The 56,425-nt window shown below is 65.4% G+C and carries 54 protein-coding genes, 1 tRNA gene and 1 riboswitch (2 of these 56 cut by a window edge); of the genes, 26 read left to right on the top strand and 29 right to left on the bottom strand.

The annotated features are described in order from the left end of the window. On the top strand, positions 1–439 hold the 3' portion of the coding sequence (locus J2X62_RS07905; RefSeq protein WP_310179558.1) for a DUF72 domain-containing protein. Its footprint begins 395 nt before the window's first position; 439 of the gene's 834 nt are visible here — the last part of the coding sequence; the start codon falls outside the window, past its left edge; its stop codon occupies positions 437–439. 48 nt (positions 440–487) lie between these two features. Here J2X62_RS07905 and J2X62_RS07900 read toward each other — a convergent pair whose 3' ends face one another. Beyond that, a complete protein-coding gene (locus tag J2X62_RS07900) occupies positions 488–1,288 on the bottom strand; it encodes an IclR family transcriptional regulator (protein ID WP_032382426.1) in 801 nt (266 codons plus the stop codon). Positions 1,289–1,437: 149 nt separating this feature from the next. On the opposite strand from J2X62_RS07900, the gene J2X62_RS07895 reads away from it, so the two are divergent. Genes J2X62_RS07895 through J2X62_RS07880 form a run of 4 tightly spaced genes read left to right on the top strand, consistent with a single transcriptional unit; the run spans position 1,438 to position 5,424 of the window. Further along, complete coding sequence (locus J2X62_RS07895) at positions 1,438–2,298, top strand: oxaloacetate decarboxylase (RefSeq protein ID WP_027495170.1); 861 nt, start codon at positions 1,438–1,440, stop codon at positions 2,296–2,298. Continuing rightward, positions 2,295–3,560 carry an aconitase family protein gene (locus J2X62_RS07890; RefSeq protein ID WP_371828224.1) on the top strand — a complete coding sequence of 422 codons (1,266 nt, stop codon included), beginning with the start codon at positions 2,295–2,297 and terminating at the stop codon, positions 3,558–3,560. The genes J2X62_RS07895 and J2X62_RS07890 overlap by 4 nt, the downstream gene beginning before the upstream one ends. Then, complete coding sequence (locus J2X62_RS07885; RefSeq protein ID WP_027495172.1) at positions 3,557–4,108, top strand: 3-isopropylmalate dehydratase; 552 nt, start codon at positions 3,557–3,559, stop codon at positions 4,106–4,108. Before J2X62_RS07890 ends, J2X62_RS07885 begins: the two co-directional genes overlap by 4 nt. After that, positions 4,105–5,424: an MFS transporter gene (locus tag J2X62_RS07880; protein ID WP_094662258.1), complete on the top strand. Its 1,320-nt coding sequence runs from the start codon at positions 4,105–4,107 to the stop codon at positions 5,422–5,424. Before J2X62_RS07885 ends, J2X62_RS07880 begins: the two co-directional genes overlap by 4 nt. Positions 5,425–5,687: 263 nt before the next feature. Here J2X62_RS07880 and J2X62_RS07875 read toward each other — a convergent pair whose 3' ends face one another. Continuing rightward, on the bottom strand, positions 5,688–6,254 hold the full coding sequence (locus tag J2X62_RS07875) for a TetR family transcriptional regulator (protein WP_310179554.1): 567 nt from the start codon (positions 6,252–6,254) through the stop codon (positions 5,688–5,690). 117 nt (positions 6,255–6,371) lie between these two features. On the opposite strand from J2X62_RS07875, the gene J2X62_RS07870 reads away from it, so the two are divergent. Beyond that, entirely contained in the window at positions 6,372–7,955 is a 1,584-nt protein-coding gene (locus J2X62_RS07870) for an MFS transporter (RefSeq protein WP_032382430.1), read from the top strand. A gap of 70 nt (positions 7,956–8,025) precedes the next feature. On the opposite strand, the gene J2X62_RS07865 is transcribed toward J2X62_RS07870, so the two are convergent. From J2X62_RS07865 to J2X62_RS07855, 3 genes are all read right to left on the bottom strand, one after another. After that, a complete protein-coding gene (locus J2X62_RS07865; RefSeq protein WP_027495176.1) occupies positions 8,026–8,772 on the bottom strand; it encodes a GTP pyrophosphokinase family protein in 747 nt (248 codons plus the stop codon). 422 nt (positions 8,773–9,194) lie between these two features. Further along, positions 9,195–9,350: a DUF6131 family protein gene (locus tag J2X62_RS07860; RefSeq protein WP_094611554.1), complete on the bottom strand. Its 156-nt coding sequence runs from the start codon at positions 9,348–9,350 to the stop codon at positions 9,195–9,197. A gap of 93 nt (positions 9,351–9,443) precedes the next feature. Continuing rightward, positions 9,444–11,393, bottom strand: a complete 1,950-nt coding sequence (locus tag J2X62_RS07855; RefSeq protein ID WP_310179539.1) for a DEAD/DEAH box helicase — start codon at positions 11,391–11,393, stop codon at positions 9,444–9,446. Positions 11,394–11,441: 48 nt separating this feature from the next. Between J2X62_RS07855 and J2X62_RS07850 the strand changes: the two genes are divergently transcribed. From J2X62_RS07850 to J2X62_RS07830, 5 genes are all read left to right on the top strand, one after another. Beyond that, positions 11,442–12,155: a type 1 glutamine amidotransferase gene (locus tag J2X62_RS07850; RefSeq protein ID WP_201010249.1), complete on the top strand. Its 714-nt coding sequence runs from the start codon at positions 11,442–11,444 to the stop codon at positions 12,153–12,155. Between the two features lie 9 nt (positions 12,156–12,164). Next, entirely contained in the window at positions 12,165–13,343 is a 1,179-nt protein-coding gene (locus J2X62_RS07845; RefSeq protein ID WP_222075536.1) for an alpha-hydroxy-acid oxidizing protein, read from the top strand. After that, positions 13,343–14,638, top strand: coding sequence for an alpha-amylase family glycosyl hydrolase (locus J2X62_RS07840; RefSeq protein WP_222075535.1), 1,296 nt, complete (start codon positions 13,343–13,345; stop codon positions 14,636–14,638). Before J2X62_RS07845 ends, J2X62_RS07840 begins: the two co-directional genes overlap by 1 nt. A gap of 73 nt (positions 14,639–14,711) precedes the next feature. After that, positions 14,712–14,804: riboswitch (TPP riboswitch) on the top strand. A gap of 49 nt (positions 14,805–14,853) precedes the next feature. Continuing rightward, positions 14,854–15,615 carry a 3-oxoacyl-ACP reductase gene (locus J2X62_RS07835; protein WP_310179535.1) on the top strand — a complete coding sequence of 254 codons (762 nt, stop codon included), beginning with the start codon at positions 14,854–14,856 and terminating at the stop codon, positions 15,613–15,615. A gap of 1 nt (position 15,616) precedes the next feature. Next, positions 15,617–16,885 carry an LLM class flavin-dependent oxidoreductase gene (locus J2X62_RS07830; protein ID WP_310179533.1) on the top strand — a complete coding sequence of 423 codons (1,269 nt, stop codon included), beginning with the start codon at positions 15,617–15,619 and terminating at the stop codon, positions 16,883–16,885. 9 nt (positions 16,886–16,894) lie between these two features. On the opposite strand, the gene J2X62_RS07825 is transcribed toward J2X62_RS07830, so the two are convergent. The 3 genes from J2X62_RS07825 to J2X62_RS07815 all read right to left on the bottom strand — a co-directional run bounded on the left by J2X62_RS07825 (position 16,895) and on the right by J2X62_RS07815 (position 19,800). Beyond that, positions 16,895–17,785 carry an alpha/beta fold hydrolase gene (locus J2X62_RS07825; protein ID WP_310179531.1) on the bottom strand — a complete coding sequence of 297 codons (891 nt, stop codon included), beginning with the start codon at positions 17,783–17,785 and terminating at the stop codon, positions 16,895–16,897. A gap of 12 nt (positions 17,786–17,797) precedes the next feature. Next, positions 17,798–18,817 (bottom strand): PDR/VanB family oxidoreductase, encoded by a 1,020-nt coding sequence (locus tag J2X62_RS07820; protein WP_310180356.1) that lies wholly within the window; start codon positions 18,815–18,817, stop codon positions 17,798–17,800. Positions 18,818–18,900: 83 nt separating this feature from the next. Next, positions 18,901–19,800, bottom strand: a complete 900-nt coding sequence (locus J2X62_RS07815; protein ID WP_310179529.1) for a metal-dependent hydrolase — start codon at positions 19,798–19,800, stop codon at positions 18,901–18,903. Between the two features lie 114 nt (positions 19,801–19,914). Here J2X62_RS07815 and J2X62_RS07810 point away from each other — a divergent pair, with 114 nt between their 5' ends. Next, positions 19,915–20,430, top strand: a complete 516-nt coding sequence (locus J2X62_RS07810; protein ID WP_310179527.1) for a hypothetical protein — start codon at positions 19,915–19,917, stop codon at positions 20,428–20,430. Between the two features lie 135 nt (positions 20,431–20,565). Here the strand turns inward: J2X62_RS07810 and J2X62_RS07805 are convergent, their stop codons facing one another. After that, positions 20,566–21,033: a 2-isopropylmalate synthase gene (locus J2X62_RS07805; protein WP_032392531.1), complete on the bottom strand. Its 468-nt coding sequence runs from the start codon at positions 21,031–21,033 to the stop codon at positions 20,566–20,568. Between the two features lie 229 nt (positions 21,034–21,262). Here J2X62_RS07805 and J2X62_RS07800 point away from each other — a divergent pair, with 229 nt between their 5' ends. Then, a complete protein-coding gene (locus J2X62_RS07800) occupies positions 21,263–22,465 on the top strand; it encodes an ATP-binding protein (RefSeq protein ID WP_032392530.1) in 1,203 nt (400 codons plus the stop codon). Positions 22,466–22,475: 10 nt separating this feature from the next. On the opposite strand, the gene J2X62_RS07795 is transcribed toward J2X62_RS07800, so the two are convergent. Beyond that, entirely contained in the window at positions 22,476–23,657 is a 1,182-nt protein-coding gene (locus tag J2X62_RS07795; protein ID WP_051364966.1) for an alkane 1-monooxygenase, read from the bottom strand. A gap of 167 nt (positions 23,658–23,824) precedes the next feature. On the opposite strand from J2X62_RS07795, the gene J2X62_RS07790 reads away from it, so the two are divergent. Beyond that, complete coding sequence (locus tag J2X62_RS07790; RefSeq protein ID WP_027495190.1) at positions 23,825–24,691, top strand: alpha/beta hydrolase; 867 nt, start codon at positions 23,825–23,827, stop codon at positions 24,689–24,691. A gap of 30 nt (positions 24,692–24,721) precedes the next feature. After that, positions 24,722–25,570 (top strand): patatin-like phospholipase family protein, encoded by an 849-nt coding sequence (locus tag J2X62_RS07785; RefSeq protein WP_027495191.1) that lies wholly within the window; start codon positions 24,722–24,724, stop codon positions 25,568–25,570. A 16-nt stretch (positions 25,571–25,586) separates the two neighbouring features. Here the strand turns inward: J2X62_RS07785 and J2X62_RS07780 are convergent, their stop codons facing one another. Next, entirely contained in the window at positions 25,587–26,495 is a 909-nt protein-coding gene (locus J2X62_RS07780; RefSeq protein WP_202595050.1) for an amidohydrolase family protein, read from the bottom strand. Then, a complete protein-coding gene (locus J2X62_RS07775) occupies positions 26,482–27,168 on the bottom strand; it encodes a dienelactone hydrolase family protein (RefSeq protein ID WP_310179523.1) in 687 nt (228 codons plus the stop codon). Before J2X62_RS07775 ends, J2X62_RS07780 begins: the two co-directional genes overlap by 14 nt. 106 nt (positions 27,169–27,274) lie before the next feature. On the opposite strand from J2X62_RS07775, the gene J2X62_RS07770 reads away from it, so the two are divergent. Next, positions 27,275–28,252, top strand: coding sequence for an NADPH:quinone oxidoreductase family protein (locus J2X62_RS07770; RefSeq protein ID WP_027495194.1), 978 nt, complete (start codon positions 27,275–27,277; stop codon positions 28,250–28,252). Positions 28,253–28,273: 21 nt separating this feature from the next. Here the strand turns inward: J2X62_RS07770 and J2X62_RS07765 are convergent, their stop codons facing one another. Beyond that, positions 28,274–29,629 (bottom strand): AarF/ABC1/UbiB kinase family protein, encoded by a 1,356-nt coding sequence (locus J2X62_RS07765; RefSeq protein WP_032392527.1) that lies wholly within the window; start codon positions 29,627–29,629, stop codon positions 28,274–28,276. Continuing rightward, positions 29,626–30,189 carry a TetR/AcrR family transcriptional regulator gene (locus J2X62_RS07760; RefSeq protein ID WP_176457823.1) on the bottom strand — a complete coding sequence of 188 codons (564 nt, stop codon included), beginning with the start codon at positions 30,187–30,189 and terminating at the stop codon, positions 29,626–29,628. The genes J2X62_RS07765 and J2X62_RS07760 overlap by 4 nt, the downstream gene beginning before the upstream one ends. 103 nt (positions 30,190–30,292) lie before the next feature. On the opposite strand from J2X62_RS07760, the gene J2X62_RS07755 reads away from it, so the two are divergent. Beyond that, positions 30,293–30,910, top strand: a complete 618-nt coding sequence (locus J2X62_RS07755; protein ID WP_310179517.1) for a DUF998 domain-containing protein — start codon at positions 30,293–30,295, stop codon at positions 30,908–30,910. Here the strand turns inward: J2X62_RS07755 and J2X62_RS07750 are convergent. Beyond that, the gene (locus tag J2X62_RS07750) at positions 30,893–31,672 is read right to left on the bottom strand and encodes an enoyl-CoA hydratase/isomerase family protein (protein ID WP_310179514.1); all 780 of its coding nucleotides are present in this window, start codon (positions 31,670–31,672) and stop codon (positions 30,893–30,895) included. The two genes, J2X62_RS07755 and J2X62_RS07750, sit on opposite strands and share 18 nt — an antisense overlap. A gap of 72 nt (positions 31,673–31,744) precedes the next feature. Between J2X62_RS07750 and J2X62_RS07745 the strand changes: the two genes are divergently transcribed. Then, a tRNA-Met gene (locus J2X62_RS07745) sits at positions 31,745–31,818 on the top strand. Between the two features lie 72 nt (positions 31,819–31,890). Here J2X62_RS07745 and J2X62_RS07740 read toward each other — a convergent pair. The 5 genes from J2X62_RS07740 to J2X62_RS07720 all read right to left on the bottom strand — a co-directional run bounded on the left by J2X62_RS07740 (position 31,891) and on the right by J2X62_RS07720 (position 39,705). Beyond that, positions 31,891–32,529 carry an LON peptidase substrate-binding domain-containing protein gene (locus J2X62_RS07740; protein ID WP_027495199.1) on the bottom strand — a complete coding sequence of 213 codons (639 nt, stop codon included), beginning with the start codon at positions 32,527–32,529 and terminating at the stop codon, positions 31,891–31,893. Next, complete coding sequence (locus J2X62_RS07735; protein ID WP_310179512.1) at positions 32,526–33,455, bottom strand: alpha/beta fold hydrolase; 930 nt, start codon at positions 33,453–33,455, stop codon at positions 32,526–32,528. Before J2X62_RS07735 ends, J2X62_RS07740 begins: the two co-directional genes overlap by 4 nt. Before the next feature lie 111 nt (positions 33,456–33,566). Beyond that, complete coding sequence (locus tag J2X62_RS07730; RefSeq protein ID WP_310179510.1) at positions 33,567–36,197, bottom strand: alpha/beta fold hydrolase; 2,631 nt, start codon at positions 36,195–36,197, stop codon at positions 33,567–33,569. Between the two features lie 182 nt (positions 36,198–36,379). Then, positions 36,380–38,902 (bottom strand): ABC transporter permease, encoded by a 2,523-nt coding sequence (locus J2X62_RS07725; RefSeq protein ID WP_063216856.1) that lies wholly within the window; start codon positions 38,900–38,902, stop codon positions 36,380–36,382. Between the two features lie 68 nt (positions 38,903–38,970). Then, complete coding sequence (locus tag J2X62_RS07720; protein WP_032367760.1) at positions 38,971–39,705, bottom strand: ABC transporter ATP-binding protein; 735 nt, start codon at positions 39,703–39,705, stop codon at positions 38,971–38,973. Between the two features lie 75 nt (positions 39,706–39,780). On the opposite strand from J2X62_RS07720, the gene J2X62_RS07715 reads away from it, so the two are divergent. After that, positions 39,781–40,545, top strand: a complete 765-nt coding sequence (locus J2X62_RS07715; RefSeq protein WP_027495204.1) for a deoxyribonuclease IV — start codon at positions 39,781–39,783, stop codon at positions 40,543–40,545. Positions 40,546–40,557: 12 nt separating this feature from the next. Here the strand turns inward: J2X62_RS07715 and J2X62_RS07710 are convergent, their stop codons facing one another. The 5 genes from J2X62_RS07710 to J2X62_RS07690 form a co-directional block, all read right to left on the bottom strand. Beyond that, positions 40,558–41,244 carry a hypothetical protein gene (locus J2X62_RS07710; RefSeq protein WP_155290238.1) on the bottom strand — a complete coding sequence of 229 codons (687 nt, stop codon included), beginning with the start codon at positions 41,242–41,244 and terminating at the stop codon, positions 40,558–40,560. A 56-nt stretch (positions 41,245–41,300) separates the two neighbouring features. Beyond that, positions 41,301–41,825 (bottom strand): DUF309 domain-containing protein, encoded by a 525-nt coding sequence (locus J2X62_RS07705; protein WP_045841731.1) that lies wholly within the window; start codon positions 41,823–41,825, stop codon positions 41,301–41,303. A 54-nt stretch (positions 41,826–41,879) separates the two neighbouring features. Next, positions 41,880–43,112, bottom strand: a complete 1,233-nt coding sequence (locus tag J2X62_RS07700; RefSeq protein WP_371832522.1) for a multidrug effflux MFS transporter — start codon at positions 43,110–43,112, stop codon at positions 41,880–41,882. Between the two features lie 99 nt (positions 43,113–43,211). Next, positions 43,212–44,156, bottom strand: a complete 945-nt coding sequence (locus tag J2X62_RS07695) for an aldo/keto reductase (protein WP_094651276.1) — start codon at positions 44,154–44,156, stop codon at positions 43,212–43,214. Between the two features lie 50 nt (positions 44,157–44,206). Then, entirely contained in the window at positions 44,207–45,151 is a 945-nt protein-coding gene (locus J2X62_RS07690) for a DNA-3-methyladenine glycosylase (RefSeq protein WP_032407857.1), read from the bottom strand. A 106-nt stretch (positions 45,152–45,257) separates the two neighbouring features. Here J2X62_RS07690 and J2X62_RS07685 point away from each other — a divergent pair, with 106 nt between their 5' ends. The 3 genes from J2X62_RS07685 (at position 45,258) to J2X62_RS07675 (ending at position 49,974) form a co-directional block, all read left to right on the top strand. Beyond that, positions 45,258–47,696: a LuxR C-terminal-related transcriptional regulator gene (locus J2X62_RS07685; protein WP_310179496.1), complete on the top strand. Its 2,439-nt coding sequence runs from the start codon at positions 45,258–45,260 to the stop codon at positions 47,694–47,696. A gap of 76 nt (positions 47,697–47,772) precedes the next feature. After that, positions 47,773–49,017: an MFS transporter gene (locus J2X62_RS07680; protein ID WP_371832720.1), complete on the top strand. Its 1,245-nt coding sequence runs from the start codon at positions 47,773–47,775 to the stop codon at positions 49,015–49,017. A gap of 81 nt (positions 49,018–49,098) precedes the next feature. Beyond that, a complete protein-coding gene (locus tag J2X62_RS07675; protein ID WP_045841619.1) occupies positions 49,099–49,974 on the top strand; it encodes a helix-turn-helix transcriptional regulator in 876 nt (291 codons plus the stop codon). Here the strand turns inward: J2X62_RS07675 and J2X62_RS07670 are convergent. From J2X62_RS07670 to J2X62_RS07660, 3 genes are all read right to left on the bottom strand, one after another. Continuing rightward, entirely contained in the window at positions 49,920–50,465 is a 546-nt protein-coding gene (locus tag J2X62_RS07670) for a hypothetical protein (protein WP_310179494.1), read from the bottom strand. The two genes, J2X62_RS07675 and J2X62_RS07670, sit on opposite strands and share 55 nt — an antisense overlap. A 109-nt stretch (positions 50,466–50,574) precedes the next feature. Further along, positions 50,575–51,588, bottom strand: coding sequence for a DJ-1/PfpI family protein (locus J2X62_RS07665; protein WP_310179492.1), 1,014 nt, complete (start codon positions 51,586–51,588; stop codon positions 50,575–50,577). Then, the gene (locus J2X62_RS07660) at positions 51,585–52,877 is read right to left on the bottom strand and encodes a LuxR C-terminal-related transcriptional regulator (RefSeq protein ID WP_310179491.1); all 1,293 of its coding nucleotides are present in this window, start codon (positions 52,875–52,877) and stop codon (positions 51,585–51,587) included. Before J2X62_RS07660 ends, J2X62_RS07665 begins: the two co-directional genes overlap by 4 nt. Before the next feature lie 133 nt (positions 52,878–53,010). On the opposite strand from J2X62_RS07660, the gene J2X62_RS07655 reads away from it, so the two are divergent. From J2X62_RS07655 to J2X62_RS07640, 4 genes are all read left to right on the top strand, one after another. After that, complete coding sequence (locus J2X62_RS07655; RefSeq protein ID WP_230074136.1) at positions 53,011–53,271, top strand: DUF3263 domain-containing protein; 261 nt, start codon at positions 53,011–53,013, stop codon at positions 53,269–53,271. A gap of 37 nt (positions 53,272–53,308) precedes the next feature. After that, the gene (locus J2X62_RS07650) at positions 53,309–54,394 is read left to right on the top strand and encodes an S-(hydroxymethyl)mycothiol dehydrogenase (RefSeq protein ID WP_310179488.1); all 1,086 of its coding nucleotides are present in this window, start codon (positions 53,309–53,311) and stop codon (positions 54,392–54,394) included. Beyond that, a complete protein-coding gene (locus tag J2X62_RS07645) occupies positions 54,391–55,023 on the top strand; it encodes an MBL fold metallo-hydrolase (RefSeq protein WP_027495216.1) in 633 nt (210 codons plus the stop codon). The genes J2X62_RS07650 and J2X62_RS07645 overlap by 4 nt, the downstream gene beginning before the upstream one ends. 137 nt (positions 55,024–55,160) lie before the next feature. Then, a complete protein-coding gene (locus tag J2X62_RS07640) occupies positions 55,161–55,706 on the top strand; it encodes a ribonuclease H (RefSeq protein ID WP_310179486.1) in 546 nt (181 codons plus the stop codon). A gap of 28 nt (positions 55,707–55,734) precedes the next feature. Here J2X62_RS07640 and J2X62_RS07635 read toward each other — a convergent pair whose 3' ends face one another. Continuing rightward, positions 55,735–56,425 carry the 3' portion of a pirin family protein gene (locus J2X62_RS07635; RefSeq protein ID WP_310179484.1) on the bottom strand. Its footprint extends 194 nt past the window's final position, so the window shows 691 of its 885 coding nt (coding positions 195–885); its start codon lies beyond the right edge, outside the window; its stop codon occupies positions 55,735–55,737.

The following is a 56,425-nucleotide window of genomic DNA, read 5'->3' as shown; positions in this document are numbered from 1 at the left end:
CGCCCTGTTGCCCAGAACTGTCTCTGCCGCAGTAACTCTGGCGGAGTCGCGGGACGACAAACTGGCCGAGGATCGAGTGCTGTTGCCGGCTACGTCGTCTCGGCCACTGCGGCACTGTGTCGAGGCCAGACATGCAAGCTTCGCCTCCGACGAGGCAGTGGAACTGTTGCGCGAGAACGATATTGCGATCGTGGTTGCCGACACCGCCGGAAAGTACCCGTACATCGACACCCCCACAGCGGATTTCATGTATGCCCGACTGCACGGAGACGAAGAGTTGTACGCCAGCGGCTACACCGACGACGCTCTCGATCGATGGGCCACCAAGATCTCCGAGTGGACGTCGGCGGGCCGGGACGTCTTCGTGTACTTCGACAACGACATCAAGGGCTACGCACCCTTCGACGCCATGAAACTCATCGAGCGCGTCGGTAGCTGAGTATTCGTCTCTCTAGGATCGAAGCTAGAGGAGCGAATACTCGTGTAGCTACTGACTCGATGCAGGTAGAGCCTCTGCGACACGTGAAAGGCTGCGCGCCGCCGCGAGAATCGTCTCCACCTTGTCCGTCAAGGCGTCGCCCTCGAATGTCTCCACGCGGCCGCCGACGCTGATCGACGCGACGACCACCCCGTCGCGTCCGAGAATCGGTGCGCCCACCGCCGCGACGCCGGCCAGGTAGTCGGAGTTGCTCAGCGCGTATCCCTGCGTTCGGATCCGGTCGAGATGATCCATCAACTGGTCTGGTGACGTCAGTGTTCGGCTCGTGTATGCAGCAAGCTCTCCGCCGAGCCAGCGGTCGCGAATGCGAGCGGAGAACGCGAGCATCGCCATCGGCCCGGCCGTGGCGTGATACGGAAGAACGGATCCAATCGAAATGCCAGCTACCACAAGGGGATTGCTGCCCTCGTGGCGGTCGATGCACACCGCGCCCTCGTCAGCGGGAACCATCAGATAGGCGGTGTCGCCGAACTTTTGGGCGATGTCCGACAGATACGGCTGGGCGGCACCGCGGATGTCGAGCTGTGTCAACGCGGACGATCCGATCTCGAACACCGGCATGGCGATCCGGTACGAACCCTCCGCTGTTCTGTCCACCCAGCCGGCATGGATCAACGTCGTCATCAGGCGATGCACGGTCGTCTTGTTCATTCGACTCGCCGTCGTCAGGTCGTTGAGCGTCCACACAGGATGCGTCGTGTCGAAATGGTCGAGCAGAGCGCATGCCTTCACGACGGCACCGACGATGTCGCGGCCGGCCTGGGCGTCGGACTCGGTGGGAACTGCCACGAGTTGTTCCTTCCGGTCGGGTGGAGCGTCGTCGCCATCCTACGAACCGACGCGCGATGCGCTATCGATCCACGGGTATTGACTTGTGATCCGAGCCACTCTAAATTCGGAAGGCGTTCCGCAATACGAAACGGAGAGTGCTCGTGACGATGACTTTGAGAGGCCTGACCGAACAAGGCCTGGTGTATGCGCCCGGCGTCTGGGACGGGTTGACGGCCAAGCTGGCCGAGCAGGCGGGCTTCTCGGCGCTGTGCGCGTCCGGCTTCGCCGTATCGGCTGCGCTCGGACTGCCCGACGCCGAGCTGTACACCATGACCGAGAACCTGCAGGCCGTCCGGACCATTCGCGAGGCATCGTCTCTGCCCCTCGTCGCGGACATCGACACGGGCTACGGAAACGCCGTCAACGCCGCGCGCACCGCGACGCGGTTCGCCGAGGCCGGCGTCCAGGGTGTGTTCATGGAGGACCAGCTGTCGCCGAAGAAATGCCCGATCTGCGTCGGCGAGCCGGTGGACTTGATCTCCGTCGAGGAGGCGTCGGGCAAGGTTCGGGCGGTGCGTGATTCCATGCCGGACGACGTTCTGCTCATCGCACGCACCGACGCACGTGGCGACGAGGCGATCATGCGCGCCCAGGCCTACGTCGACGCCGGAGCCGACATGATCATGCCGGTGACGAAGACGTTCGAGACCGTCGAGCAGTGGGAGAACTGTCACCGAGCGGTCGGGGTTCCGCTGATGGCCACGCTCACCGCGTCGACCTGGACCGAGCGGGAGTTCACTCCGGAGGTTCTGGCACAGATCGGAGTGCGGCTGGCTCTGCTGCCCACTCAGGTGCTGATGGCCGCAACCGGTGCCGCACGCGAGACTCTGCGTCGCCTGGCCGCAGGCGAAGCTCCCGCCGACGTCAGTGCCGACGCGCTGCAGCACCACGAGTTCGTGGACCTCATCGGTTTTCCCGAAGTCGAAGCGCAGCAGCGTAAGTACCTTCCTGCAGAGGCGAACCGATGACATCGGCCGCGTTCACGATGGTCGAGAAGATCCTCGGTAGGACCTGTGGCGGTGATCCAGTGCGTGCCGGTGAGAACCACGCGGTACGACCGGCTCGGATGATCGCGTACGACTTTCCCGGGTACACCGATGTGATGTTCCGGCAGATGCGCGACGACTTCGGTATCACCTCACTCGAGGACCCGTCTCGGTACGTCGTCTTCATCGATCACATGTTGACCAAGCGCAACGACCGGGAACAAGAAGTACACCAGGTCACCCGAGAGTGGTGCGAGTACTACGGAATCGAGTTGCACGAGGGCCGCGGCATCGGGCACCAACTCACCGCCGAACTCGGTTTGGCCATCCCCGGTGACTTCCTCGTCCACTTCGACGGCCACATCAGCGGAATCGGGGCGTTCGGTGCGTTGGGCTGGGGTATCCGCCGAGATCTGATCGAGGCATGGGTGACCGGCCAACTCTACGTGGATATCCCAGCGACGACGCGGTTCGACCTGTACGGAGAATTCGCGCCGGGGGTGGACAGCCGCGATCTGGTGCACACCATCATCGACCTCGTCGGGGCCGACGGGTGCGCACACCAGGTGATGGAATTCGGTGGCCCCGGTGCCCGGTCGATGAAAATCGATCACCGGCAGGGATTGTGCGGCATGGCGATGTTCACCGGAGCCGTGTCCGCGATATTCGAACCGGACGAAACCTCACTCGCCTACGCCAACGATGTTGCGCGACAGTCGTTCACGCCGGTCCACCCAGACTCCGATGCGACCTACGCAGCTCGGCACACCATCGACCTCGCCCAGATCGTGCCGCAGGTCGTGCAGCCCGGCTCGGCGCGTGCAGCCAACACCCACACTGCAGCCGAACTCGCCGGCACTCCGATCACCAAGGCGTTCATCGGATCATGTGCCAGTGGACGAATCGAGGATCTGCGGGCCGCGGCACTCGTGCTCGACGGACGCACCGTGGCTCCCGGTGTGGAGCTCAATGTCGTGCCCACGTCGCAGAAGGTGCACGATCAGGCAGAGCGAGAGGGGCTGCTCGACGTACTGCGCGCGGCTGGTGCGCACATTGCAGTGTCGAGCTGCGACTTCTGCTTCGGCTATCAGAAGCCGTTGGCGGCGGGCGAGAATTGCATATCGACCGGCGTGCTCAACATCTCCGGCCGGATGGGTAGCTCGGACGCCAACATCTACATGGGTTCTCCGTACACCGTCGCCGCCAGCGCGCTGGCCGGCACGATCCAGCAGGTGGGCTCGTGAGCGCCTACCCACCCCCGCCCGACGTCATCTCCGGCCGAGTTGCCTGGGTCTTCGGCGACGACTTCGACATCGATCTCGTTGTCGGCGTTGCGAATATCAAGTCGTACGATCCCGAGCATCTGAGGTCGGTCTGCATGACCGCATACGATCCGGGTTTCGTCGATCGCGTTCGGCCGGGCGACATCATCGTCGGCGGCCGCAACTTCGGGTACGGTCACCCGCACTATCCGCCGATGGTGGCTCTGCGCAACGCCGGTATCCAGGCCATCGTGGCCGAGTCGTTCTCGCCGGGATTCTGGCGCGGAGAGACATTCAACGGAGTACCCCTCATCACCATTCCGGAAGTCTCCGGCGCGGTCGTCACCGGTGATGCCGTCGAACTCGATTGGCGACGAGCAGCATTGACCACCGCCGACGGTCGATCGATGGTGGGCAGTGCGCCCAACCCTCGTACTGTCGCAGTCATCGAGGCCGGCGGATCGTACGAACTACTGCTGGCCGAACACCGAAACAAGCAACCACTCACAGGACAGGGAACAGCGCGATGACGAACGTCGACCAGCCTTCTGCGGTCACCAGCGCACCGAAAGCCGACACCACCACCGCGCGCCGTGCTGCGCTCGCCGGTGGCGTCGGCACGCTCATCGAGTATTACGACTTCGCCGTCTACGGATTTCTCGCCGTAGTCATTGCGCCACTGTTCTTTCCGTCCACCAGCCCCGGCGTATCCATCCTCGCGACCCTGGCAGTATTCGGCGTCGCATACGTTGCACGTCCGCTCGGAGGCATCTTCTTCGGCCGCCTCGGCGACAGAAAGGGCCGTCGGCAGGCTCTGGTCGTGACAGTGGTCTGTATGGGTATCGCGTGTGGAGTCCTGGGAATGCTGCCCACGCACTCGAGTGTGGGCGTGCTGGCACCGATTCTGCTCGTCATCATCCGACTCGCCCAAGGATTCTCTGCAGGAGGTGAAATCGGCGGTGCAGCAACCTATATCGCAGAGTCTGCACCGCCGAACCGTCGCGGCTTCTTCGGGTCGTTCACGCCGGTCGGTTCCACCCTCGGATTCGCGGTCGCCGCAGCCGTTGTCGGAGTGGTCGCCCTCATCACGACCGACGACCAGATGTCGTCGTGGGGCTGGCGCATCCCGTTCCTGCTTGCTCTCCCGCTGGCATTCGTCTGTCTGCGAGTGCGGCTGAAGCTCGAAGACAGCCCCGAGTTCGAGGAAATGGCAGCCAAGAACGAGGTTGCGAAAAGCCCGCTCAGCGATGTCGTGAAGAAGCAGCCGTGGTCGGTGCTACGTGTCGTCGGAATTGCGATCGCGATGAACGGATCCGGTTACATCGGTCTGACGTACTTCAGCGTGTACCTGATCAACGACCTCGGATTCTCCAAGGACTCGGTCTACTGGACATCCGCGATCGCAATTGCGTTGGCCTGTGCGACCTTCCCGCTCAGCGGCATGCTCACCGACAGATTCGGGCGCAAACCGGTACTGCTCAGCGGCTACGTTGCGTATGTCGTCATTGCGTTGCCGGTGTTCATGATCCTCGGCGCGACGTCGTCGATCATCGTGGTGGGCTGTGTGTACTTCGTCTACATGGTTCTCAACGGAGTCGTGCAGGTACCTGCGTTCCCACTGTTCACCGAGCTGTTCCCCCGGGCAGTTCGATACACCGGAGTGTCGTTGGGCTTCAACATCGGCACCATCGCCGCAGGCGGTACAGCACCGTACGTCGCCGCTCAACTGGTGGAGTCGACCGGCAACGCCATGTCACCCGCCTACTGGGTCATGGGTGTCTGCGTGATCGGCGTACTCACGGTGCTGACCATCAAGGAAACCGGACGCGAGAAACTCCCGGTGTAGTGCGGCGTAGATGCCGGCCGTAGTTCGAGACTCGCCCCACCACGTGCGCTCGACGTGGTGGGGCGTCCCGCGTGTGTGCGGTCGAGGGACGCAGCCGACCGGGGTGACAAACGCGAGCGCACTTGCCAGATGCGCGCAGAATAGCGACGTGATCGGTGTCTACTTTGTGCGCGTCTGGCAAACGCGCGCGCGTTTGCGGAAATGGGGGCCGCTACCCCAGTATTCCGCACTCTTGCGTCAAAGCTAGATATCGATAGACAGCGCTACGGAGCGCAGAGTCGACGCACGGCGGCTTCGATTTTCGACGCCCGACGCTGAATTTCGGCGTTGTCGGCAGGCTCGCAGTGCAGGCTCGGCGCGGTCATCCACGCCGAGGTGATGCCGAACATCATGGTGATCAGATCGTCGACGGTGAAGGCGTCGGAGATCAGTCCGTCTCGCTGGGCGTCGGCCATGGCCCTGTGTCGCTCGGCGATGACCGAGTGGATGTCGTCGGTGCCCGAGGTCGCCATACCGCCCTGAAGCTGAGTCCACAGCAGGAGGCGGTGTTCCTCGGGATGCGCAGCGAGGTGCAGGTATTCGCGCGCTGCGTATCCGCCGAGATCGTCGACGGCGAAGGGTACTTCGTCGATGAACCGCGCGAACCCGTCCTCGACGACGGCCCGGAACAGGGCTTCTTTGTCCCCGAAGTACGCGTACAGACGTTCCTTGCTGGCCTTGGCCGCGGCCGCGATCCGATCGACGCGGGCCCCGGCAAGCCCGTGTACCGAGAACTCGTCCCGGGCGGCGACGACGATGCGGGCGCGGGTCGCACTGGCGTCAGGTTTCATGGCGGTCACCATACCCCCAACCAACTAGTTCGTTTGACTATTGGTTCTGGGTCGCCTACCTTTTTGCTCGGGACATTTTTCGTGCCCAGAATCAACGAGTACGAGTGGGGTACAAGCATGTCGCAGCTCTCCGAGCGCGAAGCGCCGGATCTGAATCCGAACTACGAGCGCCGATGGCTGGTGCTGTGCATCGTCGCCATCACTCAGCTCACGATCGTGCTCGACGGCACGATCGTCAACATTGCGCTGCCGCAGGCTCAGCTGGACCTGGGCATCAGCGACAGCAGCCGCGCCTGGGTCATCACCGCCTACGCGTTGTCCTTCGGCGCACTCCTGCTGCTCGGCGGACGCATCGCCGACTACTGGGGACGCAAGCGCTCGTTCATCGTCGGCATGGCAGGCTTCGCCGTTGCCTCCGCTATCGGCGGACTCGCCCAAGAAGGCTGGCAGCTGTTCATCGCGCGCGCCGGCCAGGGTGTGTTCGCTGCACTGCTCGCCCCGGCAGCACTCGCCATCCTGACGGTGACGTTCACCGACACCAAGGAACGCGCCAAAGCGTTCGGCGTCTTCGGTGCCATTGCCGGTGGCGGCGCAGCGGTCGGCCTACTCCTCGGCGGAGTGCTCACCGAGTACGCGAACTGGCGCTGGTGCCTGCTGGTCAACATCCCGGTCGCAGTGTTCGCCATCGCCGCAGCGGTGCCGCTGGTGAAGGAGAGCAAGGCTCACGGAGACACCCGCTACGATCTGCCCGGCGCAATCCTCGTCGCTCTCGGTCTGGCCTCGCTGGTCTACGGCTTCACCGAAGCCGAAGACGGCTGGGCGACGGTACCCACCATCTCGTTCATCGCGCTCGGCCTCGCTCTGCTGGCCGCGTTCGTCGTCGTCGAATCCAAGTCCGCCAACCCGCTGCTGCCCTTGAGTGTGTTGCTCGACCGTGACCGCGGCGCCGCCTACATCGGCTCGGCCGTCATCGGCGCTGCCCTGCTCGGTGGCACGTTGTACCTCACGTTCTACTTCCAGATCGTGCTGGAGATGAGCCCGGTGATCGCCGGCGTCGCGTCGCTCCCGATGACCGGCGGCATTCTGATCACGGCCGCGCTCGCTTCTGCGCTCGTGCCGAAGATCGGACCCAAGCCGCTGATGGCCGTCGGTCCGGTCGTCTCCGCAGTCGGCCTGCTGCTGCTGACCCAGATCGGCGTCGACACCTCGTACTTCACGCACGTCCTGCCGGGCGTCGTACTCCTCGGCCTCGGCCTCGGTCTGCTGATGGTTCCGATGCAGAACGTCGCACTGATCGGCGTTCCCGATCACGACGCAGGTGCCGCATCGGCGCTGATCAACGCCACCCTGCAGGTCGGCGGCGCACTCGGTGCTGCGGTGTTCACCACCGTCTACACCTCGTCCAAGACCTCGTACCTGGCCGAGAATCCGGCACCGACTCCGCCCGCCGGAGTTCCCGCGGAAGCTCTCGCCGGACAGGAAGTGCCCAGCGACGAGATGTTGGCCGCGCTGCCGGAGCCGATCCGCAACTTCGTGCTCGCGACCATCGACCACGCGTTCTCGGCCGAGGTCTCCGGCTACGCCTGGGCATTCGGAACCGCCGCGATCCTCGTCGCGCTGGTGAGCCCGGTCGTGTTGCTGCTCGTCCGCGCGAAGAAAGACGACCTGCCCGTCGGCGACACCCCGGTACACATCGGATAACGCAGGCACGAACCGACAACCCCGCTGCTCAGCCGTCGAGCAGCGGGGTTGACGTTCTTCGAAGGCATCGTCAGTCCGGGTCGATTGCTTCGGCCTGCGCGGTGAGCAACATGTGCAGCAGCTCGGGAGGCAATGCCATCGGAGGCATCGCGCCGAGAGTGATGGAGTTGTCGGAATCGCCGTTCAGTTCCTCCACCTCGTCGTGCAGGCTTTCCATCTTCTCGTCCAGCGTGTTGGCCGTCTCGGCGGCCTCGGTCAGTTCCGCCAACAGGGTGGGCGGAATCTGGCCGCGGTACTTGTAGAAGATCTTGTGCTCGAGGCTCGCCCAGAAATCCATGGCAATCGTGCGGATCTGGAGTTCGACCAAGACCGGTTGGACGCGATCGGACATGAACACCGGAATTTCGACGATGAGGTGCAAACTCTTGTAGCCGTTGGCTTTCGGGTTCGCGATGTAATCCTTGACCTCGACGACTCGAACGTCGGTCTGACTACTGAGCATGTCCGCGATGCGGTAGGTGTCGGAGATGAAGCTGCACGTGATGCGGACACCTGCGACGTCGAAGATGTTCTCGCGAATGGCGTCGAGCGTCAGTGCGCACTTCTTGCGCTGAGCCTTGTCGACGATGCTCTCGGGCGTCTTGAGTCGCGACGAGACATGCTCGATGGGGCTGTAGCGGTGGATGTGAGTGAATTCCTGCTTCAGGATGTTGATCTTGGTGATCAGTTCGTCGATTCCGAACTTGTAACTCATCATGAAGCGGGTGAAATCGTGCCTCAGCTGCACCAGGTCGACGACGGCTTCACTGTTGCTCATGCCCCCGATTGTCCACGATCGCCGGACGTGACCGCGCCGCGCGAGAATCGAAGCTGGCGTCGCTGCACGTGGCACCGAGTTCTGGGGTGAACCGCACGAGATTGCACCTCTGGCACTGATGGGTACGGTGATGCCCCCGCTCACACGAGCAAGCACGCGAACCCACCAGTACCGAACCGGCGACAAGCGGATGGCCGTTGGTGCAGTGAGTAGGTGCTCGTTCTGCCCACCGATCGCCGACGCGGTAGAGCGACCCGGCAACCGGGTCGGTGTCGCGCTCGTCGGATGCCATCGCGCGCAACCGCCTTCGACACTGTCTACCGCCCGATATGGACCGCCCGAAGTGGCTCCGCTGGCCGCATCGCCAACTCCGGGGGCCCGCTCAGACTAACAGAAATCGAACGTATGTTCTAACGTGGATGTCAAAACCACGTCTTGCGGCCACCGACTGCGCGCCCCATCGAACCGAGCAACGTCAGAACCGCGCCGACGACCACCAGAATGATGCCGATAGTCGTCAAAATTGAAATGCCGGCGAAATAGCCGATGAGGGCGAGGATGATTCCGAGAACGATCATGACTACTCCTGGTGCCAAAGTGAGCCCACTATCGACGAATTGTCGATGGGACCGAACCTACTCGGGCGCGTGGACGATTGCTCACAATTGTCGCTATTTTCCGGCATCCACTTTCGCCGCGAGGAAAGCCTCCGGATCGATCAGATCCGCCTGCCCCACGATCGATCCCAGATCCGCGATGCGCTCGATCCCGGTGAGCACCATCTCCTCCTCGACGGTGCCCTCGGCGTAGCCGTAGTAGCAGGTCGACGTGGTGTGGTTGTGGTCCTTGTCGATGCGGTTGGCGCGGCCCTCGATCTGCCTGATGTCGATGGGTGTCCACCGGGGATCGTGAATCAGCGTCACGCGCGGTGCGAGTGTGGAGACCGTCCCCTCCGGGAGCAGTAACTCGTTGGTGTGCAGGTTGATCGCGCTCGTGGTGGTCGAGACGATGACCGACGCGTCGCCGGTCTGAAAACGGCGGATCGACGCCTCCTGCTCGGGACTGCTCATGCTCCCGTCGACCACGGCGACCTCGAGCCCCTCGTCTCGAAGTGTCTGGGCCAGAGCAGCGACCGACTCGCGGTAGAACATCGAGACGAACACCTGATTGCCTGCCTTGACCCACGTCCGGACTTGATCCGCAGACGCGGGAATGCGCAGGTACGAGCACTTCTGACGAAATCGCAGCGTCGCCGCACGAGTACTCGGATTCTTCTGCAGCACTCGCTTTCCGCCGACGGCCTTCCAGATCGGCAGGCCGACTTCCTTGCGGTAGTCCACCCACGCCGAGTTGTACAGCCGCTTCTGCGCGGCCGTGAGTTCCTGACCGAGGGGCTCCCGCGGAGTCGGCGGCGACGGCCGCGAAATAGACCACGGCACAGCACCTCCCGAGAGCCAGCCGTGCACAGACGCGATGTCGCGGGCTCGCTTCGTCGCGTCCTCGGGCTCCCACCGCCACGTGGTCAACCCCGTCGTCGCCTTCCCTGCCTTGACAGCGAACCCGGACTCGATGAGGAACTCCGCCCACTTCATGGTCACGGCATACCCGAGATACTCGTCGTCGCCGAGGATCTCGACGCCGCGGCTGCGTTCGACGGCGCGGGCCATGTACGCGAAATGCAGCGGCTGATAGCCGGGAGTGGCAGACATCCACACGACGGATCGGGCCGCCTCTTGATACCGCCACAGAATTTGCGACTGCTGCGATTCGATGTTCATCAACGCATGCGACTCGTCGGCGATCACCACGTCGATGTCGAACCGCAGCTCGCCCAGCGAGATGGTCCGCTTGTTCTGCGTCCGTTTACGTTTGCCCAGATCGGTCTCGGGCGGAACCGACAGCAGCTTCTTGGTGGACTGATAGGTGATCAGCAACCAACGCTTGCGGTCGGACGGTTCGATGCCGGCCTCGCTGTCTGCAATGGTGCGACGCCACCCCGGCAGCGCACCCTTGGGTGCCACCACCAGAACCGTGCCGATCTCGGCGGCCGACATCTGCCGCACGGCCTCGCACACGGCCAACGTCTTTCCCAGACCCGTCGAATCCATCTGCGCGAAGTACGGGAAGCCGGCGTCGAGCGCGGCCAAATGGCGTCGGACCGATTCGAGTTGGGTGTCGCGAGGCTGCATCGCCCGTTCGCGCACCTCTTCGTCGCGCCAACTGTCGTTCGCGTCGTCCTCGAGCCACCGCTGCAGGCTGTACGGCATCGATTCGTACGGCTGCAGGTACTCGGGCAGTTCGGTTCCGTAATACGCGAACACGCGCGGTCCGGGGTACCAGCGCGCTCCCGCTGCGCCCGCCGCGGACCGATCCTCGAACGGCACGTCCAACACCCAGACGCGCTCGCCGGGATCGGGCACCCGAAGATCGGGGGCGGCGGACTTGCGGGGCGAGGTCTTGCGCGGGGCTGCTCTCTTGCGAGGTGCGGCCTTCTTCGGGGCAGCTTTCTTCGCTGCAGGCTCACCGTTCTTCGCAGCCGCGAACTTTCGCGCAGCGCTGCTCTGCCCGGCCTTGACGGTGCGGGCAGTGGTGGATCGGGCAGTGCGTTTACGAGGTGGCATCGGATCCAGTCTGTCGTACGGTGTGCACGAACACCGTAAAGGAGCCCTGTGACATACCCGAACGACCCGCGCGCCGTAGTTCTCGTCCACGACCGGGACCCGTCCCTGGCGCGTCGCGATATCGGCACCCTCGCCGCCGAATTGCGCACCAGGGGTTTCCTGTTGGACGTGCATTCCTTCGACCACAGTCCCGATGTCGCACCACCGACGCTGTCCGACGCGCAGGTGGTCGTGGTCATGGGCTCACCCGACGCTGCGTACGACGACACCCTGACGTGGCTCGCGCCGGAGATCGCGTACGTGCAGCAGGCGATCGATGCGCATGTCCCGGTTCTGGGTGTGTGCTTCGGCGGCCAGTTGCTTGCTCGCGTGCTCGGCGGATCCGTCCGCAAGTCCGAGTACCCCGAGTACGGATTCGTCGACGTCGAGACCTCCGATCCCGAGCTCGTCGCCTCGGGCCCGTGGATGGAATTCCACGGCGACACGTTCGTCGCGCCGCCGGAGGCCACGGTCATCGCCCGCAACGCGGCTGCGCAACAGGCCTTCGTCTGCGGCCCGCACCTCGGGTTGCAGTTCCACCCCGAGATCGACCTCGACACCTACGATGCATGGGCGGCCGCGTGGGAGCGCGACGGCGTCGAACACGCGGTGGACGTGCACCAGATCAGGCAAGACATTGCCGACTCCGAAGCAGCAGCTCGCAAGCGGTGCTCGGCCCTGCTGGACGCATTTCTCGCCCGATCCTCGGCGGTGCCCCGGTAGGGTCGAACGATGACCGAGGCCAGGCCCAGCAACTTCAGCGATCACCAGCTCGGCATCTACGCCGCCGGAATGTTCGCTCAGCAGACACCGTCGATCACCACCAACCTGGCAAGGCTGGAGGACCAGGCTGCCGAGAAGCTCTCGCCTGAGGCGCTCGGCTACATCGTCGCCAGCGCGGGCAGTGGCTCGACGGCGCGGGCGAACCGGGCCGCCTTCGACAGGTGGGCCATCACGCCGCGGATGCTGCGCAGCTCGGCCTCGCGTGATCATGCGTGCACCGTGCTCGGCACCGACATGCCTGCACCGCTGCTGATCGCGCCGGTGGGTATTCAGACTCTCGCCCATCCCGACGGTGAACTCGCGACGGTTCGCGCGGCTGCGGAACTCGGTGTGCCGTACATACATTCGACGCAGGCATCGCATTCCTTCGAGCAGATCGCCGAGGCGGGCGGAGATGCGCCACGCTGGTATCAGTTGTACTGGCCGACGGACGAATCGGTACTGCTGAGCTTCCTGCAGCGTGCGAAGGACACCGGATTCACCACGTTGGTGCTGACGCTCGACACCACGTTGCTGGGCTGGCGGCCTGCCGATCTCGACCGCGGGTACCTTCCGTTCTTGGCCAACCTCGGAATCGAGAACTATCTGAGCGATCCGGCGTTCCAAGCCGGACTCGCTCAGTCCGTCGAGGAGAATCCCGTTGCGGCCGCGATGCATTGGGCGCAGATGTTCCCCAATCCCGGCCTGTCGTGGAAGAACCTCGCGTTCCTGCGCGAGCACTGGGACGGTCCCATCGTGCTCAAGGGCATCTGCACCGTCGGCGACGCCCGAGAGGCGGCCGCCCATGGAGTCGACGGCATCGTGGTCTCCAACCACGGTGGACGTCAGATCGATGGTGCCAGGCCGTCTCTCGACGCGTTGCCGTCCATCGTCGAGGCTGTCGGCGACGAACTGACGATCCTGTTCGATTCCGGTGTGCGCACCGGTGCCGACATGGCCAAGGCGCTGGCGCTCGGGGCCGATGCGGTTCTACTCGGCCGCCCGTTCCTCTACGGTCTCGCCCTCGGCGGGCAGGAGGGTGTTGCACACGTACTACGTTGCCTGCTTGCCGAATTCGACTTGGTGACCAGCCTGTCCGGCCATACCGGCGCGGGCGAGCTCGGTCGCGACTCGATCGAGGCGTCCTGATGGAGTGGACGAAGCACGCGATCTGGTGGCACCTGTACCCGCTCGGCTTCACCGGCGCTCCGGTGCACGGATGGGACGGTGAATCCCAATCGGATCTGCACCGGCTCAGCAGAATCGAGAAGTGGCTCGACTACGCACTCGAGCTCGGTGCCTCGGGCATCGCCCTGGGGCCGATCTTCGAGTCGGAGAAGCACGGCTACGACACTGTCGACTACTACCACGTCGACGGTCGGCTCGGCACCGACGAGGATATCGATTCGCTGATCGCTGCGGCGCATTCCCGCGGTCTGAAAGTGATGTTCGACGGCGTCTTCAACCATGTGGCGCAGAGCTTCCCGAAGTTCCGTGAGGCCCTGGCTGAGGGCCCGGATTCCGAGGCCGCGGAGTGGTTCCACCTCGACTGGTCCGGGAACGAGCCGACGCATCGCAACTTCGAGGGCCACGACGAACTGGTCGCACTCAACCACGAGAGCCCGCACGTGCAGCAGTACGTCGTGGACGTGCTCTCGCACTGGCTCGGACGTGGCGTCGACGCCTGGCGGCTCGACGCGGCCTACGCGGTACCGCCGCGCTTCTGGGCCGCGGTACTGCCGAAGGTTCGCGAGAAGCATTCGGACGCATACTTTCTCGGCGAGGTCATCCACGGTGACTACGACCGGATCGTCTCGGCCTCCACGTTGGACTCGGTGACGCAGTACGAACTGTGGAAGGCGATCTGGAGTGGGCTGAGCGAGAAGAATTTCTTCGAGCTCTCGCATGCCCTCGAGCGTCACAACGGTTGGCTCGACGCCTTCGTGCCCGCCACGTTCGTCGGAAATCATGACGTCAATCGCATCGCCAGCGTCATCGAGGACGAGCGACATCTGCTGCACGCGTTGGTGGTTCTGTTCACCGTGGGCGGGATGCCGATGATCTACTACGGCGACGAGCAGGCATTCCGCGGTATCAAGGAAGATCGCGTCGGCGGTGATGACGAGGTGCGTCCCGAATACCCGGACACTTCCGAGGATCTCGCACCGTACGGCTGGCCCGTCTACCGAGTGCATCAGGAGCTGATCGCAGTTCGGCGTCGCAATCCGTGGTTGTACTCCGCACGCACCGAGACACTCGAGCTCACCAACACCGCGCTGCTCTACCGCGTGTACGCGGACGACAATTCCATGACGGTGGCGCTCAACCTCGGCGACGAGGCCATCGACTACCCGGCCCGGGGCAGCGAAGTACTGGCCGGTGAGGCGCACCTGAACGACGGACGGGTAAGCGTTCCTCCCCACGGCTGGGCTGTCATCGGCTGATCGCTGCATACGGTTGTGTTCGGCTGTCTACGTCGAGCGCAAGAAAGCAGTAGAGAGACCTACAGGTACAGTCGACCGCGACACGGGGTGCCCGTCAGGGCTGAGATCACACCCGTCGAACCTGATCTGGTTAGGACCAGCGAAGGGAATGTCGTGATGTCTCGGTATTTCCTGTCCCTCGTGACGGTCCCGACCTCGAACGAGAGGCGTAGCGCATGAGACTCGACGAGCAGACAGTGTTGATCACCGGCGGCGGCCGCGGACTGGGAGCAGCGATTGCCGCTGCTTTCGCCGGTGAGGGCGCGCGTGTGGTGATCGACTACCGCACCAGCAAAGAGGCAGCAGAGGCGTTGGCGGACAGGCTCGGCGACCGTGCATTTGCTGTTCAGGGCGACGTGACCGACGAGAGCGCGGTGGCCTCGGTGTTCGACTCGGCCCGTGCGCATTTCGGCACCCCGATCACCACCGTCGTCAACAACGCACTGGCCGATTTCTCGTTCGACGGGGATGCTCGACCGAAGGCCGACAACATCACCTGGGAGCGGTTCGACGCTCAGCTGCGAGGCAGCGTTCGCGCGGCACTGCTCACCACGCAGGCGGCCTTGCCGGGAATGCGTGAGGCGGGCTTCGGTCGAATCATCAACGTGGGCACCAACTTGTTCCAGAATCCGGTGGTGCCGTACCACGACTACACCGCCTCCAAGGCCGCCCTGCTCTCACTGACGCGCACGTTGTCGGTGGACCTGGGCGCGGACAACATCACCGTCAACATGGTCTCGGGCGGACTGCTGCGCACCACCGACGCCAGTGCCGCGACCCCGGCCGAGGTGTTCGACTTCATCGCGGCCTCGACCCCGCTGCAACGCGTCACCACCCCGGAAGAGTTCGCCGATGCTCTGCTGTTCTTCGCCTCCCCGTGGGCGCGGTCGGTGACCGGTCAAAACCTCGTTGTCGACGGCGGTTTGGTCAAGAACTGACATGCACCTCAACGCGTTTCTGTACGGCTGCGGACATCACAGTGCAGCGTGGCGGCATCCCGATTCGCGAGTGGAGGACTTGGGCGACATCGCGTACTACGAGGAACTTGCGCAGCTGGCCGAACGGGGAAAGTTCGACGCGGTGTTCTTTGCCGACGGGCATTCCGTTCGCGACCCGGCCGGCGCAGGAACCTGGTTTCTCGAACCGATCACGGCGCTGTCGGCCATGGCCAGAGCGACCACCCACATCGGTCTGGTCACGACTGTGTCGTCGACGTTCTACACACCGTTCCATGCCGCGCGCATGCTGGCGTCGTTGGACCACATCAGCGGCGGACGGGCCGGCTGGAACGTCGTCACGTCCATGTTCGACGCCGAGGCGCGTAATCACGGAATGGACGCCATCCCGGCTCGCGAGGAGCGCTATGCCCGCGCCGAAGAGTTCGTCGATACTGCACTGGCGCTGTGGGATTCGTGGGACGCCGACGCGTTGACGCTCGATCGAAGCGGACACTACGCGGACCCGGCCAAGGTGCATGCCATCGATCACGACGGCAAACATTTTCGGGTCGACGGTCCGTTGACGGTGCCGCGTTCACCGCAGGGTCGGCCGGTTCTGTTCCAGGCCGGGGCGTCGGGTCCGGGCCGCGACCTGGCGGCGAAGTACGCCGAGGCGATCTATGCCGTCGCCTACGATCTCGTTGCCGCGCAGGGCTATTACGACGACGTGAAGACGAGAATCGATCGAGCCGGTCGTGGCAGCGCGGCAGTGGGCATCATGCCGGGTCTGGTGACGTACATCGGATCGACGATGGAGGAGGCTCGCCAGAAGAAGGCCGAACTGGACGTCTTGCTGCCGACGGAACAATCCCTGGCGATGCTCTCGACGTTCACCGGACAGGATTGTGCTGCCTGGGAACTCGATGAACCCGTACCGCCGCTACCACCTGCAGCCGAGTTCACGGGACCGCAGGGCCGGTACGAGACGATCCTGCGCATCATCGAGAAGGATCGCCCGACGGTGCGCGCGCTGCTGGGCACCCTCGCGGCCGGTGGCGGGCACGCCACGATGATCGGCACACCGGATTCCATCGTCGACGAGATGGAATCGTGGATCGGCCGCGGTGCCGATGGATTCAACCTGATGTGCCCGCGCTACCCCGACTCACTCGCCGACTTCGTCGAACACGTGGTCCCGATCCTGCAGCAGCGCGGCCTCTTTCGATCCGAATACACGTCGTCAACGCTGCGCGGGCATCTGACCGGATGACCTGAAGGTTCAGTCCAGCGAGTCGATGAATTCCGTTGTCAATCGGGCAATGTCGTCCGCATGTGAGATCGGCGACCAGTGTCCTGCCGGAATGTCGTTGCGCGTGAGGTTCTTCACCCACTTGCCGGTGTCGTCGTAGTGGTACGGCCGCACCGCGACGTCCTCGGTGTTGACGATGAGGTGCACCGGGATGTCGATGTATCGATCCCGCGGATTGGTCAGCAGCGGAATGATGTTGGCGCGGTACAGGTTGGTGCCGTTGGTTGCGTCCGACCACAGCGTGGGGTTCTGGGTGACAAGCTTCGGATCGACGCCCGAGAACTCCTGGAGGAATGCCGGCCAGCCCTTGGCGAACTGTCGCTTGATGCGCAGCGTCGAGAGTCCGGGGATGTGGAAGGTGACGGTGTACCAGGACGCTCGGGTCTGCGCGAGAACCTGCTTGATGCCGGTGAGGGTGGGACGACGCAGGCGCGACTGCGACCACTTTCCGAGGTGATCGAGGTTAGGTCCCGAAATCGATGTGTAGGAACGAATTCGGTCCTTCGCCTGCGGTTGAGCTGCCGCCTCCCATACCTCCACGGCACCCCAGTCGTGAGCGAGCACGTGAACGGGAGCGTCGGGGCTCACCGCATCGGCAACGGCATAGAAGTCCGCCGCCAACCGGGCCAACTTGTACGCCGACTGCTCGACGGGGACCGAGCTCTCGCCGGCTCCACGCGAGTCGTAGCTGATCACCCGAAAACGGTCTTCGAGTTGCGGCACGATGTGGCCCCACAGTTCGTGAGTATCGGGCCACCCGTGAACGAGGACGATGGGTTCGCCCTCGGGGTTTCCGCTCTCGAACACCGCCAGCCGAATGCCTTCGTTGACGACCGTCGTACGAACTGCGTTGCTGCTCACTGTCTTTCCGTTCTATAGATCGAGTACGAGACGGGCGCTTCGAGCACGCGAGACGCAGATGAGCATGTGGTCGCGCTGCTCTTCCGGGGTCAATCGCGATTCGAGGTGTTCGGGCTCCCCGGACAGCACACGCACCTTGCAGGTGCCGCAGAAGCCCTGCTGGCACGAGTACGCGATATTGGGCTTCTGCTGCTTGACGGCCGTGAGCACGGAGGCGTCGGCGGCGACGTCGAGCACGGCTCCACTGCTGATCAGCTGCACCTCGAACGGTGTGCCGTCGAGGATCGGCGGCGGGCCGAAGCGTTCGAAATGCAATGCGGTGGCGGCACATTGGCGGAAGTCGCGGCGGACGGCGTCGAGCATGGGGGTAGGACCGCAGCAGTAGACGGCACCGCCTGCGGGTGCGCGCTCGAGCAATTCACCCTCGGTGGGGTACCCGTGCACGTCGTCGGTACGGATCAACACGCGGTCCGATTCCCAGCTCTCGATCTCGTCGAGAAAAGGCATCGTGTCCCGGGAGCGACCGCAGTACACGAACTGCCAATCCATCCCGAGGATCCGTGCGGCACGGACCATCGCGATGATGGGGGTGATGCCGATGCCGCCGGCGACGAACAGCGCGCTGCCCTCGGCGACGAAGGGAAAGCCGTTCCGTGGGCCACGTACGGTGACCTCGGTGCCGGGCTCGAGTGCGTGCATCTCGATGGATCCACCTGCGCCGGTGGGGATTCGGCGCACGGCGATACGGTAGCAACTACGGTCGGACGGATCGCCGCACAGCGAGTACTGCCGACGGCGACCCGACGGCAGATGCAGATCGAGGTGGCAGCCGGGATGCCAGATCGGCAGCTGCTCCCCCGTCGGCGAGGCGAGAGTCAGAGCGGCGACGTTCTCGTCCTCGGCGATGATCTCGCGGTCGACGACCACCAACCGCAGCGCGGAATCGGGATTGTGGCCGGCTACCGCGTCGTCGTACTCCTTGCCGGCAGTCGCATGCATGTAGCCGTTGAGGAACGTTCCGAGCATCTGCATCGAGCGATCGGCGCGAGGGCGTCCGCGCAGATCCGGTGGCGCGTCCTTGGGCAACAGCCGCGGAACGCGACCCGTCGAGAGCCTCACCGCGCCGCAGCCTGCGCGGCCGGGGACGACGCCAGGTAGCGCACGGCCTGAGCCGTCGAGCCTTCCTGGCTCGGGTGATACGACTTCTTCAGGTAGCGAGACATACTGCGGCCGACGTGCGTCAGCGCCGGCAGCGTGCCGCGGCGAACAGACTTGCGCCACAGGGCCGATCGGGGCTTGCGGACCGACTTCGGCGCGCTCTGCAGCTCGGGGTCGTTCTTCATCAGGAAGATGATGCCGCGCATCCAGATGTACCCCATCAACGGAACGACCACGACGAACGTGCGCAGGCGACGTACCTCGCGCTTGTCGAAGTAACGAAGGGTGTCGTACGCAACCGAGCGGTGTTCCACTTCCTCGGCACCGTGCCACCGCAGCAGATCGAGCATCGTCGGATGGATGCCGGCGCGGTCGAGACCGTTGGCATTGAGTACCCAATCACCGAGGAACGCCGTCACGTGCTCGATGGCCGCGATGAGGGCCAGCCGCTCGACGAGGTTGTTCTTCGATCGCAGACTCGTCACCGAATCCGATCCGAGGACCTTGCCGAAGGCCCATTCCATCTGATCGGTGAACGGAGTGGGGTCGAGTCCGTTGTTCTGCAGATGCACGAGGACGCCGGTATGAGCCTCGGCGTGTACGGCTTCCTGGCCGATGAAGCCGATGACGTCGTCGCGCAGCTTCTCGTCGTCGATGTAGGGCAGGGCCTCTTTGAACGTGTCGACGAACCAGTGTTCGCCGGCCGGGAGTAGTAGATGCAGCACGTTGAGGACGTGCGTGGTGTACGGATCGCCGGGCACCCAGTGCATCGGCAGATCGCTCCAGTCGAACTTGACGTTCCTGGCCTGAAGCATCACTTCGCCCGGGTCCGATGCGACGGCGTTGCGCTCGTTCATCGAGTCGACCTCCTCCACGTCCGCGATGTGGCCGCTGCCACAGTGCGCGACTTAGTATAAACACCGGTTACAGGTAAAAGGAACCATGTCGGTGGACAGTGAGAGACTCCTGTGATGACCGACCCCTCCCCAGCGGCAGTTCCTTCGAGCACCGTCCCCGTCACCTGGCCCACCGAGTGGCCCGTCGATGTGCGTCGAATCGCGGACGCCACAGTCGATGCCCTTGCTGCTGTCGTGGCGCAGGATCCGATCGCGTTCGACGAGGCCGTCGAACTGTTGGACCGCTCGGACGCGGCCAAGGCCGGGAACGTGCATGCGGAGATGGTACGGAGTTTGCTCGAAGAGGTATACAGCGATGGCTTGACCGGGGAGAACGTCCAGGAAGTACTCGGCCGAACAGTCCGCGGAGCCGACTGGCTCCCGAGCGTGGACATCGCCGGATTCGTCAAAGTGCTCACCGGCGCGCTGGGTGTGACGGACGTCGACGAACAATCACGTTCGCGGCCGCGGCCGGCGCACGCCCTGCTGGTGGTGGCGGATCTGCTCGCCGTTCGGCGAAGCCGCGCCGAGACGTATGTGCGCCGCGCACTCGCCGAGATTCACCGCGCGCAGACAGTGGAGATGCCCTAGCGAGATCTTCGCCTCTCTTGCGCCGATGCTAGAGAGTCGTAGAAGGCACTACCGACGCCGACGACGAACTCGAAGTTATGGACACTTTTCGACGGATTCTCGTCCCCAACTTCGAGTTCGCGGCGTCGGACGTGGCTATCGATGCAGCAGATTGGCCCCGGCGATGATGGCCCGGATCGGCGACAGGGTTGCGTCGAGCTCGATGGACATCGACCATTCGCGGCGACCGTCGTGCTCGGCCAGGACGAAGGTGGCGGTCTCGTCGCCGATGCGCTGCTGGTGGAACGAGAGGATCTCGATGCGGAACCCGGCGTCGTGGAGCATCGACGTCAACGCCTCGATCGGTCCGTATGTTGTTGCAGCACAAGCGAAGATGGTGTCACCGATGCCGAAGGTGGCGTCGAACGACATCTTGCCCCCGGTGGCCCCAGTGCCGGACCAGGAGCCCAGCCGGAGAGGTCCGGTGGTGGGCGAGAAGCGGTCGACGAAGGCCGTCCACGACAGGTGTTGCCCGGTGATCTCGTCGCGCATCGTGCGCGGCAGGGCGCAGCCGAAGCGGGCATGGAACGGATCTGTGGCGAAAGTCGAAGCGAGTGAATTCATAAGGGTGGTCCTGGCGAATGTGAAGGGAGGACCGAGAGAGCACGACGACCCGCAGCGAGGGGTCGGTCCGAATCAGACCCCGCTACGGCGGCGTACTACGAGAATGCGCTTCACGGAGCCGACAGTAGCCCCGGCCTCGGGCGTCCCGCAAGTATCGAACGAATACGGATCTCTAGGACACGAGCTAGATGTCCGCATATATCGCACGGTTCGTTGTAACTTTGGCCCCATGGACCCCGTGCGTAACCCTTACGCTCCCGGCGCAGGCCAGCGCCCACCCGAGCTCGCCGGTCGAAAGAAGCAGCTCGACGCCTTCGACGTCGTGCTCGAACGCATCACCCGCGGCAGACCGGAACGCAGTGTCGTTCTCACCGGGCTGCGCGGCGTCGGCAAGACGGTGCTGCTCAACCACCTCCGATCCGCGGCCATCGCGCGCGGTTGGGGCACCGGGAAGATCGAAGCTCGCCCCGACCAGGAACTGCGCCGGCCCCTGTCGTCGGCGCTGCACATGGCGGTACGCGGCATTGCGGCCTCGCATCGAGACCCCGAACGCGTCGACGAGTTTCTCGGCGTCCTCAAGGCCTTCGCGCTGCGCGCCACCGCGGACAAGGGGATGCGCGAGCGGTGGCAACCGGGCATCGACGTCCCGGCGAAGAGCGGCCGCGCCGACTCCGGTGACATCGAGATCGACCTCGTCGAACTGCTGCTCGACGCCTCCGCGCTGGCCGGGGACGTGGGTGTGGGTATCGCCATCTTCATCGACGAGATGCAGGACCTCGGTCCCGCAGACATCTCCGCGTTGTGCGCGGCCTGCCACGAACTCAGTCAGGACACCGCGCCGCTGATCATCGTCGGGGCCGGACTACCGCACCTACCGGCTGTGTTGTCGGCATCCAAGAGTTACTCCGAGCGCCTGTTCAGCTACCACCGAATCGGCAGGCTCGAGCGAGCCGCAGCAGATCTCGCGTTGATCGCGCCGGCCGACCGCGAGGATGTCGAATTCACCCCCGAGGCACTCGACGCGCTGTACGCAGCCGCCGATGGCTACCCCTACTTCGTGCAGGCCTACGGCAAAGCGACCTGGGATCTCGCCGCCGACAGCCCGATTTCCGCCGAGGACGTGCGCGTTGCCGCTCCGACGGCGGAGGAGGAACTGGCCGTCGGATTCTTCGGTTCGCGCTACGAACGCGCGACACCCGCCGAACGTGAATACATGCGAGCGATGGCCGAACTGTCGGTGGACGACGGTTCGGTGCCGACTTCGGCCGTCGCCACCGAGCTCAAACGCAAGCCGGCATCACTGTCGCCTGCCCGGGACGGCTTGATCAAGAAGGGCCTGATCTACTCGGCCGAGCGCGGCACGATCGCGTTCACGGTGCCGCATTTCGGGCGCTACCTGAGAGCACAAACCGACGAGCCCGCCGCGGTCTGAGGCGTCGACGCTACGACTGCGCTCGCGCCCCGGTCAGCTTCTCGAGGCGACGGACCGCGGTGCGATCGGTGCGGTCGACGTTGACGAGGCTCGGGTTGCCGTCGTAGAAGTCCATCAGGCGCTGATCCATCACCTTGCGCCACAAGGGCGGAACCATCGCGCAGAAGATCATCACCGCGTATCCGGCCGGGAGTTGCGGAGACTCGTCGACGGTTCGTAGTGCTTGGTAGCGGCGTACCGGATTCGCGTGATGGTCGCTGTGGCGTTGCAGGTGGTATAGAAACAGGTTGCTCCACAGGTGATCGCTGTTCCAGCTGTCGCGGTGCGAGGGCTTGGCGTAGCGACCGTCCGGACGCCTGGTGCGCATCAGGCCGTAGTGCTCGAGGTAGTTGGCCGCCTCGTACAGGACGATGGCGATGGCGGCCTGAATCAGTAGGTACGGCAACACGATCCAACCGAACACTGCGATCAGTGCCCCGAACAGAACGATGCTCATCGCGGCCGCGTTGAAAAGGTTGTTTCGCAGCGTCCACGGTGACGAGCCCGACCGCGCGAGTCGACGGGTTTCGAGATCCCAGGCCGAATGCAGACCGTGGAACATCGTGCGTGGCAGAAACTTCCAGAACGATTCACCGAATTTCGCCGACGCCGGATCCTCGGGGGTGGCGACGCGCAGATGGTGGCCGTGGTTGTGCTCGACGTAGAAGTGGCCGTACAGCGTCTGCGCCAGAGTGACTTTGGAGAGCCACCGCTCGACGTTCTCGCGCTTGTGCCCCAGTTCGTGCGCGGCATTGATGCCGACGCCGCCGACGACTCCCACGGTGACGGCCAGGCCGATCCTCTCCGGTGTGCCGAGTGGGCCGTGGGCCCACAGGTAACACGCGGCCACCAGGCCGGCGTATTGCAGCGGCAGGAAGAGGTAGACGCACCACCGGTAGTACTTGTCTTTGTCGAGTGCTGCGAGAGCCTCGTCGGGTGGATTGCTGCGATCGACGCCCGCGAACTTGTCGACCAGGGGCAGCGCGATGCCCATGATCATCAGCCCGAGTGCCCAGAATGCGCCGGGTCCGAGGAGTGACACCAAGCCCCACGCCAGGAACGGGCTCAGCGGAATCGTCAGGCCGAGCGGCCAGAGATAACGCTTGGGATCGCGCCACGTCGGCGAGGCCCCTGCGGCGTCCTTGTCGGGCATGCGTGAACTCACTCCTGATCTTCGAGGCTGCCCACGCGGTACGAGGGGGTGCGGTGGTGGTCTGTCACAAGTACATCGCCACGCCTCTGAGGATAGTTACCTAGACGAATCTGTGGGGTTCGAGCGATGGGCCGTCGAAGGCGTCGCGGTCCTTGTACGGTGACCGAATGCAGCATGTCGAGTCGTCGTTCGCCGGGGTACACGGAACTCGTATCGTCTACGACGTCTGGACCCCGGACGCCGCCGCCGATAATTCCCCTACCGGCGTTCTGGTGCTGGCCCATGGCCTGGCCGAGCACGCAGGACGGTACCGACACGTGATCGAGCGGCTCGGCTCGCTCGGCCTCGTCGTCTACGCACCCGACCACCGCGGGCACGGGCGATCCGGCGGCAAGCGAGTCTCCTTGGCGAAATGGTCGGACTTCACCGACGACCTGCACACACTGTTCTCGATCGCGGCTGAGGAGCACCCCGGCAGCCGCACCTTCCTCCTCGGACACAGCATGGGCGGTGCCATCGCACTGTCCTACGCCCTCGACCATCAGGGTGATCTGGACGCACTGATGCTGTCCGGGCCTGCGGTCAACCCGTCCGTGGGCCAGCCGAAAGCGTTGGTCGCGGTGGGTGCAGTACTCGGCAGGTTCCTGCCGTCGCTGCCGGTGCTGAAACTCGACCCCAACGACGTCTCCCGCGACAAGGCCGTCGTCGACGCCTATGTCGCCGATCCGCTGGGCTATCACGGCAGCGTCACGGCCGGGCTCGCTGCAGCGTTGTTGCAGGAGAGTCGTACGTATCCCGCCAGATTGCCGTCGCTGACCATTCCGGTGTTGCTGCAGCACGGAACCGCAGACCGGTTGGCCGACGTCTCGGGCAGCGAGCTGATCGCCGAGCTGGCGGGATCCGAGGACCTGACCTTGAAAACCTACGACGGGCTGTTCCACGAAGTCTTCAACGAGCCGGAGCAGGAACGCGTGCTCGACGACCTGATCACGTGGTTACGTCCGCGGGTCGGCGGCGGGGCTGTAAGTTCCTGACGGGTCCAGCGGAAGAACGGGGTTACGACCATGGCCAGACGAGCGCTCGTATTGGGCGGCGGCGGTGTAGCGGGCATTGCGTGGCAGACAGGCGTCCTTCTGGGACTGGCCGAGGCCGGGGCCGATGTCAGCGACGCCGAGATGTTGCTCGGAACGTCGGCCGGTTCTTCGGTGGCCGCTCAGATCTCGAGCGGCACCCCGGTATCGGAGTTCTTCGAGCGTCAGGCGGACGAGTCCAAGCAGGACAACGAGCCACACGCCGAGGCCACCATCGACGAGCTCGTCACCATGTTGGCCCGAGCAGCCCAGAACTCGGACGGCAGTGCGCTGGACACCCGCAGACGTATCGGTGCCGAAGCTTTGGCGACAGCAACGATCAGCGAACGGGAACGACGAGCCATCATCGCCCGTCGACTGACGACGCACTCGTGGCCCGACCGCGATCTGCGGATCGTCACCGTGGACGCCCTGACGGGACGCCATCGAGTACTGGACCGGGGATCGGGCGTCGAGCTCATCGACGCCGTGGCCGCGAGTTGCGCTATCCCGGGCATGTGGCCGCCGGTGACGATCGGCGATCACCGCTACGTCGACGGCGGTATCCGTGCGAGCGAGAACGCCGATCTGGCGGTGGGTTTCGAGAAGGTGCTGGTGCTCAAGGTCGGTGCACTCGACCTGGAAGGCGACCCCTTCGAGGTCGAACGGGGAAAATTGGTCAAGGGCGGCTCGAAGGTGGAAGTGATCGTTCCCGACGCGGCTTCGTCGGCTGCGATCGGACCCGACCCCACCGACATCGCCGTACGCGCAGCGGCGGCAACAGCGGGCCGGGCGCAGGGCACCGCCATCGCCGAGCGTATCGCGGAATTCTGGGTGGGCTGAGACCCGCGAACGGGACTCAGCCGAACAGGGCCGCGCCGTTGCTCCAGCACACGGCGCGAACCCACTCGTCGCCGAGTCCGAGACGGCTCACCGCCTGCAGCGCGTCCAGGTAGGGGTACGGGATGTTCGGGAAGTCGCTCCCGAACAGAATGCGATCCTGCAGGTCCAGCAGCCGCGGCATCTCGTGCCGGGGAAACGGCGCAGCGGCTTCGGAGAAATCCGTGAAGGCCATGGTGGTGTCCAGGCGTACGTTCTCGTATCGATCGGCCAGATCGAGAAAATCGATGTACTCGGGCATGCCCATGTGCGCGACGATCAGCGGTAGCGTCGGAAACCGCTGCAGCAGAGCGGCGATCGGCTCGGGGCCGGTATACGAGCCGGGTGCCGGTCCGGAGCCGCAGTGGATGACCACCGGAATCTGCGCATCCGAAATGGTGCCCCAGACGCCGTCGAGCAGCGGGTCGTTGGGCGAGTAGTTCCCGACCTGGATGTGCGACTTGAAGATTCGGGTTCCGTTCGTCACCGCCTGCTCGACGTACTGCGTGGCTCCGTCCTCGGGATAGAACGTGGCAGTCTGCAGGCAATCGGGGGTGCGAGCCGCGAAGTCGGCACCCCAGGAGTTCAGCCAGGCCGCCATCGCAGGTTTGTGCGGGTAGATCATCGACGTGAATCGCCGCACGCCGAACCCTCGAATCACCTGCAGCCGCCGGTCTTCGGCGAAGCGGTACGAGATGGGCCAGACGCTGCCCGTCAGCGGGCCTGCGCTGTCGAAGTAGCTCCATACTTTGTCCATTACGTTCTTCGGCATGAAGTGCGTGTGGACGTCGAACAGGCCGGGCAGCGCCAGCTCGGTCCAGAACGCGACGATGCGTTCGGTCTCCGCCGCCAGTTCGGCGTCGGAGCGAGGGTGCTCAGCGTGCGACATGCGCGTCGAACCACTCGAGGGTCTTGGTCCACGCGTCGCCTGCGGCTGCGGCATCGAACACGGCAGGGCGGTCGTCGCAGTGAAAGCCGTGCTTGCCGTGGGGGTATCGGGTGATCTCGGTGCCGACGGGTGCCGTGGCGGTGATCTCCCGCAGTGTCTCGACGTCCTGGAACGGAATGCCCTCATCCAGATCTCCGAAGAAGCCGTGCCACGGTGTCTGGAGGGCGTCGCCCACCGAGGCCATCGCGGGATAACCGAAGCGGCCCTTCGTGATTCCGCCACCGTAGAACGTGGCGGCCGCACCGAGTTGCCGTCGAACCGCGGTGTGGAAGGCCACGGTCCCGCCCATGCAGAAGCCGACGATCGCGATGGACGAGGGCGCGAACCCCAGTTCGGCCAGCGCACTCGCCGCCGCGTCCACGTCGGAGTCCACCTCGTCCGCCTCGAGTTTCCCGATGGCCGCCATGGCGGAATCCATGTCCGAGTAGTCGAGCACGCTCACCCCCTCCTGCCGGTGGAACAGATGCGGAGCCACGGCTACCCAGCCTGCGGCCGCGACCCGATTGCAGACGTCGACGATGTGGTCGGTGACCCCGAAGGCTTCTTGGATGACGATGACGCCGCCGCGGGCGGTGCCGTCGGGCGAGACGACGGTGAGGGGAGTGGTGTTCACCCCTCGATTGGAGCACATCACCAGGAGTGGATGCCGGTAGCGGCGGTGAGTACAGCAGTTTTGTACCGTGGCAGGCAGGGAACGATCCCGACCGAGAGGACACTTCATGCGCGCGGTACAGATCTCCAGTCTCGACGGACCCGATTCGGTGACCGTTGCCGATATCGACGAACCCACCGCGCGTGATGGGTCGGTGGTCATCGAGGTCAGGGCCGCGGGCGTCGCGTTTCCCGACGCGTTGCTCACCCGTGGGCTGTACCAGTACAAGCCCGAGTTGCCGTTCGTTCCGGGCAGCGAGATCGCCGGCATCGTGCGGTCGGCTCCGGCCGATTCCGGCTTCTCGGCCGGAGACCGCGTGGCAGCGTTGACGGGGCTCAGCGACGGTATGGCCGAGGTCGCCGTCGTCTCGCCCGACACGGTGTTCGCGTTGCCCGAGTCCGTGTCGCTCACTGCGGGCGCGGGCTTGCTGTTCAACGATCTGACGGTGCACTTCGCGTTGCGCGAGCGCGGCCGCTTGGCGCAGGGCGAGACGGTGCTGGTTCACGGCGCGGCCGGAGGGATCGGAACCTCCGCTCTGCGAATGGCTCCGGTACTCGGGGCGGCACGGGTGATCGCAGTGGTGAGCTCGGAAGCAAAGGCAGACATCGCGCGCGCCGCCGGAGCCACCGACGTCGTACTGGTCGACGGCTGGAAGGACGCGGTCAAGGAGCTGACCGGTGGCCGTGGCGTCGACGTGGTCGTCGATCCGGTGGGCGGTGACCGATTCACCGACAGCATCCGTTCTCTCGCGCCGTCGGGCCGAATCCTGGTGCTGGGCTTCACCGGTGGCGAGATCCCGACCGTCAAGGTCAACCGGTTGCTGCTGAACAACGTCGATGTCGTCGGCGTCGGGTGGGGTGCGTGGTGGATGACGCGCCCGGGCTACCTGGCCACCCAATGGGCCGAGATCGAGCCGCTGCTCGCGGACGGTTCGCTCGTGGCTCCCGAGCCGTCCGTCTTCCCCGTCTCCGACGCGGCAGCAGCGATCGCCTCGCTCGAAAACCGAACGGCAGCAGGGAAAGTAGTACTCGACTTCAGTCTGTGATCGGGTGCACGGGCTGCCGGATCACTCCGGCAGCTCGATGCCCCGTGCCTCGGACAGCGCTGCGATCTCGGCGGGAAAGACGTTCTTGAACACGAACGGGTCGGTGCCCAACGCCCAGTTCGGTGCGAGTTCGATGGCGTACCTCTCGAAGTAGCCGAGCTGCTTGGCCACCAGGATCAGCTCCTCGGGGCTGGACGTCTTGTACTGCTTGCCCATGCCCACCAACGCCCGGATGAAGTCCGCCAGGCTGAAGTGTGCGAGGGTGGCCGAGAGCATCGGCGCGAACACCGACTGCAGAATCGCGCCGACCTCGGCGTCCGAACCCATCTGCGGGGCAACGATTCCCAGACGTTTGACGGTACCGGCGAGGCGGGTGAAGTCGCCGTCGATCACCGTGGCGTGGAAGAGGTCGAGCAACAACGCGCGCCACTGCTCGTCCACCTCGCCCATGACGCCGAAGTCGAGAAAGGCCACTCTGCCGTCGTCGAGCACCCAGACGTTTCCCGCGTGCACGTCGCCGTGGAACAGGCCGTGCAGTACCAGGGCCTCCATCCAGACCTTGGCGGCACGGCGGACGATCAGCTCCGATTGCTCACCGGGCCGGTACCGGTCCAGCGGCGAGCCGTTCATGCGCTCCATGCAGATGACGCGTCCACCGCAGTAGTCGAGAAACACCTCGGGTGCGGTGACGTGCTTGTTGTCGCCGAATGCCCCGATTGCACTGCGAAAGCTGTGCTGGCGCTTGGCTTCCACTGCGCTGTCGAGTTCTGCGAACGTCGCGGCGTGCAGGTCGACGATGATGGCCGACGCGTTGGCCGTGGCGAAGAACGGAATGAACTTCTCGAGACCGCGCGCGATGAGATATGCGATTCGCAGGTCGATCTTCATGCGATGGTAGATGCCTCGCCGCTGCACCTTCATGACCACTTCGCGGCCGTCGTCGCGGCGCACACACAGGTGTACCTGGGCGACCGACGCCGACGAGAGAGGTACGTCGTCGAACGAGGAGAACAACTCCTCGACGCTCCGGCCCAGGTCTGCCTCGATCACCGCGCGGGCCTGCGACCCGGGAAACGGCGGCACCTCGTCCAGGCATCGCAGACAGGTGTCGGCGAGGACCTTGGGAAACAGTCCGGGCGACGAACCCATCAGTTGCCCCACCTTGACGAAGGTGGGGCCGAGCACGAAGAACGCGTCGACGACGGCCTTGGAAGCGTGAACCGGCCAGCCGCGCCGCGGCGCACGAACCCAGCGGCCGATGGCGATGAACTGAAAGTACGTCAGCACCGACCCGATCACGATCAGTCGCAACAACTCTCGTATCCCGAAGGTCTTCAGCTCGGGTGCCGGCTTGGGCGTCGTGTCGTCAGGTGTCATGCGTGCACTCCCGCCGACACGCGTGCGGCCGAGGCTTCGAGTCGGCCCAGCACCCGGTCGAATCGTGTGGCATCGTCGAATGCCCTCGCCAGCACCAACGCCCCCTGGATCCCGGCGACGATCTCTTCGGCCAGTTCGGCCGCCGCGTCGCCGTGTCCGAGCCGCTGCAGCACCGGAGTGAGTGCCTCGATCCACTGGGTGAAATGCGCGGCGACACGGCTGGAGAAGGTGGCACGCTCGAGCCCGAGCGTGAACGCGCCGAACAGGCACACCAGGCGATTGGACCGAAAATAGCGGGCGGTCTGCTCGAACATGTCGTGGGTCGTCGACGCCGCGTCGTCTCCGTGTCGCAGCGGCTCGAAGACGTTGTGGTGGAACCACAGCTCGACGTCGTCGAGGACTGCCTCGGCCATTTCCTGCTTTCCCCGCGGAAAGTAGTGGTAGAGACTGCCTTTGCCGAGTCCGGTGCATCTGCTGATGACCGCGAGGGACGACCCGTCGAACCCGTGGTCGCGGAACACTCCTGCGAGTATCGGCACCACGTCGTGGCGATCGCTCATGAGCCGGTACTGTACCAATCGGTACAAGCCCGGTGCATCGGGGTCGCCGGGAGTGGAGCCTGCGGAATGACCCATCGGGTAGAGCGCGGTGAATACTGCAGTCGTGAAGAGAACTACCGTCCTGGCCGCTGGAGCCTTTCTTGCCGGCGGGGTGACCTACCTCGCTGCCGAAGCGATTTCGGCGCGCGGCTGGACCGACCGACCGTACAGCTACGCGCGCAACAACATCAGTGACCTCGGGATTCCGGACATCTCACCGTGGCACCCGGTGATGAACACCGGCTTTGTGGTCGACGGCACGCTGTTCGTTCTTGCCGGCCTCGGATTGTCGGTGTTGTTCGAGGGGCGAGCGCGCTGGATCGTGCTGGGCACGTCGGTCGTGCACGGCGTCGGCAGCATCGTCGTCGGGCTGGCGCATGCTTCGGTCGACGGAGCATCGACTCCGCATGCAGCGGGCGCGGGTATGGCGATCATCGGTGGAAACCTGGTGCTCCTGGCTGCAGGCCGGTACGGCGGACGCGTCGGCGCACCTCGCTGGTACACGACGGCCAGTGCCGCGGCCGGTGTTGCGGGGCTGGCCGGTTTCGCATTGTTTCTCGCCGATACCGGCATCCTCGGCGGCGGAGCGTTCGAGCGTATTTCCGTCTACACCATCATCGGATGGGAGATCGTCACCGGCGCAGCACTTCTCGCGCGGGCCCGGCTATCGAAAGTTCGGTGACTCCTTGGCGAGGAAAGCCCGTACGCCCTCTCGGCCGTCGGCCGACTCGAAGGCTTCCTCGAACACCGGCAGTGCGCGTCGTGACGGTTCGTGTGGTGACTGCCCGAACGTGAGCGCGAGAGCTCGTTTGTTCGCGTGCACGGCCGAGCGGGACTTGGCGGCCAGCAGGTGTGCCAGGTCCAGTGCCATCGACAACGACCCACCGCGTGGAGCCACCTTGTTGATCAGACCCCATTCCAGAGCTGTCTCGGCAGAGATGGACTCGCCGAGCAACACCAGTTCGGCTGCGCGCGACTGACCCACCCGCCGCAACGCACGCATGGTCCCGCCACTGCTGGGGACGAGCCCCAGATCGATCTCGGGCAAGCCGAGGCGGGCACCCGCGTCGGCGACGACGAGATCGCAGCACAGCGCCATCTCGAGCCCACCGCCCAGGGCGAACCCGTCGATCGCAGCGACCGTCGGGAGCGGTAGGTCGGCCAGTAATTCGAGGGTCGCGTTCTCGACATTGCTCTTGCGTTCGAGGACGTCGCCTGCCGCCTGCATCGCGGGCATTTCGGAGATGTCCGAACCGGCACTGAACACCCGGTCGCCGGTGAGCACGACGGCCCGGACGGAGGAGTTGTCGGCCAGCTCGCGAAGCATCGCCCGCAGACGTCGCGTCGCAGGCTGGGTCAAGGCGTTCACCGGAGGGTTGCTCAGCGTGATCTGTGCGACCGCCTGGTGTGGAAAAGACAGGACGGGTGACGACTCGGTGGGCATGAAAGAACCGTAGAGCGTTGACCTGGCGATTGGGAGTCTGCCACGACGGCATGTACCGTGGGTATCACCCGACGCGGGGTGGAGCAGCTCGGTAGCTCGCTGGGCTCATAACCCAGAGGTCGCAGGTTCAAATCCTGTCCCCGCTACTACGAAGATCAGGTCCGGCACCGATGGTGCCGGGCCTGATTTCTTTTCTGGGTTCGCCGGACTGGCTCCGGTCAGGGCTGAAGTCTGAATTGCACGACGGCCGTGACGTTTTCGATCGCGTCGTCGAGTGCCTTCAAGCGCGACGGGGCGTCCGGTGCCGACAGGATGTCGAGTCGGTCGGACTGGCCCATCGGGATCAACGAGGCCAGTGACCAGATCTTCTCGGCGGCCGAAATCGGGAGGCTCAGAAAATCCGGAACGCCCGGCGTCACGATGTCCCCGGAGGATTCGAGCCGACCGATCAGCTCGTACAGATCCTCGACCTTGGCCCAGGTGGCGGCGAACTGCGTGTCGGCGATGACGGCATCGACGTCTGCGTCGGGCCATGCGCGGACGTCGGCCAGTGGGTAGGGGTCGTCCGGGAGCCACGCGTCGATGCGGATCCGTTCGCCGCCGACGCACTCGAGCAGATACCTGCCGTCTCCGATGGCCTCGTGACCGATGATGTGGGCGATCGTCGCCACATCGTGTCGGACGTCGCCGCCGCCTGCCTCGTGCCCCCGGGCAATGAGAACGACGCCGAAACGAGGATCGTCCATCTTCAGACAGTCCTGTACCAGTGCCTGGTATCGAGGCTCGAAGATGTGCAACGGGAGACGTTCGCCCGGCAGCAACACGCTGCCGAGCGGGAACATCGGGATGACGCTCACGGGCGCTGCAGCGGCATGGCTGCCGGGGTGATCTCCGTCGGCGCGCTCTGGTCCGCGTCGCTCGAGTCGGTGTGGTTGGCGGCCAAGAACTCGTTCAGCAGCCGGAAGAAGAAGTCCGGCTCGTCGAGCTGCGGGAAGTGGCCGGCGTCGGGAAAGATCTCGACGCGACTGTTGGGTACCTCGCGTCGGATGTTGTCCGCATGCTTGGCGGGAATCATGCGGTCCTTTCCGCCCCAGATCAGGAGCGAGGGAATGGACTCGAACTTCTCGAAATGCTGCTTGGCACTGACGGTTTGGCCGCGAGGACCCACGACGGCCCGCGTCGACGCCAGAAACGCCTCCCGCGTCGACCGGTCTGCGACCGATCGGAACGAGCGCCACGTCTCGGCCATGCTGGGGCCGGGCTCTACCGGAACCCCCCACTTGCCCAGTCGAGCCAGCACACCTTCGGTGTTCCTGCGGAACCAATCCGAGGCCAACATCGGAAGCACCAGTTCGCTGCCGGGTAGCGTCGCGGCCTTGAGTAGCAGGCTCACCTCCGGGCCGAGCCCGCCGCTGCTGACCAGCACGAGGCGATCGACCCGTTCGGGAAAGAGGTACGTCATCTGCATGACGATGCCGCCGCCGAGCGAGTGGCCGACCAGTGGTGCCGAGTCGATGTTCAGGTACTCCATCAGGTCGCGGATGGTGGCCGCGTGCGAACTGAGCGAATAGTCGCCGGACGGTTTGTCGGAGTCACCGTGCCCGAACAGGTCGGGTGCGATCACCCGATACCGGTCCGACAGTCGCTCGATCTGCGGGCCCCAGGACTTGTGCGATCCGAGCAGCCCGTGGACGAGAATCACGGGCGGCCCGTCGCCGATATCGACGTACCGCAAGACGTCCTTGTGTAGTTCCACCGACTGCAGTTCGTACGATGCGCTCATGGTCGACCTCCCTGTCTCAATTCGGGCCGGTGGCTCGGCTAATTAGCCGTCCGGCACAAACGTACAAGCTGTGCCGCCACCGCGACAGGCCGTCGCGGTCGATATTCCCAGTCAGCGCGCGTTGTCGACGGTGTCGTCGATGATGTCGGCCAGTTCCTTCGCCATCGGTCCGCGCAACATGTTCGCGTGGTGGCCGGTGATATCGACGAATGTCAGCTCGCCGTGAGCGACTGCTCGCCACGACCGGAGGTCCTTGACGTTCTCGGTGGTGCGAACCACAGTCATCGACCCCGACCACGGAGTCGGCACATGCTTGTTCAACGCCACGTACCCGATGCTGGCGAACACCAACCATTCCATGGTCGTCGGATACCGCAGCAGCCCAGCGAATTGCATACGCAGCCACAGCGCGGCCGTACCGGCACGGCCCAGATGGAAGCCGGCGTCTTCTCTGGTCGGTGCGGGCGGCGCTGCCGGGACAGACGTACCCCCGGGAAGCCGGTCCAGGAGATGACGGAACAGCCGGGTGTCGAGAAGTAGCAGATGCGGGGTACCGACGCCGGAATCTCTGATCTTCTCTGCCATCGCGATGGCGATCCAGCCGCCGAGCGAATGGCCGACAAGATGGAACGGGCCGTCGGGGGCCACCGTGCGGATCGCGTCGACATACCGTGCCGCAGTGGCTCTGATGGTCCGGTCCGGTCGCCCGCGTTTGCCTCGGCCGTGTGCCTGCAGGGCATAGACGGGACGGTCGGCGTCGAGGTGCTTGACCAGATCGAGAAACGCCATCGCGCCCACGCCGGCACCACCGATCAGGAAGATCGGAGCTCCGGTACCCCCGGTGCGCAGCGGGACCAGAACGTCGTGGACACCTGACGAGCGCCGACGTGCGGCGGCGGTGTCGCGAAGCCGAGCGTCGACGGTGGTCGCCAGCGTTCGCACGGTGGTCGACGCGAACACGTCCTGCGGATCGAGTTCGATCTTCAGGTTCTCGCACAAGTGGGCGAGCATCGCCGTCATGGTCAGAGAGTTGCCACCGAGTTCGAGGAAATCCTCGTCCCGCCCGATGGCGTCCAGTCCGAGTGCAGTGCGAGCGGCCTCCGCGACGATGTATTCGGTGGGGCCGACCGCGGTGCGTTCGACGCGTCGGTCGGACGGCTCGGGCAGTGCTCGGCGGTCGATCTTGCCGCGTTCGTTGCGGGGCATGGCGTCGAGCGCAACGATGTGGGTGGGCACCATCCATTCCGGCAGGGTTCGGCGCAGTGCGGCCCTGATGTCGGCCTGGGTCGCCCGGACGGTGCGGTCGGAGCAGATGTAGGCGACGAGGTCGGTATCGGCGCCGGATCTCCGACCGATCACCACGGCATCGTCGATGTTCGGCAGCGCGCGCAGTGCCGCCTCCACCTCGGCCGGCTCGACGAGGTAGCCGCGTACCTTGACTGCGTCGTCGATGCGCCCGGCGAGCTGCAATGTTCCGTCCTGATCGAACCGGCCCAGGTCGCCGGTGCGATACCGGAACAGGCCGTCGCCGAGGGCAGCGAATTTCTCCGAGTCGACGCCGACATCCTCGAGATAGCCGTCGGCCAGGCACGCCGACGTGACCCGCACCTCGCCGATGACGTCGGGTTCGCACGCGGAGCCATCGGCAGCAACGACCTCGACGAGCTTTCCTGCGACGGGAGTGCCCGCGGGCAGAAAGCCGGACGGTAACGCACGGTCGAGGGGGTACTCGCTGAACGCGACGGCCCCGGCCTCGGTGGTCGCGTACCAATTGACGAGTGTGGCGCGGTTGTCGGAAGCCAGGCGGAAGCGGCGCGCGTCGTCGGCGTGCAGTGATTCCCCGTAGGTGGTGACGACGCGCAGCGTGGGTACGGTGACCTGGCCCGCGACGGCGCGCAGCAGCGACGACGAGCAGTGCAACGTGGTCAGCGAGTGCTCCGATACCCACTCTGCGATGCTGCCGACCGTGCCGGATCGAGGGTCACGGCAATGAACGGTGGCACCGCTGAGCAGCCCGGCGAACAGAGTGTTCAGGCCCGCGCCGAAACTGACGGGAAGGGCATCGCCGACGCGATCGTGGGTGCCCAACCCCAGCGCGGTCGACACCTCGTACGCCTTGGTCAGGCACATGCGATGACTGAGTACGACGCCTTTGGGCGTACCGGTGGACCCGGACGTGTAGTTGATCACCGCGGTGTGGCCGCCCGAGACCGTCGGCAGCGGAACGCAGGAATCGACCGCTGCGTCGACGGTCGCCGAATCGAGGATCGACGCCTTGGCCTGTTCGACGATGCGGTCGCGGCGCTCGTGGGGTAGTTGCGGATCCAGCGGAACCAATGGATGGCCTGCAGCGATGACGGCCAGCATCAGCACGATCGAGTCGACCGACGCATCCGCCTCGACGGCGAGGGGGCGATGATCGGACGGGCGCAGGGCAGCGATCTTGCGTGCCTGCGAGTACACGCGGTGCAGCAGCTCGTCGAAGGTCAGTGACGTCCCTGCCGCGTGCAACGCTGCAGCGTCCGGCATGGCGTGCGCTACCTCGCGGTAGCGCGCCATCAGCGTGTCGCGGCCGTCGGGACGACACAGCGGGGCGAGCGCGGATCGCGTCGGCACAGGTTCCGTCGACACAGATACCGTCGGCACAGATCGGGTCGACACGGATACCGTCGGCACAGATCGGGTCGACACGGATACCGTCGGCACAGATCGGGTCGGCGCGTACGCGTCCTGAATCGTCATGATTCTCCTTGCACGAGCCCGACCCGCGAGGTAAAGGTTCGTTTGCGGTACACAAACCTACTTGAAGACTGTTTTACCACCCCTAAAGTAGACGCGGGCCGTCTTTCCGCGCAAGCCGAAAACCGGACATTTCGTAACGAACGGGTGTCGTTACGAAATGCCCGGTGTCGGGGCGACCCTGATCAGAGGTCGGCTATCGCCTCCAGCGGTTTGGTGCGCGCGGCCCGAACGGCAGGCCACAGAGCAGCCAGCACTCCGACCACCGCGGACCCGAGAAGCATCGCGACGACCTGCCCCCAGGGCACCGTCATGGCACCCAGGCCCTCGTCGCGCAGGGTCTGGACGAAGCCCCACCCGAAGGCGATGCCGAGGGCGACGCCGACGATGGCACCGAACAGGGCGATGAGCAGCGACTCGAGGTAGATGATGCGCCGCACCTGCGGTCGCTGCATTCCTATCGCCCTGAGCATGCCGATCTCGCGTCGACGTTCGACGACCGACAGCGCGAGGGTGTTGACGATGCCCAGCACCGCGATGACCACGGCCAGGGCGAGCAGTCCGTACAGCACCGCGAGCAGTGTGTCGATCTGCTGGCCTTGGCTGCCCTTGAACTCTTCGACGTCCTGTACCTGCACCACCACGGACGGTTTGGTCGCAGCCTCGAGGTCGGTGCGCAGCGTACCGAGGTCGGTTCCGGGCGCGGCTTTGACGAGGACCAGCAGATCCGACCGCGTGATGGACGGCGTCACCTTCTCGTAGATGTCGCCCGAGACGATCCAACTGCCGATCAGTGGGTTGTCGGTGAACACACCGGTGACGGTGACGGGAACCGAAGCTCCGTCGACGGAGTCGAACACGACCTGGGTGCCGATGTCCCAGCCCTTGGTGGACGCTTCGGTCTCGGACACCGAGAAGCCGTTGCTCTCGAGGTCTGCGGTGCCCCGAACCATGGACAGGTCGAGCAGCCCTTCCGGGGAGCCGTCGATGGCAGCGCCGAATTCTTCTTCTCCGGCGATCGTGACGAACACCGGATGCAGCACAGCGGTTCGTTCCACCCCGTCGACCTGTTGTGCGGCCGCCGTGGCTCCGGCCGGGACACCGATCGACTGTGGACCGGACAGGATGTAGTCGGCTTCGACGCCGGTGTCGACGAGTGAATCGACACTCGCCTTCGCCGTCGACCCGAGTACCCCGATGACGGTGACGAGCATGAGGCCGAGCATCAACGCGAATGCGGTGGCTGCCGTGCGGCGCGGATTGCGCACCGAGTTGGTTCTGGCCAAGCGACCGATCGCACCGAACGGCCGGGTGAGGACGGCCCCGAGCGCTCCCACGACGGGCCGTGACAACGACGGTGCGGCCAGGGCCGTGGCCACGATCGCCGCCACCGCGCCGACGCCGACGGTTGCTGCGGCAGCGCCGCCGGTCGACTGAGCGCCGACGACTATCGCTGCCGCTCCGGCAATACCCAGTCCGACGCCGATGAACGTCCGGGTTCGCAGGGTGTCGCCGGCGGACGCGAACTCCTCGCGCATTGCGGCCACCGGTGGAATCTTGGCTGCTCGCCGCGCCGGTGCGTAGGCGCTGAGGACGGTGACGATGATGCCCACCGCGAAGGCGACGACGACGGTGCGTGGTTCGAGGGCGAGTGGGCCCGACGGCAACCCGAGGTCGAAGGCATTGAGCAGAGCGCGCAATCCGTACGCCAGTCCGACGCCGCCGGCGAACCCCAGCACACTTCCGATGACGCCGACGACGACCGCTTCGAGTACGACCGAGCGACTGACCTGCCCACGGCTGGCTCCGATGGCGCGAAGCAGCGCCAGTTCGCGTACCCGCTGAGCGACGATCATCGAGAACGTGTTGTAGATGATGAACGTGCCGACGAGCAGTGCAATAGCGCCGAACGCGAGGAGGAAGTACGTGATGAACGACAGTGCCGACTCGACCTCGGCCTTGGTTTCGGCCTGGACGTCGGCAGCGGTCTGCACTTTCAGATCCGGGAACGCGGCGGCGATCTCGTCCCTGAGGTCGCTCTGCGTCTTGCCCTGTGCGGCGAGATCGTTGCCCGCGACGTCGATGTACTGCACGTGCGCACCGTCGGTGAACAACTCGTTCGCCTGGCTCTGCACAAACTGAATCCCGATGAAACCACCGGATTCTGTTGCAGTGGAATAGATTCCGGAGATCGTGATGTCGGTGATCCCCTTGGACGGCACGAGTACCTGGGTCGCGTCGCCCACCGTCAGGCCCGCTCGATCGGCGCCACCTGCGTTGATCGCGACCTGGCCGGGCGCGGTGGGGGCCGAGCCGGAGACGAATGTCGCCGGATCGCCGAGCCGCTGCTCGTCCGGCAGGTAGGACTCGCCGATCGTCGGTGCTCCGCCGGATTGCACTGCGGCACCGTCTTTACCCAGCAGAACGAGTTGTCCTCCTACATACGGAGAGACAGCACGCACGCCGGGAAGCGCCGAGATGGCGGCGATGTCCTCGTTGGGTACTCCGCTCGATCGCGCATCCTCGGGGGCGACTCGAACGTCGGCTCCCTGTGCGGTGTCGGCGAACAGTGACGAGAACGTGCGCTGCAGCGTGTCGGTGAAGACGAACGAGCCTGCGACGAACGCGGTTCCGAGTACGACGGACAGAACTGTCAGTGCCAGCCGAACCTTGTGGGCGGCAAGGTTTCGCAGCGACACCTTACGCATGGGGTTGCCCGACGCGGCCCGCGTCGGGGCCTTGTCGGGATTCGACTTCTTGGCGACCGAGTGCGACATCAGTGGACCGTTTCCAGCTTCTTCATGCGCTCGAGGACGGCGTCGGCGGTGGGCGACGCCAGTTGATCGATGACAGCTCCGTCGGCCAGGAACACGACGCGGTCGGCGTAACTGGCCGCTCGTGGGTCGTGGGTGACGATGACGACGGTCTGATCGAATTCGTCTGCGGCCGTGCGCAGAATCGACAGCACCTCACCGGACGAACGAGAGTCCAGGTTGCCCGTTGGCTCGTCGCCGAACACGATGTCGGGTCGACCGGCCAGTGCACGAGCGCACGCCACGCGCTGTTGCTGCCCACCCGAGAGTTCGCTCGGGCGATGGCCCAGGCGGTCGCGCAGTCCCAGTCGGTCGACGACGGTATCGAGCCAGCCCTGATCCGGGGTGCGTCCGGCGATGTCGAGCGGCAGAGTGATGTTCTCGAGCGCGGTCAGGGTGGGCACCAAATTGAAGGCCTGGAACACGAAACCGATTCGGTCCCTTCGTAACCCGGTCATCTCCTTGTCGGACAGCGCCGTCAGCTCGGTGTCACCGATCGTGACCGTGCCCGAGGACGCGGTGTCCAACCCGGCCAGGCAATGCATCAGTGTGGATTTGCCCGAGCCGGACGGGCCCATGATGGCGGTGAATTCTCCGCGGGCGAACTCGACGTTCACCCCGGACAGTGCGTGCACCTGGGTGTCGCCAGAACCGTAGACCTTCGATACGTCGACCGCACGTGCGGCAATGTCGCTCATGGGTGCCAGTGTTTCAGTGTTCGGGCCCGGTCGCTATCAGGGGAGACCCTGAACTCGACCCCTATGATGGGCGTCATGCGCATCGGAGCACATGTCCGCGACAGCAGCGACCCTCTGGGCACGGCCGAGACGCTCGGCGTCGACCTGGTCCAGATGTTTCTGACGGATCCGCAGAAGTGGAACAAGCTCACCCCGCACCCCCAAGGTGAGGCTCTGTTGACCGGAGACGTCGATGTGGTGGTGCACTCGTCCTATGTTCTGAACGTGGCGAGCCTGAACAATCGCATCCGAATCCCGTCCCGCAAAGCGGTCGTCGAACAGGCCGCAGCAGCTGCCGAGATCGGTGCGATCGGTTTGGTGGTGCACGGCGGTCACGTCCGAGAGGGCGAGGACACCGCCAAGGGAATCGACAACTGGCGCAAGCTGTTCGAGCGTCAGGCCGAGCAGGGTGGTTTCGGCGTACCGATCTTCGTCGAGAACACTGCCGGCGGTGACTCGGCGATGGCGAGGCGCTTCGACGACATCGCGCGGTTGTGGGACGCCATCGGGGAGTTCGGTGCCGGTTTCTGTCTCGACACCTGCCATGCGTGGGCCGGCGGCGAAGACCTGATCGACGTGGTCGATCGCATCAAGGCGATCACCGGACGAATCGACCTGGTGCATCTGAACAATTCGCGCGACGAGTTCGACTCTGCCCGCGACCGGCACGCGAACCTGGGCACCGGAACGATCGACGCGGACATTCTGACGGCCGTCGCGCTCGCCGCCGATGCACCGGTGATCCTCGAAACCCCGGCAGAGGGAATCGACGACGACGTGAGGCTGCTGAAAAGCCTGTAGCGAATCCGGCGGTTACGAGGGCGCTGCCGTCAGCTCGGTGGTCGCTGCGGCCCACAGGCGGACCAGTTCGTCCATTCCCTCGATGCCGGTGGACCAGGTGATTCGGGCCGACACCAGCCCTGATTCCGTCTCGCCGATCGCGATGTCGATGGCGTACTCGTCATGGCCGGCGTCGGCTTCGGATATATCGTGGCGGAACAGAATCTGCGCTCCCGGGCGGCAGGCCAGCGCCGGGTAGTTCCGGGTCAGCGGGTAGTCGCGGCCACCGTGAGGTGCCGAGTCCAGCCGTCTGCAGACGTCGTCGACGAGGTACGAGGCGCGGGCGGATTCGGTGAGGGCGTCGACCGGAACGGCGGGGAGCCGGACGGGATGGACGAATCCGGTGTCGTCGACGTCGATATCGACCAGGACGCCCGACGACGAGCCGCGGCGGTTGTCTCGCTGCCACGTGGACACCGCAGATCCGAGCGCGGCGAGCAGCCGAGCGTCGAGCCGGTGCGTGTTCGTGGGAACGGACAGCGTGACCATGGTGCGCTCACGGAGTGGAGACGGCGTGACCTGCAGCGGACGTTCGGCCGGGGTCAGGACAGCGACCCAATAGGGAACCTGTTCGGCGACCTCGGTGCAGAAGGTACGTCCGAGCTGAGCTGGGCTGATCGTCTCGCGATGGGCGAGTTTCAGCGGTGCGAACACGGTCACGCCGAGGAACCCCACTTCCGGTGAAGATTGTCCTAGCCTTACCTAATTCCCTCAGGCTAGCTCGAGTCCGGCCGGTGTGCCAGGACGCCCCCGTCCGATCCCGATTCCACCGCCCGGCGCAGTGCGGGAACGCCTGGTGAGGTCGGTAGCGTTCCCGTCTCCAGGTCCTCGAGCAGGTCCTCGGACCAGCCGAGCAGACCCGTCACGTCGATCCGGTGTGGGGGCTCGACCTCGTAACCGATCAGGCGGTCGTGTCCTTGGCGAAGCAACGAAGCGGCACCTACGCGGTTTCCTCGCATCAGGTGCGTCAATCCGACGGCCAGTTGCGCGAGGCCCTGCCACAGCTCGCGTTCGTCCGGGACGCAGCTCTTCCACGTGCCCTCGAGTACCTCGTGGGCGTGAAACGGCATACGAGCGTCCAGGAATCGCTGCGCTTCGGTGAGGGCGGCGTCCGGTGGAAGACGGAGATCGTCGGGAACCCGGGGTGTTCCGGTGCCGCCGCGGGCCAGCGGGCGACCGAGGCCGTCGCGCGGCCGGGCGTTGAGGGGCTTGCCCTGCGGGTCGCGCTCGCGTTCGGCCATGGCGGTCACCCTAGTGGGGTGACCGCCATGGCCCACACGATGACGCGAGTGAGGTCATCGACGTGCGGACAGGACGGTCACCGACCCGAGTGCGATCAGCGCCGCCGCCGAAGTGGCGACCATCGTCGTCGAGACGGCGATCGCGTCGTTGCCCAGTGCACCGACGATCGGTGCGACGATCGCCCCGAGCCCGAACTGCGCGGCACCGAGTAGTGCAGCTGCGCCGCCTGCCGCTTCCCCGTGGCGGGACAGCGCCAGCGCGGGCGCGTTGGGCATGACGAACCCGACGGCCCCGAGTACGAACCACAGCGGGACGACGAACCCAGCCATTCCGCCGACCCCGGTGACCGCCAGGACGACCATGATCGCGCCGGCGACGACGCCGAAGGACAGCGCCGACAGGACGATCTGCACCGGTGCGAAGCGTCCCAACAGCAGGACGTTGAGCTGGGATGCACCGATCAGAGAGATCGCACCGGCCGCGAAGACGATCGCGAATTGTTGCTCGTCGAGGCCGAACTCCTCCTGCAGGACGAACGACGAACCGGCGACGTACGCGAAGAGTGCCGACATGGCCAGGGCAGCGACCATGACGAGGACGACGAACTGCGTGTCCCGCAGCAGCGATCGGTAGGTCCGCAGAACCGGCATGACGCCACTGGCCCGACGACGCTCGGGCGGCAGGGACTCGCGCAGCGACACGATTGCCAGCGTCATCAACGCCACGCCCATGATCGCCAACGCTGCGAACACGAGCCGCCAGGAACCGACGAGAAGTACCGCACCGCCGAGCGACGGTGCCAGCACGGGCGCGACGCCCATGACGAGCATCAGGCGAGACAGGACCGTCGCGGCGGCGCGCCCGCTGAACAGGTCTCGAACGATGGCCATGGCGACCACGGCAGCAGCAGCGGCGCCGAGACCCTGAATCACACGCAGGCCGCCGAGCACGGCGACGTTGGGAGCAACGATGCAGGCGAGCGACGCCAGAATGTGCACTCCGGTGCCCACGATGAGGGGCAGTCGTCGGCCCACGATGTCCGACAGCGGCCCGATGACCAGCTGGCCGAGCGCGAGGCCGACCAACGTACCCGCGAGCGTGAGCTGCACTGCAGACGACGGGGTGTTCAGATCCTCGGCGATGGCAGGAAGTGCCGGCAGGTACATGTCGATGGTCAGTGGACCGAGGGCGATGAGCGCGCCGAGTACGAGGATCACCCGGAGGCGCTCGCGTGACGTCGGCTCGGTTGTAGGAGCCGACGTGCTGCTCTCGCGCGTGTCGGTCACCTGCGCGCTGGTTACGGATGTGTTCGATGCTGGGGCCACCCGAAGGTCAGCAGCGCAGGAGCTGATTCTGTTCCCGTTGCTGACTACAACTTTCGTGTTCTATGCCACCGCGTCGGACAGTCCGGTGAGTGTGTCCACCTCGTGGCTGGTCAGACGCAGTGTCGGCGCGTCGAGCAGAGCCGGTACCTGAGCGAGCGAGCTCGCGCTCGCGATCGGTGCGGTGATGCCCGGTCGAGCGAGCAACCAGGCGAGAGCCACACTCGACAACTCGGCCGAGCGGGAGTCGGCGATCTCCTGCAGGCCCTGCACCACAGCCAGGCCTGCGTCGGAGAAATAGCCCGTCGTCAGTCGCTCGCGCTGGGTACCGGCCAGATCCTCCCGGGTGCGGTACTTACCCGTCAGGAAGCCGGCGGCGAGGGAGAAGTACGGAAACACCCCGAGGCCGTTGTCGACGGCGAGGGCTTGCAGTTCACCCTCGTAGTCGCGACGGGCAACGAGGTTGTAGTGCGGTTGCAGTGCGATCGGTGCCGCGAAACCGTTGTCTTTCGCCAGGCCCAGCCACTCGCGGACCCGCGCGGGGGAGTAGTTCGAGATGGCGACGTGCCGAACTTTGCCTGCCCGGACCAAGTCGTCGAACGCGGCCAGGGACTCGACCAACGGCGTCTTGTCGTCGTCGTAGTGCGCGTAGTAGACGTCGATGTGATCGGTCTGCAGCCTGGCCAGGGAGGCGTCGGCTGCGGCCCGAATGTTGTCGGGTGCCAGACCTCGGAACTCGGGATGCTGGCTCACCTTGGTCGCGAGAACGACGTCGTCGCGGTTGCCGCGGGCCGTCATCCACTTGCCGATGATCGTTTCGGATTCGCCGCCGGAGTTGCCGTCGGCGAAGGCAGAGTACGAATCGGCCGTGTCGACGAAATTGCCCCCTCCTGCGGTGAACGCGTCCAGGATGTCGAAGGACGTGTCCTCGTCGCTGGTCCAGCCGAAGGTGTTCCCGCCGAGGGCAAGCGGAAAGATGTCCAGATCGGACGTGCCGATAGCAACCACGAACTACTCCTTAGGTCGGCGAACAACTCGACTGTACGAGTAGGCCGGGATCAGTGCCAGGTGTGGTCCACCAGCGCGGTCCGTGGCCCGAATTTCGGCTTGGTCGCCTTGCCGCTGAGATACAGGAGCCGAATCGCGCGATGACGATGCGGTGCCAAGGGCTGCAGATACTCGACCATCTCCGCGTCGTCGATCGGTCTACCCAACAGCGACCACCCCACCACCGCGGCCAGGTGGTAATCGCCCACCGACAGCGCGTCGGGATCCCCCAGGGCGCGCTGAGCGGTCTCGGCCGCGGTCCAGATGCCGACGCCCGGGATCGCGCGCAGCCTGCGTTGCGCATCCTCGGGCGTCATGTTCGACGCCTCCTCCAGACGTCCGGCTGCGCGCGCGGCACGGACGATGGTCTTCGACCGGGCCGGGTCGACGTTGGCGCGGTGGTAGTCCCACGACGGGATGCGTCGCCACACGTCGGCCGTGGGAAACACGAACATCGTCTTCGGGGTCGGGCCCGGTGCGGGGTCGCCGAACTTGCTCACCAGGTACCGCCACGAGCCGAACGCCGAAATGCCGTGTACGCGTTGCTCGATGATCGCCGGTATCAGCGCCTCGAGCACCAGACCGGTCCGGCCGAGGCGTAGGTGCGGAAGTTGTCTGTGTGCCTCGCGCAGAATCGGATGGTCGGGAGCGAAGCTCGAGGGGTCGTCGTCCCGGCCGAGGAGAGCCGGGACAGCGTCGAGCAGTTCGTCGGCACCGGGCCCCCAGGCGCGCACCATGACGCTGCTCGGTGAGGCCTGCACCAATCGGTACGTGACCGGGCCGGAAATCATGCGCGACGTCCGCCACACGGCACCGTCCGGCGTGGACTCGTAGGTGGGATCGCCGCGGCCCCGACGCAGCGGTGACAGGGACATTCGGATGTCGACGCGCTGCTCGAAGTCGACGAGGCGGGTGACGCCGTGATCGGTAGGGCCGGAGGAGGCGTTCTCGGTCATCGCTCGGGTCACCTCCGTCGCAGTCGTGGTCGGCCGGTTCAGTGTGTCCCTGCCAGGGCCATATTCAACACCCTTGCGCAGACACGGGTGAAAATATATTGGACGAATGCCCACATCACCGGATCGCGACGCAGTGCTGCGTGAGGGCCGCTCATGTTTGTCCGCTTCGCCGGAGAACCGGCGGATCCTGGTGATCTCGGGTGCACGAGGCATCGGCAAGTCCACGGTTGCCAACACCATCGCGGGCGAGGCAACAGCGCTGGGTTTCCGCGTGGTGGATCTGCCGTGCCTCGCGGGGCTGCTCGATGAGGGGCTGCTGGGTGATCTGGTGGCGGACGACGCGACGCCGACGCTGCTGGTGATCGACGACCTGCATCTGTTGCCCGCGGGCTCGCGCGACCGACTCGCTCGTGCGGTGAAGGCGGCGGTACGTACCCCGCATGTCCGGTGTATCGCCACGACCGTCGACACCGTCCCGCCGCCGTTGTGGCGGGAGTTCGCCTTCCATCGTGTGCGACCCCTGCCCGACGACGCGGTGCGCGATCTGTTGAACGGCACGGAAACGGCAGTGGCGCAACGACAATCGATAATCGAGTTGTCGCAAGGGAACCCCCTCGTCGCGACCGAACTCGCTCGCGCTGCGCCGATCTGGCACCGGGATCCATCCGTCGGCGGTGCGATGCTCGACCGCGCCCACCTCACCGATACTCTCGCCGACATCGGCGCGTTCGAGGTCGCCGGGCTCGACGAGGAGTCCAGGCGTCAAATTCTCGGCGATGCGTTGCGACACATCGTCTCTCGCGAGCACGGTGGCGACTCCGTGGCCGCCCACCCACATGGCGACACTGTCGCACAACTGTGGATTCTTGCCTCCTCGACCGCCGAGGAGCGCATCTCCGTTCACCTCGAATCGGCTGTCGACACACGGCTGACGCCCGACGAGCGTCTGGTGCATCGAGCACTCGCAGCCCGAGCGCCCGACGCGCGCCTCGTCGCTGCGCTCGACGAGCGGGCGCACGACCTGGCGTCGCAGCATCGCTACCGCCGGGCGGTGGCGTTGCTCTGCCGTGCAGTAGCGCTCGAATCCGATCGTGGACGCGCCCAGGCCCTCGAGGTGCGGGCGGCGTCCATGGCGGCATTCGCCGGCTTCGTCGATCTCGCGGTAGCGATCTTGGACCGTATGCGGTCGGGACATCCCGATGCGGCCCTGTCCGAGACCGTTCCGGCCCGGGCCTTTGCCGCCGTGGCCCGGGGAGGCGACCCCCGTGCTGCGTTCGGCGTCGTCGTGCAGGCTCTCGATCGATTGCCGAATGCGGTCGCCCCGGACGTCGTCGACCAGTTGATCGGTTCGGCTCTGGCGTACAGCGCACTGAGCGGTGACAGCGAACTCGTTGCCCAGGGCCTGCAATGGGCGGTCAAATACGAACAGCATCTCGATCCGGTCAACGTGCTCGTCGCGCGGTCTCTCGGCGTCTCGGGTTCGAGAGTGCACGTGAGGGCATTCGACAGCCCGGCGCTGCTGGACGCGGTACGAGCCTCGCTGCGCACCGGAGACCCGTGGAAACCGGTACTGCTGCAGCTGGCGTTGCCCACCCTGGTGTGGGATCCGAACGACAGTTGTCGGCTGTCGGACGTGCTGGACCCTGTCGCTGCTGGGTTTCCGGCCGCCGAGTCTCTGACTCGGCTGCGGCACCTCGCCGCACTCGCCGCTCGAGGACAGTTTTCTGCGTTCGCCGAGGCCGTCTCCTCGGGACTGCCGGATGGCCTCTTCGACGCGCAGGAGGGCCTGCTGAAATCCTCGGTGGCAGCTGTCGCTGGTGGCGAGAAGAGCTGTACTGCAGCCGAATCGGTGGCACTGGGCCGCTTCGACGTCGCCTACGAGCGGATGCGCCGCCGCGATCTCTCGGCGGAGCACTGTTCGATCACTCCGTACGGACCACTCGAAATACTGGACTACGTCGAATCCTGTGTACGGCTGCGGCGGTCGGACGAGGCGCGCACGTATCTCGACCGACTGCGCCGAACCCGGCCCGATTTCTGGGGAGCCCGCCACAGTGCGCTGCTGACTGCAGCCGAAGCGATGCTGGCAGAGGCCGGAGCCGGTGCGCTCTTCGAGGCGAGTCTGCATGAACTACGCACCGCTGGATGGTGTTTCGATGCGCCGCGGGTTGCGCTGGTCTACGGCGAGTGGCTGCGCCGCCACCACCGGGTGATCGAAAGCCGCGGTCGGTTGAGGTACGCCGCGGATCTGTTCGCAGAACTGGGTGCACGCACGTGGCTGCGCCGAGCCGAGGACGAACTACGGGCTGCAGGAGCCGGCCCGCACCCGCGTGAGGGCGATGCGGGCTCGGGGTTGACCGGGCAGGAACTGCGCATCGCGTCGCTTGCTGCCGCCGGTCTGACCAACAAGGAGATCGGCGAACAGCTGTATCTCTCGGCTCGAACTGTCGGCGGTCATCTGTACCGAGTGTTTCCCAAATTGCAGATCACCACGCGGTCCGCGCTGCGGGACGCACTCCTTCGTTACGAGGGCGGCGGACGGTGAGTGAGCACGTACTCGCCGGCTCTGGTTCGATCTCCTTGTCGACGGCACAGGACGGACGGCCCTTGCAGAACAGGAGATCAGCGTGACCCGATCGGACGAAAAGTCGTCGCCCCGCATGTCGTCGCCCCGCATGTCGGTGTCGAGTGCGACGGCATTCGTCGGAGTTGCGTTCGCGTTCGTGGTGGCGATGATGGGCACCACCATGCCGACGCCGCTCTATGCGCTCTACGAGGTCGAGTTCCACTTCTCCGTCTTCGTCGTCACCCTCGTGTTCGCGGCGTATGCCGTCGGTGTGCTCGCAGCTCTGTTGGCGTTCGGCCGCTGGTCCGACTCGTTGGGACGACGCCCGATGCTGTTGGCGGCCATAGCATTCGGATTGATCAGCGCCGTGGTGTTCGTCACCGCCGGCTCGCTGACGGCCCTGGTGATCGGCCGCGTGTTGTCGGGAATCTCGGCCGGCATCTTCGTCGGTACCGCGACGGTGACGTTGATCGAGTTGGTACCCGAACGATGGCGTGACCGTGCATCCGCGATCGCTACCGCAGCGAACATCGGGGGCCTCGGCCTCGGACCGTTGGTGGCCGGAGTGCTCGCGGAGTACCTACCGCAACCGTTGCGTCTGACGTTCGTCGTCGACATGGCTCTGCTGGCTGCGGCAGCAGTGGCGGTGTTCCTCGCACCCGAGACGGTGCGGGTGGACGGCGGAGCACGCCCGCACATGCAGCGGCTGTCCGTTCCACCGGAGGTGCGCGGCACCTTCGTGCGCGCCTCGATCGGAGGATTCGCGGGGTTCGCCGTACTTGGCCTGTTCACTGCCGTCTCGCCGGGATTCATCGGCAGTGTGTTGGGAGTCGACAATCACGCCGTCACCGGGGTGGTGGTGTTCACGGTCTTCGCTGCGTCGGCGGCAGCCCAGATTGCTTTGCGCGCAGCCGATCCCGCGTCGGCGCAGCGCTGGGGATGCGCGCTGCTGCTGCTCGGTCTGGTGTTCCTGGCCGCGTCGCTGCTGCTTACCTCGTTGGCCGTTCTGGTGGTAGCGGCGCTGCTCTGCGGCGTCGGTCAGGGCATGACATTCGCCAACGGCATGTCCACGATCGGTGCCGAGCTACCTCCGCACCGTCGGGCAGAGGTCACCTCGACCTTCTTCGTCGTGTTGTACATCGCCATCTCGGTACCGGTGATCGGGGCCGGAGCCGTGGCGACCGGATGGGGCCTGGTGACGGCAGGAGTGGTGTTCGCCGTCGTGATTGCGGTGCTCGCGGCGGTGGCGTTCGTGCTGTTGACCATCGATCTGCGCAAGTCTCGGGCTGTCGTGTCCTGAAACGGTCGACAGTGGGCCGGATTCGTACTCGATTCGGGACGGCGGGTAGGAGATGATGGTTGTCGACAGGAGGTCCTGACGATGGCCGAACGCTCGTTGCTTGCGGACTTCCTTCGGGTGCGCCGGGAATCGCTGCAACCCGAGCAGGTGGGTCTGGTGCGCGACGGCAATCGCCGAGTGCGCGGCCTGCGACGAGAAGAGATCGCCCGGCTCGCCGATATCAGCGCCGACTACTACCTGAGGCTCGAGCAGGGGCGCAATCATCAACCCTCCGAGCAGGTTCTGGCTGCGCTGAGTCGGGCTCTGCGTTTGGACGAGGACGAGCGGGCGTACTTCCACCGGGTGGCGCGCGCGCAGTCCGGCCCGGCCGTGGTCGAGGCGCTTCCGCCGCGGGTGACCGAGGCGTCGGCCCGGGTGTTGGAGCAGTGGGTCCACACGCCGGCGTACATCACCGACCGCCATCACGATCTGCTTGCGCTCAACGGTCCGGCTGCGCTGATGACGCCGGGCCTGAAAGTGGGTACCAACCTGATGCTCGATGTGTTCGCGCACGAGCACAGTGCCGCCTCGCCGGAGGACTGGGCCGTCACGGCGCAGCGAATGGTGTCGGCGCTGCGATTCCACGCGGCACCGGGTCACCCGCGACTGACGGAATTGGTGGGCCGATTGTCGGTGGAGAGCCGCGCTTTTCGCAGGATGTGGGCCAAACACGACGTACGGCCGTTGTCGTCGAGCATCTCCGTCGTCCCGGTGGAGCCGTTCGGTCTGGTCGAATTCCGTTCGCAGACTTTGGAGATCGTCGGCGAGGGTGGGCAGTTCATCACCACCTACTTCGCTGATCCCGGTAGTCGGTCGGCATCGGCGATCCGGCATCTGGTTGCCGGAGTCCCCGGCCGCGACACTCAGTTCGTTGTTCCTCGGTCCGATTCGGACGATCGGACCGCGTCGGCCAGTTGACTTAGAGCTGCCCTCGACTGTGCTGTTCGGGGCCGCAGCACCATCAGTACGTGGTCCTCGGCGGCAGGCATGAACAGGTAGTCGAGCATCAACGGACCGACGACGGCATGTTCGATCGTCACGGTTCCGGTTCTTCTCGCGCTGGTCTCACCGGCCCACTTCTGCGCGAATGCCGAACTACGGGTGGATAGTTCGCCGACGATGCGGCGAAAGGAGTCGTCGGGCTCGTGCCGATCCAACGACTCACGAAGCATGGCGACCACCTGATCCGCCGACGATTCCCACCCAGTAGGCGGGTCGTCGGCGGGATCGTCTCGATCGCTGCAGAGCGAACCGGCGTCGACGAATGTGAACACGGCCAGATTGACCCCCTCGGCGAAGCTCGGCGACACCGCGCGAGCGAGCATCGTGGACGATTCGACGGTCAGATGCCGATCCAGCAGTACTGCAGGCGAATACGCCCAGGACTCGAGCGCCTCCACGTTGTGCATGGTTCGACCATAGATCCAGGCGGCTGCCGGTCCGGTAACCCTGCCAGGGACACCTTCGACCGGCGGTGTTCGATCCTCCCGAGGTGAACGAAAGCGTTGGGGCCGAGTATCACTGGGCTGGATCGGTCGTGCGGAACTTTCTCTGGTAATCCGACGGTGTAACACCGAACTTGGTGACGAACGCACGCCGAAAAGCAGCGGGCGTGCCGAATCCTGCGTCGGCAGCGGCCCGGGCCACCGAGTAGTCGGACTCGAGTGCGGCTACCGCGATATCGAGACGCATCGCGGTCACGTAGTCGAGAGGCGTCGTGCCCAGTTCCTCGCGCACGATGCGATTGAGATGCCGCACACTGACATTGGCGTGTGCCGCGAGAGCGCTCAGGTTCGCGGGTCGTGTCGGGTCGGCATGAATGTAGTCGGTGATAGCGCGAGAGACCTGGGTCCGCGGCGGTGGACCCTTCAGCGACACCGAATACTGCGACTGGCCGCCGGAGCGCTGCATGTACACCAGCAGTAGTTGCGCGACCGTTCTGGCTATCGGGGCACCGTGATCACTTTCGACCAACGCCAACGCCAGATCGATTCCGGCAGCGACCCCGGCCGAGGTGTAGATGTCGCCGTCGCGAACGAAGATCGAATCCGGTTGGACACGCGTGTCGGGAAAGCGTTCCGCCAGAGTCGACGTGAACTTCCAGTGAGTGGTCGCACTCCGGCCGTCGAGCAGACCGGATCCCGCCAGCGCGAACGCCCCACTGCAGATCGACGCCACCCGCCGCGCTCGGGGCGCGAGCAGCGCCACCGCGTCGAGCAACGCCGGGTCCTCGAAGACGGCCGGAGCCGATTCGCTACCGGGAACGATGAGGGTGTCGAAGTCGCCGCTGTCGGCGACGGCGGCGTTCACCGACACCGTCATTCCCATCGAGGTCACCACGTCACCGCCGTCGATCGAGAGGAAGACGATGTCGTAGCCGTCGACTCGCTGGTTCGCTTCGAGGAAGACCTCGGCCGGGCCGACGAAGTCGAGCATCTTGACCTGGTCGAAGAGCAGAATGCCGATGCGCCGACGCTGGGTCGGACCACGCCGAGACGGGTCGTCGTTCACCCGAGTGGTCGAACGCGTCACGATGCTCGGATTCCGGCCTTCATGCCCACGGCACCCGCTTCACCGCGGGTCTTGACCTCGAGTTTCTTCAGGATGCTTGCGACGTGGAACTTCACCGTGCTCTCGCCGATGTTGAGGCTCGCGGCAATGTCCTTGTTGCGCTTGCCGTATGCGAGGTAGCCGAGAACTTCTCTCTCGCGACGGTTGAGGCCGGCGAGAAGTTGTTCGTCGGCTCGTGCGGGAGGCGGGTCGAGAGGAATCGCGATGCTCACGCGTGATCCCCACCCAGCGGTGGATTCGAATGAGATCGATCCCCGGAGGGTGTGCACGCGTCCGGAGAGCTGTTGGGTCAGAGTCTCGGTGTCGCAGGCGTGCAGGCCGTCGTTGCGGACTTCGAGCAGCAGGTTGGTTCCGTCGCAATCCCACGCGATGCGAACCCGTCGAACATCCGGCTGAGCCACGTAGGCGAGTACGACGGTCCGAACCACGGCTCGCGCCGCGCGTGCGATCTCGCCGGGGACCGGTCTTCCGTCGACTGGGGGAGCGACATATTCGACGTCGATCGAGTACTGGTCCAATACTGTGGCGAGCTCCCCCTGCAGCCTGGCGAAGGCGGTGGTCACTGCTTCCTGCCCCAGCTCACGGTTGGCTTCTTCGATGGAGCGAAGCTCGATCAGTGCCGCCGACGCGGTATCGCTGGCGGTTGCGCGTGCTCGCGCGTCATCGAGGTCCTTCGAGCGCAGCGTGGACAGCACGGACGTGAGGGTATCGACGTGGGCGTCGACCATCTCGGAGATCACCCGGGCACGCTCGCTCGAGGCCGCCAGGGATTCGGCGAGATACGCAGGACTCGCCTGGACCACCTGATGGCGTATGGAGGTGGCTACGATTCCGAACGCAACGCCGACGTAGGAATCCGGATCGAACTGCGGCGCAGTCGATTTGGGCACCAGAACCAGCAGGGTGTCGGTGGTGTCGTCGAGTTGCGTCGCGAGACGTCGCTGTGCACCGGCCAGGCGCCCCGGGCCGTCCAGAGCCCGGCGCCCACTCTGCTGCACCGACTGCTTGAGGTCGTCGAGCTCCTTGATCGTCACGCGGCTCGTCATCGACTCGTCGCCACTGACTTTTCTCGGACGGCCGGTGCATTCCCTGGTGAAAATGATCATCGCCGAGTGCGGATACCGCTGCGACGACCACCACGAAAAACGAGCAGCTATCTCGACCAGCGGACCGGTCAGGACCTCCCGAAGCGCGGCGAGCGAGTCGGTCGGTTCGGACCTGGCGGGGGTCGACGGGGCAGGGCTGCTCACGTGCGCATCCTAGTACTCGGAGCGGCGTCGTGTGATGTCCGTTCGGCCAGTGATTGCTAGCCGTTGTGCGTGGTTCTTTTCTCGCGGTAGGACGACAACCTGGACATCGGATTCATCGACGAAGGGAACACCGTTGAGGACGACCACCGAAACCCTCGCGTCGACTCTCGGCTGCCCGGAAACGAAGCGCATGATCGACTTCGCGACCCGGTGGATGCCCTACGGCGGCGGGCCGGCCGAGGACATTCTGGTCGGGTTCGGAATCAGCCCGACCGAATACTTCACCAGGCTCGCCGCAGTGCTTCGCGAACCCGACACAGAATCGACCCTCGACCGCGACACGATGTCCGCGTTGCTCGAGGTGTGCCGCCGCAGGCTCTGGCTCGGCGAGTGAATCGTCCTCCGTACATCACCTGACCTCAGGAGTGCTTGTGTCACAAACCGTTCATGCCGTCGTCGCCAAGGCGAAGGGTGAGCCCGTCTCGATCGAGACGATCACCATTCCCGATCCCGGCCCGAACGATGTCGTGGTCACCATCGCCGCGTGCGGGGTCTGTCATACCGATCTGCATTACCGCGAGGGCGGCATCAACGACGAGTTCCCGTTCCTGCTCGGCCACGAAGCCGCAGGCTCCGTCGAAACCATCGGCGACGCGGTCACTCATGTCGAGGTCGGCGACTTCGTGGTGCTGAACTGGCGGGCGGTGTGCGGGGAATGCCGAGCCTGCAAGAAGGGCACCCCCTGGTATTGCTTCGACACCCACAATGCGTCGCAGAAGATGACTCTCGCCGACGGCACCGAACTCTCCCCTGCGTTGGGGATCGGGGCGTTCGCCGACAAGACCCTCGTCCACGAAGGCCAGTGCACCAAGGTCGACCCGGACTCCGATCCGGCAGTGGTCGGTTTGCTCGGCTGCGGGGTGATGGCCGGGCTCGGTGCGGCGATGAACACCGGCCACGTCTCGCGCGGGGATTCCGTCGCCGTGATCGGGTGCGGCGGTGTCGGGGATGCTGCGATCGCCGGCGCCCGCCTGGCGGGGGCGTCGACGATCATCGCCGTCGACCGCGACAAGAAAAAACTCGACTGGGCTCTCGATCTCGGCGCCACGCACACTGTCGATGCCTCGCAGGTCGATGCCGTCGAGGCCATCCAAGAGCTCACCGGTGGGTTCGGGGCCGATGTGGTCATCGATGCCGTCGGCCGCCCGGAAACGTGGAAGCAGGCGTTCTACGCCCGCGATCTCGCCGGGACCGTCGTCCTCGTCGGGGTGCCGACGCCGGAGATGACGGTGGAGATGCCACTCATCGATTTCTTTTCCCGGGGTGGGTCGTTGAAGTCGTCGTGGTACGGCGATTGCCTGCCGGAGCGGGATTTTCCGATGTTGGTCGATCTGTACGAGCAGGGTCGGTTGCCGCTCGAGAAGTTCGTGACCGAACGGATCGGTCTCGGTGATATCGAGGCGGCGTTCGAGAAGATGCATCAGGGCACGGTGCTGCGTTCGGTGGTGGTCCTGTGAGTGGGCAGTTGCGGGTCGAGAAGGTGGTCACGTCGGGGACGTTCGCGCTCGATGGTGGCGAGTGGGAGGTCGACAACAACATCTGGTTGGTCGGTGACGACGACGAGGTGGTGATCGTCGATGCTGCGCATACGGCCGGTCCGATCGTCGATGCGGTCGCCGGTCGTGCTGTGCGGGCGATTGTCTGTACGCATGGTCACAACGATCATGTGACGGTCGCGCCGCAGTTGTCGGGGGAGTTGGATGCGCCGATTCTGTTGCATCCGGCCGATGATGTGTTGTGGGAGCAGACGCATCCGGGCATCGGGCATTCGGTGCTCGAGGACGGTCAGCGGATCACCGTCGCGGGGACGGAGATCGTGGCGTTGCATACTCCCGGTCATTCGCCGGGGTCGAGTTGTCTGTATCTGCCCGAGGCGGGTCAGTTGTTCTCGGGGGACACGTTGTTCTCCGGTGGGCCCGGTGCGACGGGTCGGTCGTATTCGGATTTCCCGACGATCATCGGCTCGATCCGGGATCGATTGTTCGCGTTGCCCGCCGAGACCCGAGTCAACACCGGGCACGGAGACGGAACGAGTATCGGGGACGAGTCCCCGCACCTCGAAGAATGGATCGCCCGCGGGAATTGAGGTTCGATGTTTCGCAGCACAGTGTCAGCCATGCCCAGCAGCACAGTGTCACCGATGCCCAGCTTGGGAGAAGTCTCTCCCGGCTGCCGGGGCGAGTCAGCCGGGGTTTGTCGGTGGCCCGAAGTAGGGTCCTGTCCGTGATCATCGTGAGTACGGACGGCTCTTGTCTGCGTAACCCCGGCGGAGCAATCGGGTGGGCGTGGGTCAATCACACGGGTCCGAGCAACTCCGGCGGCGAGCCCTCGGGCACCAACCAGGTAGCCGAGCTCCGCGCCCTGCTCGAGGCCGTGCTGGCCCACCCCGGCCCGGAGCCGTTACTGATCGAATCGGACTCGCAGTACGCCATCAAGTGCGCGTCGGAGTGGCTGGCAGGCTGGAAGCGCAAGGGGTGGAAGACCGCGGGCGGCACTCCCGTGCGCAACCTCGATCTGGTGCAGAGCATCGAGCGAGCCATCACCGAACGCGAAGGGCCGGTGCGATTCCGGTGGGTTCGCGGCCACGTCGGCAATCACTTCAACGAAGCAGCCGACGCGCTTGCGGGCGAAGCCGCCCGCGCCATCGCGGCCGCCGGAGCGAACGCGGTGTCCGCACCGCCCGAGGCTCGCAGCGGTCCCGTTTCACAGAAGGCATCCGTCCCCGCTGCGCCGCTACCGACCGAGCCGGAGATCGCCACCCTGTTCTGACGGCCGAGCCGAGCGCGGGCGCTCCGGATCAGCCGCGGGGTCTCATCCGCGCGTTGGGTAGTTCCGGTGCGTGCAACCTGGGCCCGGGGTAGCCCTCCACGGTGCCGAACTGACCGTTCTCGGCCTCGTACGCGGCCCGATACTCCACCACGTCCTCGTGGCTGCGGCCGACGAAGTTCCACCACATGACTATCTGTTCACCGAACGGCGGACCGCCCAACAGGAGGAATCGAACCGGTTCGCGGGCGGGATTGTGGAGCTGCATCGACCGGTGCCCGGGTTCGAGGTAGCCGAGTTCGGCTGCGGCCAGATCGGTCTCGTTCAGCGTCACCGATCCTTGGTCGACGACAACTCCGTGTTCGTAGGACTCGTCGATCTCGACGCTGACCCGCGCCCCGGCGTCGAGCACGATCTCCGCTCCGAGCAGTGGCGTGTACGTCGACACCGGCGAGGTCTCGCCCAGAAGCGATCCGAGAAACACCCGAGCGGTCAGGCCGGGCCGGGAGATCGAATCGGGAACGTAGTGCTCGAAAGTCGGTGCCACGAAACGGGATACGGCGGGCAGCGCCACCCACAGCTGCATCCCGTGCAGGATGTCGGTGTCGGGTGTCGACACCTCGGAGTGGCTGATGCCCTGCCCGGCCGTCATCAGGTTGAGCTCCCCGGGCCGCACCATCGCATGAGATCCGACGCTGTCGCGATGCTCGATCTCACCGGAG

Origin of the sequence: Rhodococcus sp. 3258 (assembly GCF_031456475.1) — a bacterium.
In the GTDB taxonomy this organism is placed as follows: Bacteria; Actinomycetota; Actinomycetes; order Mycobacteriales; family Mycobacteriaceae; genus Rhodococcoides; species Rhodococcoides fascians.
This window is presented reverse-complemented; position numbering and strand designations above follow the sequence as displayed.

Bases quoted from the DNA above. Each gene is read 5' to 3' on its own strand.
- J2X62_RS07715 (WP_027495204.1), top strand. From the start codon at position 39,781: ATGCGCATCGGAGCACATGTCCGCGACAGCAGCGACCCTCTGGGCACG.
- J2X62_RS07670 (WP_310179494.1), bottom strand. From the start codon at position 50,465: ATGCACAACGTGGAGGCGCTCGAGTCCTGGGCGTATTCGCCTGCAGTA.
- J2X62_RS07880 (WP_094662258.1), top strand. From the start codon at position 4,105: ATGACGAACGTCGACCAGCCTTCTGCGGTCACCAGCGCACCGAAAGCC.
- J2X62_RS07860 (WP_094611554.1), bottom strand. From the start codon at position 9,350: ATGATCGTTCTCGGAATCATCCTCGCCCTCATCGGCTATTTCGCCGGC.
- J2X62_RS07870 (WP_032382430.1), top strand. From the start codon at position 6,372: ATGTCGCAGCTCTCCGAGCGCGAAGCGCCGGATCTGAATCCGAACTAC.
- J2X62_RS07765 (WP_032392527.1), bottom strand. From the start codon at position 29,629: ATGACACCTGACGACACGACGCCCAAGCCGGCACCCGAGCTGAAGACC.
- J2X62_RS07770 (WP_027495194.1), top strand. From the start codon at position 27,275: ATGCGCGCGGTACAGATCTCCAGTCTCGACGGACCCGATTCGGTGACC.
- J2X62_RS07685 (WP_310179496.1), top strand. From the start codon at position 45,258: ATGCCCACATCACCGGATCGCGACGCAGTGCTGCGTGAGGGCCGCTCA.
- J2X62_RS07780 (WP_202595050.1), bottom strand. From the start codon at position 26,495: ATGTCGCACGCTGAGCACCCTCGCTCCGACGCCGAACTGGCGGCGGAG.
- J2X62_RS07890 (WP_371828224.1), top strand. From the start codon at position 2,295: ATGACATCGGCCGCGTTCACGATGGTCGAGAAGATCCTCGGTAGGACC.
- J2X62_RS07875 (WP_310179554.1), bottom strand. From the start codon at position 6,254: ATGAAACCTGACGCCAGTGCGACCCGCGCCCGCATCGTCGTCGCCGCC.
- J2X62_RS07855 (WP_310179539.1), bottom strand. From the start codon at position 11,393: ATGCCACCTCGTAAACGCACTGCCCGATCCACCACTGCCCGCACCGTC.
- J2X62_RS07675 (WP_045841619.1), top strand. From the start codon at position 49,099: ATGGCCGAACGCTCGTTGCTTGCGGACTTCCTTCGGGTGCGCCGGGAA.
- J2X62_RS07795 (WP_051364966.1), bottom strand. From the start codon at position 23,657: ATGCCCGACAAGGACGCCGCAGGGGCCTCGCCGACGTGGCGCGATCCC.
- J2X62_RS07840 (WP_222075535.1), top strand. From the start codon at position 13,343: ATGGAGTGGACGAAGCACGCGATCTGGTGGCACCTGTACCCGCTCGGC.
- J2X62_RS07820 (WP_310180356.1), bottom strand. From the start codon at position 18,817: ATGCAGATGCTCGGAACGTTCCTCAACGGCTACATGCATGCGACTGCC.
- J2X62_RS07750 (WP_310179514.1), bottom strand. From the start codon at position 31,672: ATGCCCACCGAGTCGTCACCCGTCCTGTCTTTTCCACACCAGGCGGTC.
- J2X62_RS07800 (WP_032392530.1), top strand. From the start codon at position 21,263: ATGGACCCCGTGCGTAACCCTTACGCTCCCGGCGCAGGCCAGCGCCCA.
- J2X62_RS07725 (WP_063216856.1), bottom strand. From the start codon at position 38,902: ATGCGTAAGGTGTCGCTGCGAAACCTTGCCGCCCACAAGGTTCGGCTG.
- J2X62_RS07895 (WP_027495170.1), top strand. From the start codon at position 1,438: ATGACTTTGAGAGGCCTGACCGAACAAGGCCTGGTGTATGCGCCCGGC.
- J2X62_RS07690 (WP_032407857.1), bottom strand. From the start codon at position 45,151: ATGACCGAGAACGCCTCCTCCGGCCCTACCGATCACGGCGTCACCCGC.
- J2X62_RS07720 (WP_032367760.1), bottom strand. From the start codon at position 39,705: ATGAGCGACATTGCCGCACGTGCGGTCGACGTATCGAAGGTCTACGGT.
- J2X62_RS07810 (WP_310179527.1), top strand. From the start codon at position 19,915: ATGACCGACCCCTCCCCAGCGGCAGTTCCTTCGAGCACCGTCCCCGTC.
- J2X62_RS07835 (WP_310179535.1), top strand. From the start codon at position 14,854: ATGAGACTCGACGAGCAGACAGTGTTGATCACCGGCGGCGGCCGCGGA.
- J2X62_RS07865 (WP_027495176.1), bottom strand. From the start codon at position 8,772: ATGAGCAACAGTGAAGCCGTCGTCGACCTGGTGCAGCTGAGGCACGAT.
- J2X62_RS07815 (WP_310179529.1), bottom strand. From the start codon at position 19,800: ATGAACGAGCGCAACGCCGTCGCATCGGACCCGGGCGAAGTGATGCTT.
- J2X62_RS07760 (WP_176457823.1), bottom strand. From the start codon at position 30,189: ATGAGCGATCGCCACGACGTGGTGCCGATACTCGCAGGAGTGTTCCGC.
- J2X62_RS07790 (WP_027495190.1), top strand. From the start codon at position 23,825: ATGCAGCATGTCGAGTCGTCGTTCGCCGGGGTACACGGAACTCGTATC.
- J2X62_RS07830 (WP_310179533.1), top strand. From the start codon at position 15,617: ATGCACCTCAACGCGTTTCTGTACGGCTGCGGACATCACAGTGCAGCG.
- J2X62_RS07735 (WP_310179512.1), bottom strand. From the start codon at position 33,455: ATGAGCGCATCGTACGAACTGCAGTCGGTGGAACTACACAAGGACGTC.
- J2X62_RS07845 (WP_222075536.1), top strand. From the start codon at position 12,165: ATGACCGAGGCCAGGCCCAGCAACTTCAGCGATCACCAGCTCGGCATC.
- J2X62_RS07785 (WP_027495191.1), top strand. From the start codon at position 24,722: ATGGCCAGACGAGCGCTCGTATTGGGCGGCGGCGGTGTAGCGGGCATT.
- J2X62_RS07730 (WP_310179510.1), bottom strand. From the start codon at position 36,197: ATGACGATTCAGGACGCGTACGCGCCGACCCGATCTGTGCCGACGGTA.
- J2X62_RS07805 (WP_032392531.1), bottom strand. From the start codon at position 21,033: ATGAATTCACTCGCTTCGACTTTCGCCACAGATCCGTTCCATGCCCGC.
- J2X62_RS07705 (WP_045841731.1), bottom strand. From the start codon at position 41,825: ATGGCCGAACGCGAGCGCGACCCGCAGGGCAAGCCCCTCAACGCCCGG.